General features: G+C 58.1%; 59 protein-coding genes, 1 tRNA gene and 3 pseudogenes (2 of these 63 cut by a window edge). 29 read left to right on the top strand and 34 right to left on the bottom strand.

The genetic code is table 11. From position 1 onward, the window contains the following. From RS887_RS22785 to RS887_RS22765, 5 genes are all read left to right on the top strand, one after another. Positions 1-1744 carry the 3' portion of a phage tail tape measure protein gene (locus RS887_RS22785; protein ID WP_322617137.1) on the top strand. Its footprint begins 593 nt before the window's first position, so the window shows 1744 of its 2337 coding nt (coding positions 594-2337); its start codon lies beyond the left edge, outside the window; its stop codon occupies positions 1742-1744. 9 nt (positions 1745-1753) lie between these two features. Next, complete coding sequence (locus tag RS887_RS22780) at positions 1754-2611, top strand: phage tail protein (RefSeq protein ID WP_322617136.1); 858 nt, start codon at positions 1754-1756, stop codon at positions 2609-2611. Further along, positions 2586-2792, top strand: a complete 207-nt coding sequence (locus tag RS887_RS22775) for a tail protein X (protein ID WP_322617135.1) — start codon at positions 2586-2588, stop codon at positions 2790-2792. The genes RS887_RS22780 and RS887_RS22775 overlap by 26 nt, the downstream gene beginning before the upstream one ends. 52 nt (positions 2793-2844) lie before the next feature. Then, positions 2845-3879 (top strand): phage late control D family protein, encoded by a 1035-nt coding sequence (locus tag RS887_RS22770; protein ID WP_322617134.1) that lies wholly within the window; start codon positions 2845-2847, stop codon positions 3877-3879. Between the two features lie 202 nt (positions 3880-4081). Beyond that, the gene (locus RS887_RS22765; protein ID WP_322617133.1) at positions 4082-4876 is read left to right on the top strand and encodes a DNA adenine methylase; all 795 of its coding nucleotides are present in this window, start codon (positions 4082-4084) and stop codon (positions 4874-4876) included. Positions 4877-4890: 14 nt separating this feature from the next. Here RS887_RS22765 and copD read toward each other — a convergent pair whose 3' ends face one another. The 4 genes from copD to RS887_RS22745 all read right to left on the bottom strand — a co-directional run bounded on the left by copD (position 4891) and on the right by RS887_RS22745 (position 8713). Further along, a complete protein-coding gene (copD, locus tag RS887_RS22760) occupies positions 4891-5829 on the bottom strand; it encodes a copper homeostasis membrane protein CopD (RefSeq protein WP_322617132.1) in 939 nt (312 codons plus the stop codon). Positions 5830-5832: 3 nt separating this feature from the next. After that, the gene (gene copC, locus RS887_RS22755) at positions 5833-6216 is read right to left on the bottom strand and encodes a copper homeostasis periplasmic binding protein CopC (RefSeq protein WP_322617131.1); all 384 of its coding nucleotides are present in this window, start codon (positions 6214-6216) and stop codon (positions 5833-5835) included. A gap of 422 nt (positions 6217-6638) precedes the next feature. After that, the gene (locus RS887_RS22750) at positions 6639-8027 is read right to left on the bottom strand and encodes a heavy metal sensor histidine kinase (RefSeq protein WP_322617130.1); all 1389 of its coding nucleotides are present in this window, start codon (positions 8025-8027) and stop codon (positions 6639-6641) included. Further along, complete coding sequence (locus RS887_RS22745; protein ID WP_322617129.1) at positions 8024-8713, bottom strand: heavy metal response regulator transcription factor; 690 nt, start codon at positions 8711-8713, stop codon at positions 8024-8026. Before RS887_RS22745 ends, RS887_RS22750 begins: the two co-directional genes overlap by 4 nt. Positions 8714-9068: 355 nt before the next feature. Here RS887_RS22745 and RS887_RS22740 point away from each other — a divergent pair, with 355 nt between their 5' ends. From RS887_RS22740 to RS887_RS22715, 6 genes are all read left to right on the top strand, one after another. Next, positions 9069-9284 carry a co-regulatory protein PtrA N-terminal domain-containing protein gene (locus RS887_RS22740; RefSeq protein WP_322617128.1) on the top strand — a complete coding sequence of 72 codons (216 nt, stop codon included), beginning with the start codon at positions 9069-9071 and terminating at the stop codon, positions 9282-9284. Between the two features lie 212 nt (positions 9285-9496). Next, positions 9497-11386 carry a copper resistance system multicopper oxidase gene (locus RS887_RS22735; RefSeq protein ID WP_322617127.1) on the top strand — a complete coding sequence of 630 codons (1890 nt, stop codon included), beginning with the start codon at positions 9497-9499 and terminating at the stop codon, positions 11384-11386. A 12-nt stretch (positions 11387-11398) separates the two neighbouring features. Further along, positions 11399-11665 (top strand): hypothetical protein, encoded by a 267-nt coding sequence (locus RS887_RS22730; RefSeq protein ID WP_322617126.1) that lies wholly within the window; start codon positions 11399-11401, stop codon positions 11663-11665. A gap of 4 nt (positions 11666-11669) precedes the next feature. Then, the gene (locus RS887_RS22725; protein ID WP_322617125.1) at positions 11670-12623 is read left to right on the top strand and encodes a copper resistance protein B; all 954 of its coding nucleotides are present in this window, start codon (positions 11670-11672) and stop codon (positions 12621-12623) included. A 9-nt stretch (positions 12624-12632) separates the two neighbouring features. Further along, positions 12633-13370 (top strand): cytochrome c, encoded by a 738-nt coding sequence (locus RS887_RS22720; RefSeq protein ID WP_322617124.1) that lies wholly within the window; start codon positions 12633-12635, stop codon positions 13368-13370. Beyond that, positions 13360-13833: a DUF411 domain-containing protein gene (locus tag RS887_RS22715; protein ID WP_322617123.1), complete on the top strand. Its 474-nt coding sequence runs from the start codon at positions 13360-13362 to the stop codon at positions 13831-13833. Before RS887_RS22720 ends, RS887_RS22715 begins: the two co-directional genes overlap by 11 nt. Before the next feature lie 423 nt (positions 13834-14256). Here the strand turns inward: RS887_RS22715 and RS887_RS22710 are convergent, their stop codons facing one another. After that, on the bottom strand, positions 14257-14475 hold the full coding sequence (locus tag RS887_RS22710) for a GDCCVxC domain-containing (seleno)protein (protein ID WP_322617122.1): 219 nt from the start codon (positions 14473-14475) through the stop codon (positions 14257-14259). Between the two features lie 165 nt (positions 14476-14640). Between RS887_RS22710 and merR the strand changes: the two genes are divergently transcribed. After that, positions 14641-15039 carry an Hg(II)-responsive transcriptional regulator gene (gene merR, locus RS887_RS22705; RefSeq protein ID WP_322617121.1) on the top strand — a complete coding sequence of 133 codons (399 nt, stop codon included), beginning with the start codon at positions 14641-14643 and terminating at the stop codon, positions 15037-15039. Positions 15040-15174: 135 nt separating this feature from the next. On the opposite strand, the gene RS887_RS22700 is transcribed toward merR, so the two are convergent. Beyond that, positions 15175-15384 (bottom strand): hypothetical protein, encoded by a 210-nt coding sequence (locus RS887_RS22700; RefSeq protein WP_322617120.1) that lies wholly within the window; start codon positions 15382-15384, stop codon positions 15175-15177. Between the two features lie 272 nt (positions 15385-15656). Between RS887_RS22700 and RS887_RS22695 the strand changes: the two genes are divergently transcribed. Then, positions 15657-15757 (top strand) — tRNA-OTHER (locus tag RS887_RS22695). 150 nt (positions 15758-15907) lie between these two features. Here RS887_RS22695 and RS887_RS22685 read toward each other — a convergent pair. After that, entirely contained in the window at positions 15908-16441 is a 534-nt protein-coding gene (locus RS887_RS22685) for a hypothetical protein (RefSeq protein ID WP_322617119.1), read from the bottom strand. Positions 16442-16753: 312 nt separating this feature from the next. Between RS887_RS22685 and RS887_RS22680 the strand changes: the two genes are divergently transcribed. Next, positions 16754-17359, top strand: coding sequence for a hypothetical protein (locus RS887_RS22680; protein WP_322617118.1), 606 nt, complete (start codon positions 16754-16756; stop codon positions 17357-17359). Between the two features lie 191 nt (positions 17360-17550). Here RS887_RS22680 and RS887_RS22675 read toward each other — a convergent pair whose 3' ends face one another. Both RS887_RS22675 and RS887_RS22670 read right to left on the bottom strand, forming a co-directional pair. Then, entirely contained in the window at positions 17551-17745 is a 195-nt protein-coding gene (locus tag RS887_RS22675; RefSeq protein ID WP_322617117.1) for a hypothetical protein, read from the bottom strand. 92 nt (positions 17746-17837) lie between these two features. After that, entirely contained in the window at positions 17838-18680 is an 843-nt protein-coding gene (locus RS887_RS22670; RefSeq protein WP_322617116.1) for an SDR family oxidoreductase, read from the bottom strand. A gap of 179 nt (positions 18681-18859) precedes the next feature. On the opposite strand from RS887_RS22670, the gene RS887_RS22665 reads away from it, so the two are divergent. Beyond that, complete coding sequence (locus RS887_RS22665) at positions 18860-19525, top strand: TetR/AcrR family transcriptional regulator (protein ID WP_322617115.1); 666 nt, start codon at positions 18860-18862, stop codon at positions 19523-19525. A 127-nt stretch (positions 19526-19652) separates the two neighbouring features. Here the strand turns inward: RS887_RS22665 and RS887_RS22660 are convergent, their stop codons facing one another. The 7 genes from RS887_RS22660 to RS887_RS22630 form a co-directional block, all read right to left on the bottom strand. Next, positions 19653-19937: a hypothetical protein gene (locus RS887_RS22660; RefSeq protein WP_111283582.1), complete on the bottom strand. Its 285-nt coding sequence runs from the start codon at positions 19935-19937 to the stop codon at positions 19653-19655. Between the two features lie 207 nt (positions 19938-20144). Then, complete coding sequence (locus tag RS887_RS22655) at positions 20145-20375, bottom strand: hypothetical protein (protein WP_111283584.1); 231 nt, start codon at positions 20373-20375, stop codon at positions 20145-20147. Between the two features lie 131 nt (positions 20376-20506). Continuing rightward, the gene (locus RS887_RS22650; protein ID WP_322617114.1) at positions 20507-20728 is read right to left on the bottom strand and encodes a hypothetical protein; all 222 of its coding nucleotides are present in this window, start codon (positions 20726-20728) and stop codon (positions 20507-20509) included. A gap of 127 nt (positions 20729-20855) precedes the next feature. Beyond that, positions 20856-21935, bottom strand: a complete 1080-nt coding sequence (modC, locus tag RS887_RS22645; RefSeq protein ID WP_322617113.1) for a molybdenum ABC transporter ATP-binding protein — start codon at positions 21933-21935, stop codon at positions 20856-20858. A 3-nt stretch (positions 21936-21938) separates the two neighbouring features. After that, positions 21939-22619, bottom strand: coding sequence for a molybdate ABC transporter permease subunit (gene modB, locus RS887_RS22640; protein WP_322617112.1), 681 nt, complete (start codon positions 22617-22619; stop codon positions 21939-21941). After that, positions 22620-23387 (bottom strand): molybdate ABC transporter substrate-binding protein, encoded by a 768-nt coding sequence (gene modA, locus RS887_RS22635; RefSeq protein WP_322617111.1) that lies wholly within the window; start codon positions 23385-23387, stop codon positions 22620-22622. 125 nt (positions 23388-23512) lie between these two features. Then, a complete protein-coding gene (locus tag RS887_RS22630) occupies positions 23513-24580 on the bottom strand; it encodes a nitronate monooxygenase (RefSeq protein ID WP_322617110.1) in 1068 nt (355 codons plus the stop codon). Between the two features lie 259 nt (positions 24581-24839). On the opposite strand from RS887_RS22630, the gene RS887_RS22625 reads away from it, so the two are divergent. Continuing rightward, positions 24840-25823: an MDR family oxidoreductase gene (locus RS887_RS22625; protein WP_057400168.1), complete on the top strand. Its 984-nt coding sequence runs from the start codon at positions 24840-24842 to the stop codon at positions 25821-25823. On the opposite strand, the gene ada is transcribed toward RS887_RS22625, so the two are convergent. The 5 genes and pseudogenes from ada to RS887_RS22600 all read right to left on the bottom strand — a co-directional run bounded on the left by ada (position 25824) and on the right by RS887_RS22600 (position 28974). Then, positions 25824-26888, bottom strand: coding sequence for a bifunctional DNA-binding transcriptional regulator/O6-methylguanine-DNA methyltransferase Ada (ada, locus tag RS887_RS22620; RefSeq protein ID WP_322617109.1), 1065 nt, complete (start codon positions 26886-26888; stop codon positions 25824-25826). Positions 26889-26975: 87 nt separating this feature from the next. After that, on the bottom strand, positions 26976-27656 hold the full coding sequence (alkB, locus tag RS887_RS22615; protein WP_322617108.1) for a DNA oxidative demethylase AlkB: 681 nt from the start codon (positions 27654-27656) through the stop codon (positions 26976-26978). Beyond that, positions 27646-28350 carry a 2OG-Fe(II) oxygenase gene (locus RS887_RS22610; protein WP_322617107.1) on the bottom strand — a complete coding sequence of 235 codons (705 nt, stop codon included), beginning with the start codon at positions 28348-28350 and terminating at the stop codon, positions 27646-27648. The genes alkB and RS887_RS22610 overlap by 11 nt, the downstream gene beginning before the upstream one ends. A 117-nt stretch (positions 28351-28467) precedes the next feature. Further along, on the bottom strand, positions 28468-28635 hold the full coding sequence (locus tag RS887_RS22605) for a hypothetical protein (protein WP_322617106.1): 168 nt from the start codon (positions 28633-28635) through the stop codon (positions 28468-28470). Between the two features lie 37 nt (positions 28636-28672). Then, positions 28673-28974, bottom strand: a pseudogene (locus tag RS887_RS22600) (DUF1883 domain-containing protein). 201 nt (positions 28975-29175) lie between these two features. Here RS887_RS22600 and RS887_RS22595 point away from each other — a divergent pair. After that, a complete protein-coding gene (locus RS887_RS22595; RefSeq protein WP_322617105.1) occupies positions 29176-29532 on the top strand; it encodes a hypothetical protein in 357 nt (118 codons plus the stop codon). A gap of 72 nt (positions 29533-29604) precedes the next feature. After that, the gene (locus RS887_RS22590; RefSeq protein WP_008020808.1) at positions 29605-29835 is read left to right on the top strand and encodes a hypothetical protein; all 231 of its coding nucleotides are present in this window, start codon (positions 29605-29607) and stop codon (positions 29833-29835) included. A gap of 11 nt (positions 29836-29846) precedes the next feature. Here RS887_RS22590 and RS887_RS22585 read toward each other — a convergent pair whose 3' ends face one another. Continuing rightward, on the bottom strand, positions 29847-30128 hold the full coding sequence (locus RS887_RS22585) for a hypothetical protein (RefSeq protein WP_322617104.1): 282 nt from the start codon (positions 30126-30128) through the stop codon (positions 29847-29849). Positions 30129-30265: 137 nt separating this feature from the next. Then, complete coding sequence (locus RS887_RS22580) at positions 30266-30454, bottom strand: hypothetical protein (RefSeq protein WP_322617103.1); 189 nt, start codon at positions 30452-30454, stop codon at positions 30266-30268. Positions 30455-30734: 280 nt separating this feature from the next. Here RS887_RS22580 and galU point away from each other — a divergent pair, with 280 nt between their 5' ends. Next, positions 30735-31574, top strand: coding sequence for a UTP--glucose-1-phosphate uridylyltransferase GalU (gene galU, locus RS887_RS22575; protein WP_007975949.1), 840 nt, complete (start codon positions 30735-30737; stop codon positions 31572-31574). A gap of 129 nt (positions 31575-31703) precedes the next feature. Beyond that, positions 31704-33062, top strand: a complete 1359-nt coding sequence (gorA, locus tag RS887_RS22570) for a glutathione-disulfide reductase (protein ID WP_322617102.1) — start codon at positions 31704-31706, stop codon at positions 33060-33062. Here the strand turns inward: gorA and RS887_RS22565 are convergent. Then, entirely contained in the window at positions 33059-34069 is a 1011-nt protein-coding gene (locus tag RS887_RS22565) for a DNA-binding protein (RefSeq protein WP_322617101.1), read from the bottom strand. The two genes, gorA and RS887_RS22565, sit on opposite strands and share 4 nt — an antisense overlap. A gap of 292 nt (positions 34070-34361) precedes the next feature. On the opposite strand from RS887_RS22565, the gene RS887_RS22560 reads away from it, so the two are divergent. From RS887_RS22560 to ahpF, 3 genes are all read left to right on the top strand, one after another. After that, entirely contained in the window at positions 34362-35300 is a 939-nt protein-coding gene (locus RS887_RS22560) for a site-specific integrase (protein ID WP_322617100.1), read from the top strand. Positions 35301-35439: 139 nt separating this feature from the next. After that, the gene (gene ahpC, locus RS887_RS22555) at positions 35440-36003 is read left to right on the top strand and encodes an alkyl hydroperoxide reductase subunit C (protein ID WP_007975937.1); all 564 of its coding nucleotides are present in this window, start codon (positions 35440-35442) and stop codon (positions 36001-36003) included. 139 nt (positions 36004-36142) lie between these two features. Continuing rightward, the gene (gene ahpF, locus RS887_RS22550) at positions 36143-37705 is read left to right on the top strand and encodes an alkyl hydroperoxide reductase subunit F (RefSeq protein WP_322617099.1); all 1563 of its coding nucleotides are present in this window, start codon (positions 36143-36145) and stop codon (positions 37703-37705) included. 227 nt (positions 37706-37932) lie between these two features. Here the strand turns inward: ahpF and gloA are convergent, their stop codons facing one another. Continuing rightward, on the bottom strand, positions 37933-38454 hold the full coding sequence (gene gloA / locus RS887_RS22540) for a lactoylglutathione lyase (protein ID WP_322617098.1): 522 nt from the start codon (positions 38452-38454) through the stop codon (positions 37933-37935). A gap of 144 nt (positions 38455-38598) precedes the next feature. On the opposite strand from gloA, the gene RS887_RS22535 reads away from it, so the two are divergent. Further along, positions 38599-39117 (top strand): DUF4946 domain-containing protein, encoded by a 519-nt coding sequence (locus RS887_RS22535; protein WP_322617097.1) that lies wholly within the window; start codon positions 38599-38601, stop codon positions 39115-39117. Positions 39118-39280: 163 nt separating this feature from the next. Here RS887_RS22535 and RS887_RS22530 read toward each other — a convergent pair whose 3' ends face one another. From RS887_RS22530 to RS887_RS22520, 3 genes are all read right to left on the bottom strand, one after another. Continuing rightward, positions 39281-39646 carry a histone-like nucleoid-structuring protein, MvaT/MvaU family gene (locus tag RS887_RS22530; RefSeq protein ID WP_322617096.1) on the bottom strand — a complete coding sequence of 122 codons (366 nt, stop codon included), beginning with the start codon at positions 39644-39646 and terminating at the stop codon, positions 39281-39283. Positions 39647-39879: 233 nt separating this feature from the next. Then, positions 39880-41412, bottom strand: a complete 1533-nt coding sequence (locus RS887_RS22525) for an EAL domain-containing protein (protein ID WP_322617095.1) — start codon at positions 41410-41412, stop codon at positions 39880-39882. Positions 41413-41524: 112 nt separating this feature from the next. Further along, positions 41525-42397: a LysR family transcriptional regulator gene (locus tag RS887_RS22520; RefSeq protein WP_322617094.1), complete on the bottom strand. Its 873-nt coding sequence runs from the start codon at positions 42395-42397 to the stop codon at positions 41525-41527. Between the two features lie 78 nt (positions 42398-42475). Here RS887_RS22520 and RS887_RS22515 point away from each other — a divergent pair, with 78 nt between their 5' ends. Both RS887_RS22515 and hppD read left to right on the top strand, forming a co-directional pair. Next, on the top strand, positions 42476-43420 hold the full coding sequence (locus tag RS887_RS22515; RefSeq protein WP_322617093.1) for a DMT family transporter: 945 nt from the start codon (positions 42476-42478) through the stop codon (positions 43418-43420). 251 nt (positions 43421-43671) lie between these two features. Next, positions 43672-44748: a 4-hydroxyphenylpyruvate dioxygenase gene (hppD, locus tag RS887_RS22510; protein WP_008020954.1), complete on the top strand. Its 1077-nt coding sequence runs from the start codon at positions 43672-43674 to the stop codon at positions 44746-44748. Between the two features lie 127 nt (positions 44749-44875). Here the strand turns inward: hppD and rarD are convergent, their stop codons facing one another. The 4 genes and pseudogenes from rarD to RS887_RS22490 form a co-directional block, all read right to left on the bottom strand. Continuing rightward, the gene (gene rarD / locus RS887_RS22505; protein ID WP_322617092.1) at positions 44876-45757 is read right to left on the bottom strand and encodes an EamA family transporter RarD; all 882 of its coding nucleotides are present in this window, start codon (positions 45755-45757) and stop codon (positions 44876-44878) included. 213 nt (positions 45758-45970) lie between these two features. Continuing rightward, positions 45971-46981 carry an aldo/keto reductase gene (locus RS887_RS22500; protein WP_322617091.1) on the bottom strand — a complete coding sequence of 337 codons (1011 nt, stop codon included), beginning with the start codon at positions 46979-46981 and terminating at the stop codon, positions 45971-45973. Positions 46982-47104: 123 nt separating this feature from the next. Continuing rightward, positions 47105-48052 (bottom strand): annotated as a pseudogene (locus RS887_RS22495) (IS110 family transposase). A gap of 315 nt (positions 48053-48367) precedes the next feature. Next, positions 48368-49675, bottom strand: a pseudogene (locus RS887_RS22490) (MFS transporter). Between the two features lie 170 nt (positions 49676-49845). Between RS887_RS22490 and RS887_RS22485 the strand changes: the two are divergent. The 3 genes from RS887_RS22485 to RS887_RS22475 all read left to right on the top strand — a co-directional run bounded on the left by RS887_RS22485 (position 49846) and on the right by RS887_RS22475 (position 53622). Beyond that, complete coding sequence (locus tag RS887_RS22485; protein WP_322617090.1) at positions 49846-50967, top strand: sugar diacid recognition domain-containing protein; 1122 nt, start codon at positions 49846-49848, stop codon at positions 50965-50967. 230 nt (positions 50968-51197) lie between these two features. Beyond that, positions 51198-52334 carry a glycerate kinase gene (locus RS887_RS22480; protein WP_322617089.1) on the top strand — a complete coding sequence of 379 codons (1137 nt, stop codon included), beginning with the start codon at positions 51198-51200 and terminating at the stop codon, positions 52332-52334. 100 nt (positions 52335-52434) lie between these two features. Further along, positions 52435-53622 (top strand): pyridoxal phosphate-dependent aminotransferase, encoded by a 1188-nt coding sequence (locus RS887_RS22475; protein ID WP_322617088.1) that lies wholly within the window; start codon positions 52435-52437, stop codon positions 53620-53622. A 126-nt stretch (positions 53623-53748) separates the two neighbouring features. On the opposite strand, the gene RS887_RS22470 is transcribed toward RS887_RS22475, so the two are convergent. After that, complete coding sequence (locus RS887_RS22470) at positions 53749-54726, bottom strand: D-glycerate dehydrogenase (protein ID WP_322617087.1); 978 nt, start codon at positions 54724-54726, stop codon at positions 53749-53751. 21 nt (positions 54727-54747) lie between these two features. After that, positions 54748-55197 carry the end of an MFS transporter gene (locus tag RS887_RS22465; RefSeq protein WP_322617086.1) on the bottom strand. 849 nt of this gene lie beyond the right edge of the window, so 450 of the gene's 1299 nt are visible here — the last part of the coding sequence; the start codon falls outside the window, past its right edge — the gene reads right to left on this strand; it ends in the stop codon at positions 54748-54750.

Below are 55197 nucleotides of genomic sequence, written 5' to 3'. Positions count from 1 at the left end.
CATGGATCTGACCGAAGCGCTGAAGTACGCCCCGGTGGCGGCCAAGTTTGCGGTCGGGCAGGGCGCGTCGGGCACCGACACGGCAAAGATGATTCTGGCGATGCAGAACAACGCCAAGATCACCGACCCGAAAAAAATGGAACAGGCCTTGGCATCGGTCGCGTTGCTGGGCCAACAAGGCAGCTTCGAAGCGGCCGACATGGCCAAGTGGTTTCCGGAACTGCTGGCGCAGATGGCCAGCAGCGGCATCACCGGTCAGGATGCGGTGACCCAGTTGGGCGCCATGCTGCAGGTGCAGATCAAGAGCGCTGGCAGTGCCGATGAGGCGGCGAACAACCTGAAAAACTGGATTGCGAAAATCGGTTCAGGGGAAACGGTCAAAGGTTATGCCGATGCCGGGATCGACTATCAGGGCTCGATGAACGCCGCCATTGGCAAGGGCCTTTCGACCTTTGAAGCCAGTTTTGAACTGGCTCGCCGGTATGTGGAAAAGACCGACCCCAAAAAGGCCAAACAGCTGGATCAGGGCCTGACCAAAATCAACCAGGAGACGGACCCGGCCAAGGCGCAAGCGATGGCCGATGCTCTGGCCGCGACCCTACGTACCGGTGATGTATTTGCCGACATGCAGGTCAAGACCGCGCTGATGGCGTACACCCAGAACAAAAAGCTGTATGCGGACCTGAAAAGGGACGCCTCGAACCCCAATGGCCAACGCAAGGACATTCTCGACAAGAACCTGAGCGAGCGTCGCGAAGCCTCGTCACAACGCTGGGCCGAAACCGGTCAGGCGTTCAACGATTCGCTGCGTGCCATCGGTGATGCCCTGCGTCCGGCGACGGATGCGCTGGCCATCGGGATTGGCGCGGCGGCGCGTGGCTTGACCGCTTTGTCCGAGGAAACGCCCAAGGCCGTGCTGGGCCTGGCGGCACTCACTGCTGGTGCGTTGGTATTGGGCAAAGCCTGGGCCGCGCTGAAAATCGGTCGGGGGCTGGCTAACATCGCGCGCGGTTCGGCCGGCGACCGATCCAACATCGTCCAGCGGGTGTTCGTGACCAACGCGAAGGACGGTGATGACGAAGGACTGGATCGCGATCCAGGTCGAAAGGGAAAAGGTTCTGCCAATCGACTTTCCCGTGGCGTGAAAGCGGGCGGGGCGGTGGCGGTGGCTGCTGCCGGCTACCAGGTAGTGGACACTTACCTGAACGCCACCACCCGCGATGAAAAGGCTGAAGGATACGGCGGGGCGGCGGGTAGCTTGGCCGGTGGCCTGGCGGGTGCAGCGGCCGGCGCGGCCATCGGTTCGATCATCCCACTGATCGGAACCGCGATTGGCGGAGTGATCGGTGGCATGGTCGGCGCGTGGGGCGGCGGTGACGTGGGCGCGACCATGGGCAAGGCCTTGTTTGGCGGGTCGGACACGCCGGCCAAAGCACCGATCGGCATCTTGCCCATGGCCGCCGGCCAAGGGGTGGGCGCGGTCGTGCGTGCGATGGAAAACGCCCCCGTCGCGCCGGTCACGGCGGCGGCATTGATGTCGAGCACGGCGGCAAAAACACCCGAATGGCCGAAGGTCGATCAGCAGTTCACCTTCGCCCCGGCCCCGGTTTTTCAGGTGCATGGCGATGTGAAAGACCCGGCGCAGTTCGTTCAGGAAATGATGCCGTACCTGCGGCGCCAGTTTGACGACTTCGCCCGGGAGGCACGTGACCGCCAGTTGTTTGATGCGCCCCATGTGGGCTGAGGAAATGTTATGGCGGATGAAAAAAACTACCTGGAGCACCTGCAGGGTGGCCTGAAGTATATGGTCGACGCTGGCGAAGCCGGCCGCACGGACCTCGAGTCGATGACCGGGCCCATGAATGGCGCACTCAATGAAATCAGCGGGGCGGCCGATGCGCTGGAAGGCTTGCCCTTTCTCAGCGACGACCTGAGCGACAAGACCCGGCGTCTGCAGGATGCGATCAATTCGGCGCAGGCCAAGATCGGCAAGGTGGCCAGCTACTACAACCAGACCCAGCGCGCCCTGTCTCAATTTGATGAGCACTTTTCCGCCCTGACCGAACAAATCGGCCGCTTTGGCGCGGCGTTCAACAAGATCGCCGGCAAGGCCAATGCCGTCCTGGGCAACATCTTCCCCACGGAATGGTTTGCCGGCGACATGTCGCCGATTCCCGACGCGGTGAAGCCATTCCCGCACCTGCTGATCCTCTACCCACTGAAAGCCAATGAGCGACCGTACTACTTCAACCTGGACACCGCGGCGTTTGACGAGCTGCGACGGCAGACGGCGTTTCGCTGGGCCGCGCAGGAGCGGCTGACTCGTCGTCCGGCGCAACAGGCGGTGGGCCTGGGTGAGGAAAAAATCACGATCAAGGGTGCGATCTACCCGAGCTACAAAGGTGGGCTGAAGCAGCTGGATAGGCTGCGCAGCATCGGTGCCAAGTTGCTGCCGCTGAACCTCACCACCGGTTATGGAGAGGTGTTGGGCAACTGGTGTTTGACCAATATCGACGAGGAACAAAGCGCGTTGCTGCCCGGGGCGATCCCGCGCAAGCAGGGCTTTTCATTGGAGTTTGTCCGTTATGGCGATGACCTGCAGAACGGCTGACGGGGATCTGCTCGACACCCTGTGCCACCACTATTACGGCCATCTGAACCGCAGCGTCGAGGCGGTGCTGGCCGCCAATCAGGGCCTGGCCGATGAGCCGCAGCCGTTCCGGGCCGGCCTGTTGATCATGCTGCCGGACCTGGTGGTCGAGACGGACAGCGTCATTTCGTTGTGGGATTGATCCCGTTACCCAGCCCGCCGCGTGTGGTTTTTTTCTTATCTGGAGGGCCGATATGCAACCACTTTTCCGCATCGTCGCCGATGGCGCCGACATCACCACCTTGATCAATGATCGGTTGGTTTCGCTGCAGCTTGCCGATCGACCCGGGATGACCTCTGATTCGTTCGAACTGCGCATCGACGACCGCGACGGCGCGGTGTCGCTGCCTGCGCGTGGCGCGAGTATCGAGGTCTACCTGGGCTATGCCGGCGCCGACCTGACCCGCATGGGCCGCTACACCGTGGATGAGGTGGCGGTCTCAGGGCCGCCGGACACGCTGGTGATCAGCGGCAAGGCCAGCGACATGCGCGGCAGCGGTAAAACCACCCGCAGCGGCAGTTGGGAAGACGTCAGCCTGGCGCAGATTGTCAGTGACGTCGCCGCGCGCAATGGCTGGCAGCCCTCATGTCCAGTCGACACCCGGGTTCCGCGCATGGACCAACTGAATGAGTCCGACTTCAATTTCATCACCCGGATGGCCAAAAAGCACGACTGCACCGCCAAGGTGGCCGACGGCAAGCTGTTGGTCCTGCCGCGTCAAGGCGGGCAGAGCGCGAGCGGCAAGGCCTTGGCTGTGATCACCTTGCAACGCAATGACGTGACCCGCTGGCAGTTTCGCTTGAGCGACCGCAGTGCTCATCAAGGGGTCAGCACGCAGTACCAGGATCCGGGCAGCGGTGAATTGCAGATATCGCACCTGGACAATCCAAACGTGCCGGAAGGCCTGCCGCCGGTGCACACCGACCGCCATCTCTACCCGGACAAAACAGCTGCCGACGAGGCCGCGAAGGCGCGTCTGGCTGCGTTCAATCGTTCCACCGCCTCGGTACGCTTGGATCTGCCCGGGCGTACCGACCTGTTTGCCGAAACCGTGATCGAGGCGCTGGGTTTCAAGCGTGGGCTCGATGGTGAGTACCTGGTGGAGTCGGTGGATCACACGTTCACTCAATCCGGGTGGACGGTGTCCGTAGAATGCAATGGAGGCAAGGAGGGCAAGACCAAGGCGTCAGGTAAGTCGCAGAAAGTCGTGCTTGAAGTGCCAGGTTGATTGCCCGGGTGCGTGAGTTGTCCCAGGTCAAAGAGGTTTCAACCTCAAAGTAAAAGGAGCGGCCAGGCTGGATGCGTCAACATCCTACCTAGCCACCGTCCCCGCAGATTGTCCCTGCAAGTCCCGCCAAGGCTCCTGCTCTGTGCACAAAGCAGAGCGAGCCTAGCACCTGTTTATTTATACAGTAAAGGTCTTGCTATCCATGTCTACCCCAATCATCCCTTGGATGGGCGGCAAACGCCGTCTGGCCGATCGCCTCATTCCGCTGTTTCCACCACACGAATGCTACGTCGAAGTCTTTGCCGGCGGTGCGGCCCTGTACTTCATGCGGCCCCAGGCGGCGCCCGTTGAAGTCCTCAACGACATCAATGGCGACCTGGTGACGCTGTATCGCGTCGTGCAGAACCACCTCGAAGAGTTCGTGCGCCAGTTCAAATGGGCGCTCAGCTCACGCCAGGTGTTCGAATGGCAGAAGATGATCCGCGTCGAAACGCTTACCGACATCCAGCGCGCCGCTCGTTTTTTCTACCTGCAGCACCATGCCTTCGCCGGCAAGGTGTCCGGGCAGACCTTTGGTACCGCCACCACGACACCCTCTATCAACCTGCTGCGCATTGAGGAAAACCTATCGGCCGCCTGGCAACGCCTCTCCGGTACCTACGTGGAAAACCTGCCTTGGCTCGAATGCGCCGAGCGCTACGACCGTGCCCACACCTTCCACTACATGGATCCGCCTTACTGGCAGACCGCCGGTTATGGGGTGGACTTTCCGTTTGAGAACTACGAGCGGATGGCCGACTTCATGCGCCGCTGTAAGGGCAAGGTCATGATCAGCATCAACGACCACCCGGACATCCGGAGAGTGTTCGAAGGCTTTCATTTCGAGACGCTGGACATCCGCTACTGCAACACCAATCAGCGGCAGGGGAAGGCCGAGGTGAGTGGTGAACTAGTGATCATGAATTGGGAGCCCGCTGCTTTAGGGGGACTGTTTTAGGAAGGTGGATTTTTCTATACAGTGCCCATATCCATCTCTGGGCTCAAGGTTCCAAGCCAAGCGACAAGGCACACTATGATTATTGCCACTGAGAACTCCAGGGCCATACTGCGCCGCAAAGCATTAATGGCACCAGTGTACTCTCCGCTCTGGATCGATCGCGCTAAAAGTGGGCTCAAGTGAAAACGGTTCATCGTGGCTAATACGAGCATCGCTGCAAATAGTAAAATTTTCAAACAAAGCAGCGTGCCATAAGTGCTAAACGCTACACCATCGAATGTTGGGCCTACAATGAACAGATAATTCACTACCCCGGTGATACCTAGGCTCACTACGATCAATGCACCCGCTGACTCAAAGCCGGAAAGCACTCGAGAGAGAATTCGCACCTCTTGTTCGCCATTCAGTATCTTCGTACGCAACAATAAAGCGAATGCCGCCAGGGCGCCGAGCCAGCCTCCTGCTGCCAATAGGTGGAAGATGTCGCTGGCAAAATGCATGTAACGTTTATCGCCTTCGTCCATAGCGCCATGCCCAGTCCAGGCGAGGGTGGCTAACGCGACGGCACCGCACAAGGTAACCACCCACAAACTGAGGGTCGGAAAGCGTTTGTTTAGCGTCAAGCCGATACCCGCTAAAACAAGGGCAGCTATGCGGACCATCCACATGAGCCCGACATCGGTCCCCATAAGCACCATTTCGAAAATATGGCGCTGAAGCTCCATAAATTCGGAAACACCACTCATTGCCTTGGCAAGTAACAACATGGCCGCGAGAGACAGAAGCACGCCAACAATGACTGTGCCGAAAACTAGCGACTCAAAGTTCAAGACGGCGCCGGATATTCGCTCTTTTCCCCTGAGGCTGTACAAACCAAAAATAGCCAATCCAAACAGCAGCATGAGGTCCATGTAAAGAGCGAAGCGAACGGCGATATTGATTGAGTCGCTCATGGATCATTTCACTTTAAAAACAAGATTGCCTGTTACTGGGTGAGTGTCTGAAGAGACTGCACGCCATTCAACCTTGTAGATACCAGTGGTGAGCGGAGCGGAGGGCGTGATGACCATCGTTTTCGGATCGTCGCTGCCGGAGACACCCGCTTTAACAGCCATTGGAGAGTTTGGCATGCCCGGCATGTCGGTCATGATCAGCTTCGCACCGGAGAACTGGGTCGCGAGGTTTTCCGAGAAATGCAGTTCAATTTTGGACGGTGCGGCGGAGGTCGAACCTTCCGAAGGGGTGGCGGACACGAGCTTTGGATGTGCTTGGGCCATAGCGCTCAACAGCAAACCAGCGGTAAGTGCAGCAGCTACGGTAGTAGTTTTAAAGAAAGACATGCAGGGCTCCTCACAGCAGAAGCTGTTGGTTTGAGGTTTGGTGGGGAAGTTCTAGTTTTTATTCTCGATGCTGGTTAAAACCACTGGCAAATACCAAGCGAATACCGCGTCCTGGTGCGCACTGAACCCAGGTAATGGATCAAGGTAGCCACGTCATTGAGCCAGGACACGATGCCACATGACCGCCGACGGTTCGATTACAATTCAGTAAGCTTCGCGGCTGCTCTTTGGTCCAATGCTGAGGGCAGGCAATGCGGTTTTTCACGTGCACAATCAGCGTTACCTTGACTTCCTGACGGAGCTCTCAGCCCCTAGACGGCTCACCCTTTCTAGGAGAAGTAAGGGTGGCAATCTTTGTTCCAATGAGGCGCTTTGCTTGCCTGTGGTGAGTGTCTATGTCCTCTTCCTACGCGTTTCCGGATTTACGCACGTTCCAGTCCGGAGCTAGGGAGTTCCATATGAAACGCGGTTTTCCCATTGGATGAAGTGCACCAGATCCTGCCTTCATGAGCTTCGATAATGGACCGAGTTATTGCTAATCCCAGCCCTGCGTTACTTGGACTTCCTTCACGCCGTGCGGGATCAGCGCGATAGAATCGATCGAAGAGCTTTTCAAGGTGCTCGGGGGCAATTGTCTCCCCAGGGTTTTCCACCGTCACGATTGCTTTCTTCAGATCCTGGCGGATATCCATGCTAATGGTTTGTCCCTCCGGGGTGTATCGCAGGGCATTCGAAAGCAGGTTCGAGATGGCTCTGTGCAGCATCAGCACATCGCCTCGGACACTGCCTCGGCCTGAAACCGTGAGGCTGATACCGCGCTCATCGGCTAGCAGGCGGTAGTACTCCAGCAACTTTTCCACTACCTCCAATAGGTCTATTGGTTTGTCCTCATGCGTCATCAGACCATTGTCAGATTTCGCCAGAAAAAGCATGTCGTCGATCATTCGCGCCATACGCTTCAAGTCATCGAGATTTGAGTACAGATTGTCTTCATAGTCCTCGATGTCCCGTTTTCTGGAGAGGACCACTTCTGTATGAGTCATCAGATTGCTGACCGGTGTACGCAGTTCGTGAGCAATGTCTGCAGAAAAATTTGATAGCCGGACAAAAGCATCATCCAGTCGGGACAACATCGCGTTGAACGAAGAGACCAATTGTTGAAGCTCTTTGGGAACGGGCGCTAATGGAATGCGCTCTTTGAGTGATTTAGCCGACATCGAAGCCGCGACCCTAGTCACCTGACGAATTGGACGCATACCACTGCTTGCAACCATCCATCCCAACCCTGCACTGACGAGCGCACTAATTACCAAGCCTATCCAGAACCAGCGCTGAAGCGTCGCGAAGAAGGACATATGCTGAGTGACGTCAAAGATCAAGATGACCGTAAATGGCTTCTCCTGGCCGGTAACCATCGCTTCCGCCGTCATCCCGCGGAACATTTGCTCCTGTTCCTGCCACTCCCACACATTGCTGTTTGACGTCGTGCGGAACTGTTGTGGAACGTTGATTGGTCTTGGATCGGCGAAAAGCAGCGTTCCTTTGCTGTCCAGGATGATGGCTGTCAAATCACGGTGGGCCCCAAGCAAAGCCTGTAACTCGGGCTTTATTTCGTTGAATTGATCGACGCTGGTCAGATCTCCCAGGATTCGCTGGGTGGATTGGAGCTTTTCGGTCAGGGCCTGCTGATCCAGCATTTTGAAATGATGCTGGCTGAGGTGGTTGAAGCTGAGCCCGGCGACAGTGAGGACGACCGTCACCGCAAGCATGAACAGCAGACTCATGCGCGTCGTTAGGGATAGACGGTTCATTCCGAGTCAGAATCCGGTGAGTCGATCATATAGCCCATACCACGTGCGGTGTGGATCAGCTTAACTTCAAAGTCGTCATCAATCTTCGCCCTGAGCCTTCTAACCGCGACTTCGATCACGTTGGTATCGCTGTCGAAGTTCATGTCCCAGACTTGCGAGGCGATGAGCGATTTTGGCAGCACTTCGCCCCGGCGTCGGAGCAGCAACTCCAATAGCGCAAATTCCTTGGCCGTAAGGTCTATGCGTTTACCTCCTCGAATGGCCCTGCGCTTGAGCAGGTCGACTTCAAGATCAGCCAGTTTCATGCGGGGTAGAGTGGGAGCACTATTGCCGCGACGCAACAGCGTTCTGACCCGAGCCAGCAATTCAGAAAATGCGAAGGGTTTGATCAGGTAATCATCAGCGCCGAGCTCAAGTCCCTTGACCCGATCTTCAACCCGGTCGCGAGCAGTCAGGAAAAGCACAGGGACATCTTTGCCGCAGGCGCGCACCTTCCGGAGTACTTCCCACCCGTCCATACCCGGCATCATGACGTCCAGAATCAGCAGGTCATACGCTTCGCTCAAGGCATGTTCAAGGGCCTCGGTACCATTGGTATAGCGATCCACGTTGAAGCCCGCCTCAGTGAGGCCTTGCTGCAAATAGATACCTATCTTTGGCTCATCTTCCGCAACCAAAAGTCTCATGGGGGGTGGCTCTCAAGTGATGATAGGAGTGAGTTTGCAACGAATCCGTCCAGCCAACCAGCAACTGACAGAAAAGTAATGTTGGGCTCCGGTAGATGTCAGCGAGGGTTGTCTAGGGCTCGGCACATCATTGCCCTTAGCGTTGAAGTCAGGAGGTTGTGTTGCGCAGACGATTACGTTTGGCTTTCTAAAAAACCTCAGAAAATCAAAATCTTACAGAACTGTAATTTTCACTTAAGGTTTCTGACAGGGGGGGAGTCTTAAAGTTATATCGAGCTTTGAGCTCACTCCCCCGAGAATCATCTCTTGATATGGATTCGACGGGTTAAGCAAATCTTATTCGAGGATACCCCCAATGAAATCCATGAAAACACTGTTGATCATTGCCGCTTTGACCGTCTCCTCTCTGGCTATGGCCTCAGGCGGTGGTGACCGGACATTCGCTCGTATGGAAGCAGCAAAGAAGAACGCAATGGAAGCGTACCAAGCTACCCAAAAGCGAGCCGATCAAGCACCTGTAGCTCAGAGCAACGTCAAGTCTGTCGACCAAGCCAAATACTTAGCGAATTGATGCGATCCAAAGCTGACAGAAATGTAATCACTTCGGCGGTTAAAGTGTGGCAATTTCAGCGCTCGCCTGCCGTATGAATTTTGTCATTTGCGGCGGCGGGCAAGGCTCATCTGGATTCGCGATGAACTCCTGAGAGCACGCCCCCAACCGATTAGCACAACGCTCAGTGTGTTTCGCACGGTTTCCCTTTTGACTGATTGGATATAAACGGCATGCATTCCAAAACCTCTAGGCGGACCTTCGTCAAAGGCTTGGCCGCTGGTGGCATTCTCGGCGGTCTTGGTCTATGGCGCACTCCTGTATGGGCCGTGAGCAGCCCGGGTCTGCCGAGTGTACTCACCGGTAACGAATTTGATCTGTTCATTGGCGAAACCCCCGTGAACATCACCGGTTCGCCGCGTACAGCCATGACCATCAATGGCACTTTGCCGGGGCCTTTGCTGCGGTGGCGTGAAGGGGATACGGTCACACTGCGGGTGAAGAACCGCCTGGATCAGGACACCTCCATCCATTGGCACGGGATCATCCTGCCGGCCAATATGGATGGCGTGCCGGGCTTGAGTTTTCATGGCATCGCGCCCGATGGCATGTATGAGTACAAATTCAAGGTGCATCAGAACGGCACCTATTGGTACCACAGTCACTCAGGCATGCAGGAACAGGTCGGTGTCTACGGGCCGATCGTGATCGATGCCAAAGAGCCTGAGCCTTTCCAATACAACCGCGACTACGTGGTGATGTTGTCTGACTGGACCGATGAAGATCCTGGCCGAGTCATGGCCAAGCTCAAGAAACAGTCGGACTACTACAACCACCACAAGCGGACCGTAGCTGACTTCATTGATGATGTGAGCCAGAAGGGTTGGTCCGCGGCAGTGGCGGATCGGAAAATGTGGGCCGAAATGAAAATGAACCCCACCGATCTCGCCGACGTCAGTGGAGATACTTACACCTATCTCATGAACGGCCAGGCCCCTAATGGCAATTGGACCGGAATTTTCAAGCCGGGGGAAAAACTTCGCCTGCGTTTCATTAACGGCTCAGCCATGAGCTACTTCGACGTCCGCATTCCAGGCTTGAAAATGACCGTCGTGGCGGCCGACGGCCAGCACGTCAAACCGGTCAGTGTCGATGAGTTTCGCATTGCGGTGGCGGAAACCTATGACGTGATCGTCGAGCCTGCCAGTGCAGAGGCTTACACCATTTTCGCCCAGTCCATGGATCGCACCGGCTATGCCCGCGGCACCTTGGCCCTGCGCGAGGGGCTGAGTGCACCGGTACCGGCAACTGATCCGCGCCCGCTTTTGACCATGGATGACATGGGAATGGGGGGAATGGACCATGGCAGCATGGCCGGTATGGACCACAGCAAGATGGCCGGTATGGGCCAAGGTGACATGTCCGGCATGGCCAGCATGGATCACAGCAAGATGACTGGCATGGATCACAGCAAGATGACTGGCATGGACCAGGGTGGCATGTCTGGCATGTCCGGCATGGACCACAGCAAGATGGCTGGTATGGACCATGGTGACATGTCAGGGATGGCTGGGATGGGTGGAATGGATGGCATGGAGATGCAGTCGCACCCGGCCTCCGAGACCAATAACCCCTTGGTCGATATGCAAGCCATGAGTACTACGCCGAAGCTCAATGACCCGGGTATTGGCCTACGGAACAACGGCCGTCGCGTGCTCACTTACGCGGACCTGAAGAGCACTTTCCAAGACCCTGATGGCCGCGAGCCCAATCGGACGATCGAGTTGCACCTGACTGGCCATATGGAGAAGTTTTCCTGGTCATTCAACGGCATCAAATTCTCCGACGCCGAGCCGTTGCGCCTCAAGTATGGCGAGCGCCTGCGTATCACGCTGGTGAACGACACCATGATGACGCACCCCATCCACCTCCACGGTATGTGGAGCGACCTCGAGGATGAGCACGGCAAATTCATGGTGCGCAAACACACGATCGACATGCCACCCGGTACCAAACGCAGCTATCGCGTCACCGCCGATGCCCTGGGACGTTGGGCCTATCACTGCCACCTGCTGTTTCACATGGAGATGGGCATGTTCCGTGAAGTACGGGTTGATGAGTAAGGGAGACGGATTATGAGCAGATATCTGAATCGTCAGTCATTGATCGGTTGCGCCCTTGCCATCGGCATATTGAGTGGAGTGCCCTTGGTACAAGCTGGGGAAGGCAATGCCGAGCACGCTCACGCTGCTGCCGACACAGACAAGTCAGCAACAAAGTATAAGACCAAGACAAGTGAGTCCAAGCCAGATCACGGTTCCATGGACCATGGAACGATGGACCACAGCAAAATGAATCACGAGTCGATGGATCATGACTCAAACACTAAAAAAGCGGATTGAGACCATGACCCTTAAGCTTTTACGTCCGACCCTGATGGCGTTGACGGTTTCAGTCAGCTCTGTGTTTGTTGGTATCGCTACCGCAGCTGAAGAGATGGATCACTCCAAGATGGATCACGGTTCGATGGGAACCATGGACCATAGCAGCATGGGGGCAATGGATCACGGCAATATGAACATGGACCAAGGCCAAATGGAGGGCATGGATCACAGCACCATCAATATGGATGCTGGGGCAACCACCATGAGTCGGACGCCCATTCCTGTATTGACCGATGCTGATCGTAAGGCCGCCTTTCCGCCTGTCGCAGGTCACGGCGTTCATGACAAGAAACTCAACTCTTTCGTCCTCCTGGATAAATTTGAATATCAAGACGCGGATAACGGCAGCACTCTGAGTTGGGATGCCAAAGGTTGGATCGGAGGCGACGTCGATCGTTTGTGGCTACGCTCGGAAGGTGAGCGTACTAATGGTGTGACGGAAGATGCCGAACTCCAGGCGCTTTGGGGCCATTCCATCGGTCCATGGTGGGATGTTGTCACCGGTGTGCGCCAGGACTTCAAACCTGGTTCACCGCAGACGTGGGGGGCTGTTGGGATCCAGGGCATGGCCCTCTACAACTTCGAAACTGAAGCAACCGCGTTCATCGGCGAGAACGGCCAGACCGCCGCTCGACTGGAAGGTGATTACGACATTCTGCTCACCAACCGCTTGATCTTGCAGCCGACCGCCGAAGTGAACTTCTACGGGAAAAACGACCCGCAGCGCGGCATTGGCTCTGGATTAGCCAATACCGAAGTGGGCTTGCGGTTGCGCTATGAGATTGTTCGTGAGTTTGCCCCTTATATCGGGGTTACCTGGAATCGCTCCTACGGCAAGACCGCCGACCTGGCCAGCGATGAAGGGGAAGATACCAACGAGGCTCGCTTTGTAGCCGGTATTCGCATGTGGTTCTAAGGGACTGACATGAAAAGAACAATTAAAACGTTGACCGCTGCCAGTGTGGTCGCCGCCATTGTAGGTGGCGGTGTCGTGTATTTCGGGGTGTTTAATGTGGGCGCCGATGACCCACATTCGCAACCCGTACACTCCTTACTCTCGATCGCTCGGGATCGATCGATCGAAGTACGCTCCCGAGACATTGAAGTCCCCGACCTGACAGACGAAGCGCTCATTCGTGCAGGTGCTGGCAACTACAATGCTATGTGCATTGGTTGCCACCTGGCTCCAGGGGTCGCGCAAACCGAGTTGAGTAAGAGTCTCTATCCGGCACCTCCCAACTTGTCGAGTCTTGGTGTCGATGGAAACCCAGCAGCAGCGTTCTGGATCATCAAGCACGGTATCAAGTCCACGGGCATGCCTGCCTGGGGAAAAAGCATGGCCGATCCCTATATCTGGGGAATGGTCGCTTTTCTTCAGCAGCTTCCGGGTATGGATGCTCAGGGATACAGAGCGCTAGCCGCGAGCAGCGGTGGCCATCAGCATGGTGGTGGTGAAACCAAGATGCATAACCATGAAGGTCAGCATGATGAGCAAAAAGACGCGACATCTGGACATCGTCATGATGTAGGTGGCACTGAAGAGCTCGCCGAAGTTGACGTTCACCACGGTGACACAAGCGGCGCCCATGCTCCTGCACCTTCAGCCGCTCAGCCAAAGACTCATACCCATGCCGATGGCAAGGAGCACACTCATGCGCAATAATTTTCGTCGTTCCGGCCGGGCACTTCGTCTCGCGACATTTGCGGTTCTGTTTATCGGCTCGGCTGCCCACGCTGCTGAACCTCTGACGATTGATGTCTATCGAGAGCTTTACTGCGGATGCTGCAAGAAGTGGATTAAGCACCTTGAAGCGAACGGCTTCACCGTCATTGATCATGTAGAAACAAACATAAACATGAGCGCGGTCAAGCAGGAGCTTGGCGTCGCTCCGCGCCTCTCGTCCTGCCACACTGCGGTGATCAATGGGAAATTTGTTGAAGGCCACGTGCCTGCCGAGCAAATAGTCGAGTTGACTAAGCGCACCGACCTTCTCGGGGTTGCTGTACCCGGCATGCCAATAGGCTCGCCTGGGATGGAGGGCGAAGGAGCGCAGGAGGTCTACCAAGTCATCGGCCTGACCAAGGCAGGTGATGACCAAGTACTCGCTGAGTACCCAGCGCACTAGTTTTCAAACTGCCCGTCATCCTTGCATGGTCACTGCTCGTGACCATGCAGGTGAAGCGAATCCTTACGCAGAACGCTGTGTGATGGAACGCATGAGCAAGCCTAAGGGCGCATGCCGAATGTCCGATTCAGCCGATAGCTGTCTGTCACGAGGGGTGGTAAACGACCCATTGCAGCCACTCCCCAACGACTGTGATCGGGACAAAGCTACCTGCCGAAAACGGCACCCATTGCGGACTGACCAATCGTCACCAGTTGGATCAAAGCCAATGCAGGAGGGCAATGGTATACAACCAGCCGATGAAAAGGGTGATGATCAGGTAGACCACCACGAGCATCAGAGCATGATTCCACATGACACTGACCTCCCATAACCACGGTTTGAGGCGCATCAGGGGCGTCTGACAAACCGAATAAACACAGGTCAATCCGTACTACAGCATTCACGCCGCTCCTGAATCGGCGGGCACTTTACCGTGCCAAACGAACAGAACACACAGCAGTCACCGGGGTTCGGGCGTAGCAGGGTTTTGCAATTGCCACACTCGTAGAAGAACTGGCAGGCGTCCGTGGGCATGGCTTCCTGTTTGGCGAAACCGCAATGTGGGCAGGTCAGCACGGATTCGAAGATGACGGCGCGCATGGTTGCCTCGTTTGTTCACGGTGGAGGGATAATCCGCCTTCGTCGTCGCTTTGGTTAACGCCTCAGGATCCGCCGATCTGTTGAGTCATCGTTTTCTCCATTGAATCGATCTAACCTAGAGTCATTCTACACCCCGTACCCGGGTACAGAATCAAGGGGCATGTGATGACAACAGGGCTGAGTATCGGCAAGTTGGCGGAAGCTGCCGGGGTGAATATCGAGACCATTCGCTATTACCAGCGACGCGGCTTGCTGGATGAGCCGCCAAAGCCGCTCAGTGGTTATCGGTGCTATCTACCGGAGCAGGTCAAACGGCTGCGCTTCATCAAGAGGGCGCAGGCGCTGGGATTCACGCTGGATGAGGTGGGCATGCTGCTGACACTGGATGCGGCCTGCACTTGTCGCGAGACTCGGGCACTGGCCGTGCGCAAACTGGCCATGATCGAGCAAAAGATGGCCGACCTTGCCGCCATGCGGCAGGTGCTGGGCGGATTGGTGCACAAATGCGATGCAGGCGACGGCGGGGCCGCTTGCCCGATCATCGATGCGCTGAACGAGGAGTGATGCCTGGTCGCAGGGCATCATGCACAGGCGTCAAGCCAGCACCGCGTACCGTGTAGACATAAGGCTGCTTGCTAGCGGTCAGGAATGACCGCTCTGGCCGACTGCTGCCTGTTGCGAAGGGCCGAAACGACTCAGTCACTCCGGCGCCATCATGACCGCGGGCGTCATCTTGATGAATTCTTCATTTTTATCGATGGCTCCCAGGGCACCGCGTACGTTGTCGGCGACATCGGCTGATCCACGCTGCTCGACCCAGTTCGAAAGCTCCATGATGGCGGCTTCTAGGGCGAGTTGGTTTTCGTTGATCTTGAAGAGTAGGGAAGGGAGCAGATCTGAATTTGGCATCGCGAATCCTCGGTTGTCAGGTCAGCGTAGCACCAGGTTCTATGAAGGATTTTTTACTATTGGCAGAACGCCGGGAGTGGGTGTAAACGGGCTGAGTTCTGGAACACGTCTGTGGCTTCGATTAAGTATGCATGATCGGCATACCACCGATGATTTTACGCTGCGCAGAGTGGGTATTTTCAAGCTTTATGGGAGGGGCTTTTCCGGGCCGCAATCTTCTAGGGGTATGTGAAAACATTGGCCTGCATGGCACCGCTGAGGAGATGATTGCGGCCCGGAAAACCTATTAGAAGGCGCGGTCTGATTGATTTTCCCTCGGGACTTAAAATCCCCCGCTCGTAAGGGCGTGCCGGTTCGATTCCGGCTTCGGGCACCTGAATATCAAGGGCTTGCGTGAGATACCTCATGCAGGCCCTTAGTTTTTATTGCCGCAATTCCTATTTTGTAGACGTCACCTTCTTCCCTTTGCGATTGCGGATGTATTGCTCAGTCTTCACTACGGTGGTGTGACCAAGCGGGTCCATTACCTCCCGGATGTTGCCGGTTGAATCAGAAACAGCCCCGTCCGCGGATCGAAGCGGCGCACAAAGTGAACGTGCCCGGAGCCGAAGGGCTGATTGCTTACCCCGGGCCCTCTGATCACCTTGAAGCTGTTCATCCGGTGGATCGGTATGAAGTGCCGGTTATCCATTGGTACGAAATGTGGGTTATCTATTAGTACGAAATGCCGGTTATCCATTGGTACGAAATGCCGGTTGTCCATTGGTATGAAATGCCGGTTGTCCATTGGTACGAAATGCCGGGTGTTCATTGGTACGAAATGCCGGTTGTTAATTAGTACGAAATGTCGGTTGCCCATTGGTACGAAATGCCGGTTTCCCATATGAAACGGGCCCGTGTGGAAATGGTGGAATTGCCCGCATTGCTGTGGCTGCCCACTGACCAGAACGGCCGGGTGAGGATTTTGACCTAGGCCGCCACTGCTGATTGCCTCCAGGGAGAGGCTGCTTGCCAGAAGCCCCGCGACCATGAGCAGGAGCTGCTTGAAGATACGCATAGCGCTACCTCCGACGTTCCCCCCAACACTAAATTATAGTTCGTCATGGACCCCGGCCTGGCCCTGGCGCTGAAGTAGGCAGCTAGTCAGACAGTGGCCATTATTTCTTTGCATCGCAAAATCAAAAGTCTGCCCCGCAATTCATCCCGTTCTACATCCGAATGTCTGCAACAGGCACTTACAAAACAGTCTCTCAATAAGGGTGACGCGGTCAGGAAAGATGTCTTCTGAGGTTTTTGCCTGCATTTGCCTGACTCAGGTTCCTTGCAGTAAGCGGAGGGCACCTTATGCCCTTGTTTTTGAGGGTGATGAATGAAACAAGGACAAGTTTTACTGTTGGCTTTGTTGGTTATGTTTTTGACAGGTTGCACGACTACACCACCAAAGGATCAGAGCAATCTCTGCAGTATTTACCGTGAGTATCCCGACTGGTATGAGGACTCGCTGGAGATGCAGAGTGAATATGGGACGCCTCTGCATGTGGCCATGGCGATCATGAAGCAGGAAAGCAGCTTCGTGGCTGACGCATTGCCGCCTCGTGACTATCTGCTCTGGGTGATCCCCTGGGGACGAGTCAGTTCGGCTTACGGTTATGCGCAGGCTCAGGATCCGGTGTGGGGCGAGTACAAGAACGATACTGCCAATGGTGGTTCGCGTGACAGCTTCGACGACGCGATCATGTTTATCGGCTGGTACACCACTGGCACCCAGCGTCAGCTCGGAATCTCCAAATGGGACACCTACAATCAGTACCTGGCTTATCACGAGGGGCGTGGGGGCTTTAGCCGCAATTCCTATCGCAGCAAACCGTGGCTGATGCAGGTTGCCCAGAAAGTGCAAAAGCAGTCAGAGATTTACAACGCCCAACTCAAGCAGTGTCGCCAGGAACTGGAAGATGATCGTGGTGGGTGGTTTTAGCACGGTAAAGAGTGGCGGCCCCAACGTGAAATCGTACGACCAGACTGGATGCGTCGATCTGGACTTTTGATGTGTTTGATAGGCCTGTCGGGCGTCAACTAAAAATCAAGGGCTTGCAGCGAAAGCGGATGCAAGCCCTCGCTTGTTTCTGCTCCATCATTTCTTTCTTGATTGTGGCTGCCTGATGCTTTTCAGGACGCCGGGTCTGCCTTGCGGCGATCGCTGCCGGTTGGGTTGCCGGTATTGATCAGCCTTCTTTCCAGCAGAACGTTTTCCAGTGCCTGGCGCTCTGACGGGTTCATTTGATGCTCTCGCTCCTTGAGTTCCAGCAGGATCGGGGTGGACCACTGGCGGTAGGTTTGTTCGGCACTACGATTGAGTGACATGGGTTCCTCCTTGATCGGGCTCCTGCCAATTAAGGCGCCGCAGTTCGATACGCAAGAGACCCTAGCCGAGGAACCTTGTTCTCGCCAATGCGTTACGTCGGACGTCCATTACCCCAGATGCCCGTAGCGGCAGTGTGCTGCACGTAGTCGCTGAAGTCGCGTGCCGGCCGTCCCAGTGCCCGATGTATGCCATCGGCTATTGGCGTGTTGCGGCCATCGAGCACAGTCGTGAAGAGATACAACACCAGGTCGATCAACTCCTGGGGAAGTTGTTGCTGTTCCATGGCCTGTCGATAGGCATCCGCTGGTACGGCCACGAATTCGATGTTGCGATCGGTGGAACACGCAATCTCGGTCACGGCTTCGGCAAAGGTCAGCGCCCGAGGGCCGGTCAATTCATAGAGCTGGTTGGTGTGTCCGGGTTGGGTCAGTGCGGCGACGGCACACTCGGCGATATCTTCCACATCGACAAAGGGTTCTGCGACCTGGCTGACGGGAAGTGCGAGTTCACCTTGCAGAATGGGTTCAAGAAAGTGCGCCTCGCTGAAATTCTGACAGAACCAACTGGCCCGCAGAATCGTCCAGTCAATCCCGCTGTTCTGTACAACACGTTCGGCCTGTTCCGCTTCGACTTCGCCGCGACCGGATAACAGAACCAGTTTGCGGACTCCGCTTTTAACCGCCAGGTCGGTGAAGGCCTGGATGGATTCCAGGGCGCCAGGAACGGCGAGATCAGGTTGAAAGCAAATGTAGACCGCATGAACGCCATCTATCACCGCGTCCCAGGTTGATCGATCTTCCCAGTCGAAAGGGGGATTCGCGTCGCGGGAGCCTCGGCGAACGGCCAGGCCGGCAGCTTCGAGTCGTTGTGTGATTCGCCGTCCGGTTTTGCCCGTGGCGCCAAGGACCAGTGTGATTGGTTGATCGGTTTTCATCGCGTTCATCTCCATCGGTTAATGTGAGTAATGCTCACGTTTAAAAGATGATAGATCCTCATGTTTTTCCGTCAACCCATCGGATCGAATTCCCCGACGTGTGGGCATCTGTTATTGGGCGTTGGCAGTGGCGATGCTAAGGTGAGTACATGTCACGTTATTGATCTGGAAATTCACTCGTGCGCAAAAAGACTCCTGAAACCCTCGAACAGCCTGCTGCAGAAGCTGTTCGACGCAATCCCACGCAACAGCGCAGCCGCGACCGTCAGGAGCGGATTTTGGCGACGGCGACTCAATTGATCGCGGAAAAGGGCAGCGATCAACTCAAGATGAGTGAAATCGCCGAGCGCTCCGGGATCTCGATCGGATCGCTTTATCAGTATTTTCCTGACAAGAGTTCCGTCATTCGCACGCTGGCCGAGCGCTACAACGCTGAGAGTCGTCGCTGCATTACAGAGGCAATGAAGGCCGTCGAAGATGCCCAGGGCTTGCATGCCGCCTATACGCAGTTGCTCGACCTGTATTACGAGATCGTGATGGCGACACCGGTGATGCGTGACATCTGGTCCGGTATGCAGGCCGACAAGCAGTTGTTGCAACTGGAACTCGTGGAGAGCCGGGTGGCCGGTGCACTACTGGCCCAGGCGATGCTTCGCGTATATCCCGACATCGATGAGCAACAGGTTCAGGAGTCGGCGTTTTTGATCTGGCACCTGGGCGAGGCGACCATGCGCCTGGCGGTCACTTGTGCACCGGAGGAAGGGCGAGCACTGGTCGAGGCGTTCAAGCGCATGTCCCTTCGCGAGATCATGGAGCCGGCTCGCAAGGGCATCGATAAGCAATAAAATGATGCCCTGTTCATGAATTTCCCCTCCGATTGAGCCCTCACGCGAGCAAGGGCCCTGGATTTCGAAATCCTTTTTACCGTCCCGTAAAATCGATTGGGTCTTTACAGACTGAATCCGCCCAATCCTAAACGAAGGGTTGGCCGGTAAATCCCCGCGGCAAGCGTTGCAGGCCGGCCATCGCGGTCAGTCGCTCGGTCCAGGCCGAACGCCAGTTATTGGCGGTGTGGACGGCTTTGGCTTTGCGTGCTGCGCGGCGGACAGCGTTGCGTTCGGTCTTGCGGGCTTCTTTGTAGGCGTCGGTGTTTCGGCAGCTTCTGCATTTCACCCGATTGAGTTCGCGGGTCGATACGAGGTTGTTGCCGTGGTGACCGCAGGCCAGGTGCCCGCTGACTTTGAAGTGAGTGACCATTGGAACGTCTCCTTGGTGACGTGTAAGCGGTTGACCCCACGTGAGCGGTGACGTTCGATTGGTTTTGCGCAACAAAAAATCCCAGCGCCAGGCCGGGTTGTGGGAGAGGGTTAAATCTTTGCAGGCAGCCGAACGTTCGGAGACGTCACCGTCACCGATCATGCTGCCCGAATCGGGCCTGTCCTCGCACCGCAAATCCCTGACGGATCATCTGAACCGAGGCAGAGGCCGGTCGACAGGTTTAAGAGACGACAGCGTGTGCCGGATCAGCGGCGTGTCCTTCTCGATGTCGTTCAGGCGATCACGAATTCTGAGGGCGGTGGGATGCCCGCCTTGATGATCGACCCAGTCGGCGATTTCCTTGCAGGCCGCTGCCAGGCGGACCTGACGGGAGTCCAGCAAGGTGAGCAGGGTGGTGATGGACTCTTTTTCGGACATGGGAGACACCTCCGTTCAAGAAACCTGGGTGTGGCAGCAAAAAGCCCGCCTAGAGCGAGCTTTCTGCCGATGGGGTCGCTGATCATTCAGCCATTTTCAGTATAGTCCCGTTAAAAAATGGTGACAGGCCTTCAACCTTGCAGGGCTTTCACTCGTGATTTGGCATTCAACTGCCGGCAAACACGCAGTGCGTCCTCTTCAGCATCATAGCCATCCCCAATGAAGTCTTGGGTGCGGGTATCGGCGATGCGATACCAGGCCACGGTATCCGGTGGCAAGTGGTTAGTTTCACCCGCACGGCGAGCATGGATGATGATCTTGTTGCAACGCTTCACGACGAAAATGTCTTCCATGGCGACTCCGTAGCGGATTCCTGTTCAAGTCAACTATAGAAGCCATTGGTGATCGTGCAAAAAAAACAGGCAGATCAGTTCGTCGGTTCAGGTGCTGCCGTCCCCGGTGCAGGCGTGCCGCCGGGATTTACGCCAGCACCGCAACCGCTTTGATTTGCGCCCAGAGTTGCTGGCCAGGGTGGACGTTGAGTTGATCGCGGGAATAACGCGTGATGCGCGCCAGCAGTGGCGTGCCTGCGGCGTCCAGGCGAATCAGCACATGGGCGGCGTTGTCGGCGTTCATTTCACTGACCACGGTGACCGGCAGGCGATTGAGGATGCTGCTTTGCCCGGCACCGTGCAGGCTCAGGCTCACATCCCGCGCCTGGACCTTGCAGCGCAGTGCCTGGCCCGGATCCAGCGGCGTATGAGGCACACGAATGTTGAGGTTGGTGTCGGGCAGTTGCAGGCTCAGCAATTGATAGTCGGCGTCATAGGCGCTAACGCGACCTTCGATGACCACGCCGGCGTCATCCCCCATCGCCAGTGGCAAGTCGAGGCGTGCCAGGGTCTGGCCGATCGGGCCGCTGGCCAGTGCCTTGCCGTTGCTGAGCAACACGATATGGTCGGCCAGCCGCGCGACTTCATCCTGGGAGTGGCTGACGTACAGCACCGGGATATCGAGCTCATCGTGCAGGCGTTGCAGGTAGGGCAGGATTTCACTTTTGCGCTGGGCATCCAGCGCGGCCAGCGGCTCGTCCATCAACAACAGTTTCGGGCTGGTGAGCAAGGCACGGGCGATGCCGACGCGCTGCCGCTCACCGCCCGAAAGGTGTTGTGGGTGCCGGTCCAGTAAATGGCTGATGCCCAGCAACTCAGTGGCGTGAGCCATGTCGACCCGTCGCTGCGGCTTCGAGATGCGCTTGAGACCGAACTCCAGATTGGCCAGCACCGACAGGTGAGGAAACAGGCTGGCTTCCTGAAACACGTAGCCCAGCGCGCGTTTGTGCGGCGCGACGAAAACCTTGTTTTCGCTGTCTTGCCAGACTTCATCGTTGACCTGGATAAAACCGTGATCGACCCGTTCCAGACCGGCGATGCAGCGCAGGCACGTGGTCTTGCCCGAGCCGGAGTGACCGTACAGTGCCGTGACGCCACGGCCCGGCAGTTGCAGGTCGACGTCCAGGGCGAAGCCTGAGTAGCGTAGTGTCAGACGCATTTGAATCATCGGTCAGCTCCAGCCCGTTTTGGTTTTACGGCTGGAGTACAGCGCCAGCAAGACGGCAAACGAGAACACCAGCATCGCCCCGGCCAGCCAATGGGCCTGGGCGTATTCCATGGCTTCGACGTGATCGTAGATCTGCACCGAGACCACGCGGGTCTTTTCGGGAATATTGCCGCCGATCATCAGCACCACGCCGAACTCGCCGACGGTGTGGGCGAAACCGAGAATGGCGGCGGTAATGACACCGGGGCGGGCCAGGGGCAGTGTCACACTGAAAAAGGTGTCCCAGGGGTTTGCCCGTAACGTCGCGGCCACTTCGAGCGGTCGCGTGCCGATTGCGGAAAAAGCGTTTTGCAGCGGCTGGACCACGAACGGCATCGAATACAACACCGAACCGATGACCAGCCCTGCAAAACTGAATGTGAGGGTGCCAAGGCCCAATGATTGGCTGAGCTGACCGATGAGCCCGTGAGGGCCGAGCGCCAGCAACAGGTAAAAGCCAATCACCGTCGGTGGCAGCACCAGGGGCAGGGCGACAATCGCCCCGACCGGGCCGCGCAACCAGGAGCGGGTGCGCGCAAGCCATAACGCAATCGGAGTGCCAACAATCAGCAGGATGACAGTCGTCAGGGACGCCAGTTTCAGGGTCAGCCAAATGGCGGAAAAATCGGCACTCGATAGCGACATTTAGATTTCGTAGCCGTAGGACTTGATGACAGCTGCCGCTTTCGGCCCCTTGAGGTAGTCAACCAATGCCTTGGCGGCCGGGTTGTCCTTGCCCTTGTTGAGAATCACGGCGTCCTGTTTGATCGGGTCGTGCAGGCTGGCCGGAACGATCCAGGCCGAACCGCTGGTGATCTTGCCGTCCTTGTAGATCTGCGACAGGGCGACAAAACCCAGCTCGGCGTTGCCGGTGGAGACGAATTGGTAGGCCTGGGTGATGTTCTGGCCTTCAACGATCTTGTCCTTGACCTTGTCGGTCAGCCCTTCTTTGGCCAGCACCTGGGTAGCCGCCAGGCCATAAGGCGCGGCTTTCGGGTTGGCGATGGACAGGTGCTGGTATTGGTTCTTTTTCAGCACATCGCCCTTGGCATCGACGTAGCCTTCTTTGGCCGACCACAGCGCCAGGGTACCGACCGCGTAGGTGAAGCGTGAGCCCTTGACGGAGTCGCCTTCGGCTTCAAGTTTTTTCGGGGTGCTGTCGTCTGCCGAGAGGAACACTTCGAACGGTGCGCCGTTTTTGATCTGGGTGTAGAACTGACCGGTAGCACCAAAGGAGGTGACCAGTTTATGCCCGGTGTCTTTTTCAAAATCAGCGGCGATGGCCTGGATGGGCGCGGTGAAGTTGGCAGCGACCGCCACCTGGACTTCGTCCGCCTGGGCTGAGCCGAAGGCAAATACGGCGAGCAGGCTCGCCAGGCAGGTAGGGGCAAAACGTGAGGCACGAATGGTCATGAAACGGCTCCGTTAAAGGCAATTGCAACAGGGGGTGAATCGTTATGTACAGAAATATATAGCGAATTGCCTTTAAACGGAATGTGCTGTCACAAAATTGTATACAATTTTAACGCCAGTGATGCTCAGGGGCGACGTAGCAGTCTCGCTAATCCTTCTTCAGCCAGTTGCCGAGTCAGTGCCGCGGTGGTCAATTCGAGCCCAAGGGTAAATGCCTGGCCGGCCCAGAGGTTGCTGAAGTCCGCTTCACCTTTGGCCCGCAGCGGCATCAGCGCGCCACCGGCCAGAGGGAAAGCCGGTGCCTTGGCGCTCATAGGCCCCAGTTCACGCATCACCCGATTAAGGATGCCCCGGGCCGGGCGACCGGTGAACACGTTGGTGACGGCCGTCTCGCTTTCCCTGGCGGTACGCAACGCTTTGTGATGGGATGGGCTGACCTTGGCCTCTGGCGTGAACAGGTAGGCCGTACCCACCTGAACCGCCGAAGCGCCCAGCATGAAGGCGGCAGCGACACCTCGTGCATCAGCGATGCCGCCAGCGGCAATCACCGGCACTTTCACCGCATCGACGATTTGTGGCACCAGGGCGAACGTCCCCACCTGGCTGCTCAGGTCATCGCTGAGAAACATGCCGCGATGGCCCCCGGCTTCGTAGCCCATGGCAATGATTGCATCGCAACCATGCTGCTCCAGCCACACCGCTTCTGCGACGGTGGTGGCCGAGGACAGCACTTTGGCTCCCGTGGCCTTGACCCGGTCGAGCAGGGATTTTTCCGGCAGGCCAAAGTGAAAGCTCACCACTTCAGGGCGAAACGCTTCGACCACTTCGCAGGCTGCATTATCGAACGGCGCCCGGTTGGATACGGGCGTTGGCGCATCGAAATCGACACCGAGTTCCTGGTAATAGGGTTGCAGCAGGTTTTTCCACTCCTGCGCACGTTGTTCATCAGGGGCTGGAGGCTGATGACAGAAGAAGTTGACGTTGATCGGGTACTGGGTGTGTTGGCGGATCGTTTTCAGTTCCTCGCGCAATTGATCGGTGCTGAGCATCGCCGCTGGCATCGAGCCCAACCCGCCGGCATTGCAGGCTGCAATCACCATGGACGAGTTCGTGGCACCGGCCATCGGCCCCTGAATGATCGGCAGTTCGATCCCGAGCAGGTCAAGAATGCGGGTATCTGGCCATTGGTTCATGTGCTGTGTTCTCCGACGTTGAAGCAGGGCAGGGACGGTAGAACAGGATTTGTAACGCAACGACCGGTGCAAGGCCAGTCGTCATTTCGGCGGGTCCGGTTTTCTTCAGCGTCGATGGAAACCTGCACCGTCGCCATTGCGATCATGAATACCGGGATTGGGTGGTTTGCCCGATTGGCTTAAAGTCGAGTACGGCAATCTGTTGTCATGTGTTATTTCAATTGCACCACAACCAGACTGATTCCATTGAGAGGCCGTGATGTTCAAAGGTATTTTGATCGACAAAGACGACAGCGGTTACCGGGCCACACTGCAAGAGATCCAGGACGATCAGTTACCCGAGGGCGATGTCACGGTGCGTGTTGCCTATAGCACGTTGAATTTCAAGGATGGCCTGGCGATCACCGGCAGCAGTCCGGTGGTGCGCAAGTTCCCGATGGTGCCGGGCATCGATCTGGCCGGTGTCGTCGAAGTCAGCGGGCACCCGGACTATAAAGTCGGTGACCAGGTGCTGCTCAATGGCTGGGGTGTGGGTGAAGGACATTGGGGGGGATTGGCGCAGAAGGCTCGCCTGAATGGTGACTGGCTGATTCCGCTGCCCAAGGCGTTCACCGCTGCCCAGGCGATGGCCATCGGTACGGCGGGCTACACGGCCATGCTGTGCATCCTGGCTCTGGAACACAACGGGGTGACGCCTGAGCAGGGCGAAATCCTGGTGACCGGCGCCAACGGTGGCGTCGGCAGTTTCGCCATCGCGTTGCTCAACAGGCTCGGCTATCGGGTGGTCGCGTCCACAGGGCGTACGTCGGAGCATGACTACCTGAAGCAACTGGGCGCTGGCGAAATCATCGACCGTGCCACGCTGTCCGAGCCAGGCAAGCCATTGGCCAAAGAACGTTGGGCAGCGGTCATCGATTCGGTCGGCAGCCACACCCTGGCCAATGCCTGCGCCAGCACCAAGGCCAATGGCACCGTCGCGGCATGCGGTTTGGCCCAGGGCATGGACTTTCCGGCATCCGTTGCACCGTTCATTTTGCGCGGTGTGACCCTGGCCGGTATCAACAGCGTGACCCAGCCCAAAGCCAGGCGCGTGGAGGCCTGGAGTCGACTGGCCAGGGATCTGGACTTCAACCTGTTGCCGCTGATCAGTCACGAAATCGGCCTGAGCGAAGCCATCGAAGCCGCGCCGCGCTTGCTTGCCGGGCAGTTGCGCGGGCGCGTGGTGGTGGATGTGAATCGCTGATTACTGCGACTCGCGTTCCAGCAACTGGCGTTTGCGCTCGACACCCCAGCGATAGCCCGAGAGGTGGCCATCGCTGCGCACCACGCGATGGCAAGGGATCGCCACGGCCAGGTTGTTCGCGCCGCAGGCTTGAGCCACGGCGCGAACCGCTTTTGGCGAGCCGATGCGCTGGGCGACGTCGGCGTAGCTGGCCGTGCTGCCAACGGGAATTTCCCGCAGCGCTTGCCAGACACGCTCCTGAAACGCTGTGCCGCGTACGTCCAGAGGCAAATCCAGGCCAATGGCCGGCGCCTCGATAAAGCCGACAACCCTGGCAATCAGTTGCTCGAATTCATGATCGGCACCAATCAGGTTGGCGCGCCGGAATTTATCCTGCAGATCACAGACCAGTTGGTGCGGATCATCGCCCAACAGGATCGCGCAGACCCCGCGCTCACTCTGCGCCACCAGTATCGCCCCCAGTGAACACTGGCCGACGGCAAAACGAATGTCATTGTTTTGACCGGCCGCGCGGTAGTCCCCGGGTTTCATTCCGAGCAGATGGTCTGCCGCTTCATAAAATCGACTGTTGGAGTTGAAGCCGGCGTCATACAGGGCATCGGTCACCGAGCCGCCATCCGCCAGGCGTTCGCGCACTTTGCGTGAACGATGAGCGTCGGCGTAGCCCTTGGGTGTCAGGCCGGTGACGGATTTGAACACACGATGGAAGTGGAAGCTGCTCAGTCCCGCCGCCTCGGCCAATTCGCCCAGGGCAGGCAGCGTTTCCGCGATTTCGATCTGGCGGCACGCGGCGGCCACGGTGGCGGCGTGTTGCGCGGCGAGTTCGCTCTGATCTTTGGTCGCGCGTTTGCTCGGACGATAACCCGCGGCCTGTGCCTGTTCGGCGCTATCGAAGAATTCGACATTGTGTGGCTTGGGCAAGCGCGCGAGGCTGCTGGGGTTGCAGTAGATGCCGGTGGTCTTCACGGCATAGACAAACTGCCCGTCAGCCTTGGGATCGCGCGCGACCACGGCGGCCCAGCGTGGATCGTTTTCGGTGCTGATCTTGGTCGATTGGGTAGTCATGGCGTCACGTCCTTTGAAGGGTTGCCTGCACATTAACCATGGGGCAATTCCCACACACTCCGGCGCTTGCGGTCAAATTCGAAGTCTTTATCCGGCGGTACGGAAGGTGAAGTTGATGCGTTGCTCGCCGAGTCTCGGGTGATGGCCGTCCTTGATCGGCAACACGCCGTGATAGCGCAGGCGATCCACGCCACCCCAGACCACGATGTCGCCATGCAGCAGGGGGATGCGCTGGCTTTTGTCGCTGCGTGCAAAGCCGCCGAACAGGAACATCGCCGGCAAGCCCAGCGATACCGAAACGATAGGGGCCGCGTAGGAGTGCTCGTCCTTGTCTTGATGTAACGACATTTTTGCCCCGGGGATGTAGCGGTTGATCAGGCAGGAGTCCGGCACAAATTCGCTGAACCCCGCTGCCTGCGCCGCCGCTTGCGCCAATTGCAGAAACACCTCGGGCATCTTTGGCCAGGGTTGACCGGTCTGCGGATCGTGGCGGGTGTACCGATAACCGCTGCGGTCAGTGGTCCAGCCGAATGTGCCACAACTGCTCAGGGCGACCGACATGGTAAAGCCGCCGGGCGTGACCATCTGCCGAAACGGCGCGGCCGCCAGCACCGCCTCCAGGGCGGGCAACAACCGCTCAAGCCAGGGCAGGGCGAAGCCTCTGAGCACATAGGACTGTTCGCCGATCTGCTCGCGCTTGGGCTGTTGCTCGGGCTCGGCATTGGCAAACAGGTCATGAGTCAGCGGGTTCATGGGGTCATAACGCATCGTGAAAGATGATTCCAAGGGTATGCCGTTTGCCGCTGTGCAGGCGACTCACGCCGTGACGCAGGGTCACGCGGTAGTAACCGCGAACCCCTTTGACCGGCCGCTGGTTGACGGCAAATATCAGCCCGTCACCTTTCTTCAGGCCGATGACCATCGGGCGTGACTGCATGCGCGGGCGCTGTTCGGTCATGACAAATTCGCCGCCGGTAAAGTCTTCATCCGGGGCTGACAGAAGAATCGCCACTTGCAGCGGGAAAACGTGCTCACCGTACAAGTCCTGATGCAGGCAGTTGTAGTCCTGCGGGCCATATTGCAGCAACAACGGCGTCGGACGGTTCTGACCAGCGGCATGACAGCGCTCGAGAAAGGCTTGATGAGCGTCTGGAAAGCGGGTCGTTAGATCCATCTGTTCATGCCAGCGATTGGCGATGGGCACCAGCCGTGGGTAGAGCGCGCTGCGCAAGCGGGCCACGAGGTCCGGCAATGGATAGCTGAAATACTTGTACTCGCCGCGGCCGAACCCGTGGCGAGCCATCACCACGTGCGAGCGAAAGGGTTCGGACCGGGGGTACCAGGCGCTGACCTGATCACAAGCCTTGTGGCTCAACAGTGACGGGATGACGGCGCAACCGTCCTGATCCAGTTGCTGTTCCAGTCGGGGCCAGTCCAGGCTGTCCAGATATTGCTCGCTCATTGCCGGGCCTCTTGTTGTTGAGGTGGCCAGTCTGGAGGGCAGGGATGCAGCAGGCACTCCGGCGCTTGCGGTCGAATTGCGAGTGGGAGCCGACGTCCATTGTCGCTCCGGATCGCGTTACAGCGCTTTGCTGACGCTGATGTCGCTGATGACGTCATCCGGTCCATGAATGGCATCCAGCGCCGCTTTGGCTTCTTCTGCGGTGCCGTTTTCAAGCTGGGCAAACTCGAAGCGGCGCTCACCGTTGAGTTTGTATTTGATGACGTATTTGGTCGTTTGGGCCACGGTTGTATCTGCCTGTCGTTTGTTTCGGGTTCGTTGTTCAGCTCAGTTTCGTGCTGGAACGGCGAATGATTTTGATCGAGTGCGTCAGGGTGGGTTTGCGGGTCACGCTGATAGCGCGGCGGTTGACGGTGTCGATCGTGATGTTCCAGAAGCCGGTGCTCGGGGCGGTGATGCGGGCCGGAAACGTGTCGAATGCACCACCGTGATAGGTGTGACGGCCGCCATTTTAAAGCTGCGGAAGTTGGCGTCGTTCATCAAACGGATGTTGCACATTTGGGAGCATTGAATGACGACAATGTCGTCTTCATTGAGGTGCTCGCGCTGATGGATAAATTTCATGAGGCGCCTCCAGAAGGGCTTTTTCTACAAAATCAAAACGATAGCATGGGCGATTGGCGCAGTTTATCAGCCCGACCGCCTTATTATCCGGCGACTTTGACAATTGAAAACGCTAATTTCACGTTTGATGAGCGATAAAGCAGATTGCCTCGGAGAAAAAACGCATCTGCGCTGTCCGAGCCTCTTTAATGGAGATTTTGTATGAAGTGGGGTTTTTCGGTTCTTTCGCTGGCGGCATTGGTGAGTGGTTGTGCGAACGTCTCTGAAATCAACGAGTCGCTGCCGACCATGAACGTGATTTCTGGCAAGAAACCCCATGAATATGCGCAATGCCTCAGCGAAAAGCTGGCCGGCAGCCGTGGCGCCTTGCAAATCGAGCCGCACAAGGATGGATTGCGTGTGATCGTGCCACTCAAGTATTCCTCGGGTCCGTCCGCCGTATTCGACATTGAGGAGCGCTCGGGCGGCAGCAGCATCAAGCTGCACGAGAGCATGTCCAATGTCCCGGTACGTCCAAAGGACGTACAGAATGCCGCCACCGAGTGCATTTCCGGCTGATAGACTATCGACCAACAGCACCGATGCCGCCAAAGCCTGGCTTTGGCGGCATCGTTATTTCTGGAGTCGACTATGAAGCGAGAGCAGGTCCGGGCGCGCCATGCAGAGGGGCTTATCTCTGCCACCCATGTGATTCAGAATCCGGCGGACCTTGGAGAATGGATCGTGTTTTTCAAGAAGAGCGCCGGGCGCAGCTATTTCCTGGTGGATGACAACGATGAAGTCGAGTCCTTTGGTCATCTCGACGATTTGATCGAAACACTGCGGGGACTCGGGATCAAGTTCGCCGAAATTCATCTGTAGGGCCGAGCGCCTTATTTGCAGACCACCACGACGCTGCGGTTCTTGAAATTGCCGATATCGGCGCCGAGGGTCTTTTCACTTTCCTTGAGCGATGGCGTGCCGTCGGTACCGACAATCCGGTAGCCGGTACCCGCACAGGAAGCATCGGCTTTTTCGTAGCAGGCCGCCCAGGAATTGGCCTCTCCCGAGCAATCGATCGTCAGGCCCTGCTCTCCGTTGTTCAGATAGGTTTCTTCCGACGTTGCGCAGCCGCTCAGGGCCAATACCGTTAGCAAAGGCAAAATTTTGTTCATGGATTGATCATCGTCAGGGTGGTGGGGCAAGGCTGAGACAGCGCCGATAGCAAAAGGTTATAGCGAAAGGCCACTTCTTTTTCGGTATTCATAAAAAAGCCCTGTGCAATGACAGGGCTGTTCGAAAAGGGCGTCGGTCAGTTCTTGTCCTTGCCGCGTCGCTTGGGTTCCGGATGCTCAAGCTCCAGTACCGAGGCCACTTCGATTGCCAGGGCTTCGGAAGGGAAAGGTCCGGCGATATTTTCACCGGCGACACTCGCCACCCACCATTGACCGTCTTTCACCTGATTGATCAGGAATCCATTGATGCTTTTTGCTGCCGACATTTATTAACCTCGTTGTCTGGTTCAATCGCGCCATGATACCGCCAAACGCATACAGCGGGTGCCATTGGGGGGATGTCAGCTGCGGTAGAAAGCGTGCAATTGCGCGAATCTCTGCTATGCATAAGAGTTTGCCCGGTAACCTGCGCGCCCGCGCAGGGAACTATCGGCAAGAATATTTCTCTATGTTGGCATCGGTTAGCCAGCGCGGGGCATTGTAAGGTGCACGCCGCCTGATTAGACTGCGCCGAAACTCGTACACACAGCCGTTACAAGGACTTATATGATCAAGAAATGCTTGTTCCCAGCAGCCGGTTACGGTACTCGCTTCCTGCCAGCGACTAAAGCCATGCCCAAAGAAATGCTGCCGGTGGTAAACAAGCCACTGATCCAGTACGGCGTCGAAGAGGCATTGGATGCCGGCTTGAACGAAATCTCCATCGTTACCGGTCGCGGCAAGCGCGCCCTGGAAGACCATTTCGACATCAGCTACGAGTTGGAAAACCAGATCAAGGGCACCGACAAGGAGAAATACCTGGTCGGCATCCGCCGCCTGTTGGATGAGTGCTCGTTCTCCTACACCCGTCAGACCGAAATGAAAGGTCTGGGCCACGCGATCCTGACCGGTCGCCCGCTGATCGGTGACGAGCCGTTCGCCGTGGTGCTGGCGGATGACCTGTGCGTCAACCTGGAAGGTGACGGCGTACTGAAGCAGATGGTCAAGCTGTACAAGCAGTACCGCTGCACCATCGTCGCGATCATGGAAGTCGATCCGCAAGAAACCAGCAAGTACGGTGTGATTGCAGGCGACCTGATCGGTGACGACCTGTACCGCGTGCGCAACATGGTCGAGAAACCAAAGCCGGAAGATGCCCCGTCGAACCTGGCGATCATCGGTCGTTACATCATGACGCCGGACATCTTCAGCCTGATCGAACAAACCGAGCCAGGCAAAGGCGGCGAGATCCAGATCACTGACGCCCTGATGAAACAGGCGCAGGATGGTTGCGTGATTGCCTACAAGTTCAAGGGCAAGCGCTTCGACTGTGGTGGCGCCGAAGGTTACATCGACGCAACCAACTTCTGCTTCGAGAACTTCTACAAGACGGGCAAGGCTTACTGATAGCCGGCGACCTGTTGTATCGAAAAGCCACCTTCGGGTGGCTTTTTCATTTTCCGGCCTCATATCGTCTGCAGCGCTTGCCCCACAAATGTCTGCGGGTATGCTGGTCACCTGCCGAGGAGATTGAAAATGGCCTACGATTTTGACCTTTACGTGATTGGTGCCGGTTCCGGCGGTGTGCGGGCTGCACGGTTTGCCGCCGGGTTCGGTGCGAAAGTGGCCGTGGCCGAGAGCCGCTACCTGGGCGGTACCTGTGTGAACGTCGGCTGCGTGCCGAAAAAGTTGCTGGTCTACGGTGCGCACTTCGCCGAAGACTTCGAGCAGTCTTCCGGTTTTGGCTGGAGCCTGGATGAGGCGCAGTTCGATTGGGCGACGCTGATCGCCAACAAGGACCGCGAGATCAATCGCCTCAATGGCATTTATCGCAACCTGCTGGTCAGCAGTGGCGTGACCTTGCATGAAGGCCACGCGAAGATCGTCGATCCGCATCAGGTCGAGATCAATGGTGAGCGGTTTACCGCCAAAAACATCCTGATCGCTACCGGCGGCTGGCCGCAGATTCCGGAAATCCCGGGGCACGAGCATGCCATCAGTTCCAACCAGGCATTCTTCCTTAAAACGCTGCCCAGGCGCGTGTTGGTAGTGGGTGGCGGCTACATTGCGGTTGAGTTCGCCGGGATCTTCCACGGCCTCGGCGCCGAGACCACGCTGCTGTATCGCGGTGAACTGTTCCTGCGCGGCTTTGACACTTCCGTGCGCAAGCACTTGCAGGAAGAGTTGACCAAGCGCGGCATGGACCTGCAATTCAACGCGGACATCGAGCGCATCGACAAGCAGGCCGATGGCAGCCTGAAAGTCACACTCAAGGATGGTCGCCAGCTGGAAGCCGATTGCGTGTTCTACGCCACAGGTCGTCGCCCGATGGTGGACAATCTCGGGTTGGAAAACACTGGGGTCAAACTCGACAGGAAGGGCTTTGTCGAGGTCGATGAGCTGTATCAGACCGCCGAACCGTCGATCCTGGCGCTGGGCGATGTGATCGGCCGTGTTCAACTGACGCCGGTTGCCCTGGCAGAGGGTATGGCGGTTGCACGACGCCTGTTCAAGCCGGAGCAGTATCGTCCGGTGGATTACAAGATGATCCCGACGGCGGTGTTCAGCCTGCCAAACATCGGCACCGTCGGTTTGACCGAGGAAGAGGCCCGCGAAGCTGGCCACGATGTACAGATCTTCGAAAGCCGCTTCCGGCCGATGAAGCTGACCCTGACGGAATGTCAGGAGCGCACGCTGATGAAGTTGGTGGTGGACGCCGGGACCGACAAGGTGTTGGGTTGCCACATGGTCGGTCCGGATGCCGGTGAAATCGTCCAGGGTCTGGCGATTGCCTTGAAGGCCGGCGCCACCAAGCGCCACTTCGACGAAACCATCGGTGTGCATCCGACGGCCGCCGAAGAGTTCGTCACCATGCGGTCGCCGGTCGCCGGTTAATCGTCCTTCGCTGCGTCTGCCGCTGCCGCAATGGTTGCGGCCAGACGTACGCGTTCTTCCAGGTCTGTCCGGGTTTTGGCCAACTCGATTTCCAGTGACTTGTTGAGCTGCGATTGCTCATCGACGTTTTGTTTGAGTGCCTGGCTTTCCAGCAGGGAGACGCGCAGGCGTTCCTGGAGGAGGGTGCGTTCGCTGTCGACGCGGGTGGCCTGTTCCAGCAACTGATCCTGACGGCTGTTGCTTTGCTTGAGCTGTTCTTGCAGCAGACTCAGCTCTCGCAGAGTGCCACGGTTTTCAGTCAGCAAACGTTCGTTGTCGCGGTGCAATTGGGTGATTTCATCCTGGCGTACCAGTGCGCTCTGTTGTGCCTGACGCAGTTCCATCTGCAGTTGTTGCACCTGGCCTTCATGGCGACTCAATTCCTGTTCGCGCTGTTCCTTGACCGCGTTGCGGTAGTGCTCCAGTGCGTCCCGGGTGTGCAGGTGCTTTTCTTCAAGGGAGCGAATCTGCTCGTCCTTGTCTTTCAAGCGCAGTTCGAAGTCGGCCAGTGCCTGGTTCAGCCCGGCGTTGCGGGTTTGCTCCGTTTGCAGCAGGGCACGGGTTTCTTTCAGGGCCTCGGATTCCTGGGTCAGCGCCAGGCTCTGAAACTCGTATTGCTGGTGCAGTTCGCTGTTGGCCTCTTGCGCTTCGCCGAGCTGGTTTTCCAGCGCCTTGCGTTGTTCCTCGTACTGCGCGCGCGCCTGGTCGATGGGCTCCTGCGCTTGCTCCTTGAGGCGTTGTGCGAGTCGCGCCACCAGCGCCATCAGTTCGTCGTCAATCGGTTCCGTCGGCGCTTCGGCCGGTTCGTTCCTGTCATCAAGCTCTTTGAGGTAGCGATGAATCGTGGTCTTCGAACCGGTATTGCCCATCTCGATCCGTACGGCATCGATGCTGGGGTTTTCGCCACGGGCGAGGATCGCCAGCCGAGCGGCTTGCACCACCGCTTTATTTACACCGCCGCGTGCCATGAGTTCTCTCGGGTTTTGATGATGTGGTACGTACCACGTAAATACACATTGTACCATTCAATATAAAAAGTTAAATGCTGAATGTAACTGACACGGGATATACTGGTATTACCCCGTGTTAGCACAGTTTCGAGGTATTCCTCGCGCTATTTCCGTACACATACCCATGTAGGAGCGAGCCTGCTCGCGAAAAACCCGAGAACGCCGCGGGGCATCTGCCAACCAGCGTTATCGTTAACGATCATCGCGAGCGAGCTCGCCCCTACAGTCGGTCAAAACAGGTTCATGTCCTATGAGCGATCTGGATCGCTATCTGCAAGCGGCGACTCGCGACAACACCCGCCGCAGCTATCGAGCCGCCATCGAACACTTCGAAGTCACATGGGGCGGTTTTCTGCCGGCAACCGGTGACAGCGTCGCACGCTACCTGGTGGCCCATGCCGGCGTGTTGTCGATCAATACGCTGAAACTGCGTTTGTCGGCCTTGGCGCAGTGGCACAACAGCCAGGGTTTTGCCGATCCCACCAAGGCGCCGGTGGTGCGCAAGGTGTTCAAGGGCATCCGCGCGCTGCACCCGGCCCAGGAAAAGCAAGCCGAACCCTTGCAGCTCCGGCATCTGGAGCAGGTGGTCAGTTGTCTGGAGCAAGAAGTGCAAACCGCCAGGGCCGAAGGCGACCGGCCGGGTTTGCTGCGGGCCAGGCGCGACATGGCGTTGATCCTGCTGGGCTTCTGGCGCGGCTTTCGTAGCGATGAGTTGTGCCGGCTGCAGGTTGAACACGTGCAGGCCAGCGCCGGTTCTGGCATCAGTCTCTATCTGCCGCGCAGCAAGAGTGATCGCGACAACCTCGGCAAGACGTATCAAACGCCGGCCTTGCAGCGTTTGTGTCCGGTGCAGGCTTATATCGACTGGGTTAGCGAGGCGGCACTGGTGCGTGGGCCGGTATTTCGTAGCATCGACCGCTGGGGGCATTTGGGTGAGGAGGGATTGCACGCCAATAGCGTGATTCCGTTATTGCGTCAGGCGCTGGAGCGCGCCGGCATTGCCGCCGAACTCTACACCAGCCACTCCTTGCGCCGCGGTTTTGCGACCTGGGCGCATCAAAGTGGCTGGGACTTGAAGTCGCTCATGAGTTACGTGGGCTGGAAGGACATGAAGTCGGCCATGCGTTACATCGAGGCCAGTCCGTTCCTCGGGATGGCGCGCATTACAGAAAGGCCGGTGGAGTCCTAGATACCGTTTTCTTCTATTAATACGGTCGGCTAATAGCGAAAGCCAATCAGCAGCATGAGGTTTGCCAATGAGCCTTCTGTCCGACGAGTGGGTAAAGTTCTCTCCATCAACTTCTTAACCCCCTGACGGAGAGTCAACGATGCCTATCATCAACAGCCAAGTTAAACCGTTCAAAGCTGACGCATTCAAAAATGGCGACTTCGTAAAAGTCTCGGACGCTGACCTGAAAGGCAAGTGGTCGGTGGTTTTCTTCTACCCGGCAGACTTCACCTTCGTATGCCCGACCGAACTGGAAGACCTGGCTGACAACTACGACGCATTCCAGAAACTGGGCGTCGAGATCTACAGCGTTTCCACCGATACCCACTTTGCCCACGCTGCCTGGCACAACACTTCGCCAGCCATCGGCAAAATCCAGTACACCATGATCGGCGACCCGACCCACGCCATCTCCCGCAACTTCGACGTGCTGATCGAAGAAGCTGGCCTGGCTGACCGTGGCACCTTCGTGATCAACCCTGAAGGCCAGATCAAGATCGTTGAACTGAACGATGGCGGTGTAGGCCGTGACGCTTCCGAGCTGCTGCGCAAAATCAAGGCTGCCCAGTACGTCGCTGCTCACCCGGGCCAGGTTTGCCCGGCCAAGTGGAAAGAAGGCGAGGCCACTCTGGCTCCGTCCCTGGACCTGGTCGGCAAGATCTAAGTCTGTGATCGCACCATCGGGGCGGAACTCCGCGCCTACTCAGTAAGCTGCACCGCCCAATAAAAACGCCCGGGCGAGATTCGCTCGGGTGTTTTTTTATGTCTGCTCTAAATGAATCAGCAAAAAGGAAATCGCCCGTATGTTGGACGCCAATCTTAAAGCCCAGTTGAAATCGTACCTGGAACGGGTCACTCAGCCGATCGAGATCGTTGCATCCCTCGACGACGGTGCGAAATCCCAGGAAATGCTCGAACTGCTGAAAGACGTTGCCAGTCTTTCCACTCAGATTACCTTGCTCGACAACGGTGATGATGCACGCAAGCCATCGTTTTCGATCAATCGCCCCGGGGCCGATATCAGCCTGCGTTTCGCCGGCATCCCGATGGGCCATGAATTCACGTCCTTGGTGCTGGCCTTGCTGCAAGTCGGCGGTCACCCGTCCAAAGCCAGCGCCGAAGTGATCGAACAGATCCGCTCGCTCAAGGGCGAGTTCAACTTCGAGACCTACTTCTCGCTGTCGTGCCAGAACTGCCCGGACGTGGTCCAGGCGCTGAACCTGATGGCGGTACTGAATCCGAACATCCGCCACGTCGCCATTGACGGTGCGCTGTTCCAGGCCGAGGTCGACGATCGTCAGATTATGGCCGTGCCAAGCATTTACCTGAACGGTGTGAATTTCGGCCAGGGCCGCATGGGGCTGGAAGAAATTCTCGCCAAGATCGACACCAGCGGCATCGAACGCCAGGCCGAGAAAATCAGCGCCAAGGAAGCCTTTGATGTGCTGGTGGTTGGCGGTGGCCCGGCCGGTGCTTCGGCGGCAATCTATGCGGCCCGCAAAGGCATTCGCACCGGTGTCGCGGCCGAACGTTTTGGTGGTCAGGTGCTGGACACCATGGCCATCGAGAACTTCATCTCGGTGCAGGAAACCGAAGGCCCGAAGCTGGCCGTGGCCCTGGAAGAGCACGTCAAGCAGTACGATGTGGACATCATGAACCTGCAGCGTGCCGACAAATTGGTCCCTGGAAAAAACGGCGAGCTGCACCAGATTCATTTCGCCAGCGGCGCATCGCTCAAAGCCAAAACCGTGATTCTGGCCACCGGTGCGCGCTGGAGAGAGATGAGCGTGCCGGGCGAGCAGGAATACCGCAACAAAGGCGTTGCGTACTGCCCGCACTGCGATGGCCCGCTGTTCAAGGGCAAGCGTGTGGCGGTGATTGGTGGCGGCAACTCCGGCGTCGAGGCGGCCATCGACCTGGCCGGTATCGTGTCCCATGTCACGTTGCTGGAGTTCGATGTGCAGTTACGTGCCGATGCGGTATTGCAGCGCAAGTTGCACAGCCTGCCCAACGTCACCGTGATCACCAGTGCACAAACCACTGAAGTCACCGGCGACGGTCAGAAGGTCAACGGCCTGCGCTACAAGGATCGTCAGAGCGACGAGTTGCGCAGCGTGGAACTGGAAGGGATCTTCGTGCAGATCGGTCTGCTGCCGAACACCGATTGGCTCAAAGGCACCATTGAGTTGTCGCCCCGTGGCGAGATCATCGTCGACGCTCGCGGTGAAACTTCGGTGCCGGGTGTGTTCGCTGCCGGCGACGTGACCACTGTGCCATACAAGCAGATCGTGATCGCGGTGGGCGAGGGTGCCAAAGCTTCTCTCAGCGCTTTCGATCACCTGATCCGCACTTCAGCGCCGGCATAAAGCCCGGCGCTGAAAACGCAAAACCTGTAGGAGCGAGCTCGCTCGCGATGAATCTGAGAACGCTGCGGGGCACCTGCCATCCAGCGTTATCGTTGACGACCATCGCGAGCAAGCTCGCTCCTACAGGGGGGGGCATCGGCCGCCGGCGCTGAAAACGCAAAACCCCATGATTGATCATGGGGTTTTGTGTTGTAAGCACATCAAGAAAAGCGGGATTTGTGCTGCGCTTACAGTGGCGCAGGCTGGATGATCTCGACCCAGTAGGCGTCCGGGTCCTTGATGAACGCCAGGCTCTTCATGCGACCATCGCTCAAGCGTTTCTGGAAGTCGCAGCCCAGTGCTTCAAAGCGCTCGCAAGCGGCGACGATATCCGGTACCGAGATGCAGATGTGGCCGAAACCGCGCGGGTCGGTATTGCCATTGTGGTAGGCGAAATCCGGATCGTTCTCTGTGCCATGGTTGTGGGTCAGTTCCAGAATGCCGGGGATCGATTTCATCCACTCGGTGCGCGCGGCGGCATCGGCCGGGATCTGTTTTTTGTCGATCAGCGCCAGGAAGTACAGGCTGAACTCGGCTTCCGGGAAGTCGCGTTTTTCCACCAGTGTAAAACCCAGAACGCGTGTGTAGAAGTCCAGGGACTTGGTGATGTCCTTGACCCGCAGCATGGTGTGGTTGAAGACGAATTTCTGCGTAGCGGCGTCTGGTTGGGCGGTGACGCCAGGGAAGGTATTCAGTTCGTGCAGGCTCATGGGCCCTCCGGGAAACATGTGGGCTATCGAATGGCGACAATGATACGCAAGGGTCGGGACATCACCAAACCCAAACGGTCGGCTATTGCCTGACAGCCGGCCTGGGCCCAGACTTTACGGCTTGATCCGTGAGTGTCCATTGCAATGATTCGATCCCGTAAACTGCAGTTCATTCTGCTAGGTGTGCTTTCGGTGGCCGGCGCTGCTCGTGCCGATGCGCCCGTAATGACCTGGCCCCAAGGCTGGCAGATGGAGGCCGTGCCTGAATCGCCCTCGGGGGGCAGTCGCCAGCGTGCGGTGAAAAATGATCAGAATGGATCGCCGCTCATGGTGATGGAGCTGACCATGAGCCCGGTGCAAGGCGATCATCAGGTAAACCTCGAAGGCGTGTTGCTGGAGATGCGCAAGTCAGTACAAAAAGACTTCTTTCAGGGCGGGTATCAAAGTGTCTGTACGCGAATTCATTCGACTACGTTGAGTCGATTGGCCGCGCTGGAAACAACCTGCACCGTCACGCAAAACGGCAGGCACGTGCTTTCCCAAACATTGGTGGCCGCGGTGGATGCCGATAAGGCTTATGTTCTTTCCTACGCAGGGCAGGCCGAGGCTTATAAGGCGAGTCAGGAAGAAATAGAAGCCGCCCGTAACAGCTTGAAACTTTAGTTGGCGACAGTGCTTTTTCGATGCATGAAGAAAATTTTAGATATCCAAATGGATTAAGCACAAAGTAGTTGGCAGTCAGGTAATTGTCCGGTGCCCGCCCCGGGCATTTAGATAGCCCATGAAAAAGCCCTGCTTAGGCAGGGCTTTTTTGTCACCGCGAGAGTTAGCCGCGCAACCAGGAGTCAACGGTGGCTGCACCGTACTGTTCTTTCCAGGCTTTCAGGCCGCGGTGGTTGCCGCCCTTGGTTTCAATCAGCTCGCCGGTGTGCGGGTTCTGATAAACCTTGACCACACGGGCGCGGCGGGTTTTAGGCGCTGCTGCATGCTGCAGGCCGGATTTTGCCGGGTTGGGATCGAGAATGGCGATGATGTCGCGCAGGCTCTTGCCATAGGTTTTCATCAAGCCCTGGAGCTTCTCTTCGAATTCGATTTCTTTCTTGAGCCCGGCATCGTTCTTCAGGGATTCCAACTGCTTGAGCTGTTCTTGAAGGGCCTTTTCGGCTGCACGAAATTCAGCGAGTCTGGACAATATCTTTACTCCAATAGTGTGTTTGGCTGATACCAACCGCAAACAAAGCTATAAGCCAAGAGCCTTGAAGCGACTCGGTGATAGTGGCTCACCTGCAAATCCAGTGCAGGCATGAAAAATTGTAGTAGTTAATTGGCCAAGAGTAAATCCTGTCTTTTTTTTCATGTAACGTCAGTAGTGTTTTGATTCAAATTTGTGCGTGTAAGCATTGTTTTATCGATTAAATTCGCGAGTTAATGGTCGCTTAATGCACTAATGAATTCCGCGCCGGGCATGGGTTTGCCGAACAGATAACCTTGCAGGAAGTTGACCTGATGAACGCTCAGGTAATCACTCTGCTCACGGGTCTCGACACCTTCGGCCACCAGGGCAAGGTCGAGTTTGACTGCCAGTTCGATGATGCTGTCGAGGATGTGGCTCGAGAGTGTGTCGATACCGATCATGGCGACAAAACTCTGGTCGATTTTCAGGAAGTCCACATTGAACTGCCGCAGGTAGCCAAGGCTCGAGTGACCCGTGCCAAAATCGTCAATGGCGATTTTCACGCCCAGTTCGCGAAGTTGCTCGAACAGTTGCAGGGTGATAGCCGTGGGCTCGATCAGTTCGCGCTCGGTCAGTTCCAGCACCAGATGGATCGAGCCCGGTTCGAACGCATCGAGAAACTCGCGACAATCCTTGACCAGTTCCAGGTTCTGGCAATGGCTGGCGGTGATGTTGATGCCAATGTGAAAGGGTTTGTTGAATCTGGCGGATTGCGGGGCGAGCAGGGCAGCGGTTTGCCGCATCAGCGAGCGGGTCATCGGCACGATCAGTCCGCAGTGCTCGGCAAACGGGATGAACAGATCCGGACGCACCAGGCCTTCCTTCGGATGTTTCCAGCGCATCAGCACTTCAGCGCCGGACCAGCTTTTGCTGTCGCCATGCACCACGGGCTGGAAATAGGGAATGAACTCTACGGCTTCCAGTGCCCGTTGCATTTCCTGGGTGGGTGCCGATGAGCGCTTTTGCAGGAAATGACCGATTGACCCGGCAATCACACCGAAGAAAATCAGCAGGCTGAACAGCGGCGGATACTCGCTGCTCATGTATCGCCAGGTTTCGCCTTCGGGGAAACCGGCTTGCACGGCAAATGCATAGCGCTCGGAGGTCAAACGGCTCTGGGCAATGGGCATTTCAGGCGCGGCACCAGTGTGAACCTTGTCATCGACGGACATCCAGTCCGGGCCAACCTGCAGCAACAGCAAGGTCTTGCGACCGATCAGGCGTAGAATGTTGCTCAAGTGATAACCATCGAGGGTCGTCAGCGCGCCTTTTTTCCCATCGCTCAGCCGGTACACCAGCAAGGCGGTGTCGGGTGTCACCAGGTTGCCATGCATGAGCCACAAGGCGCCCTGGGTGTAGTCACCGGGGTTGACCTTCTCCTGGTAGTCGCCGAACAAAGAGCTGCAATAGAGGTTGTTGTCCCACACCAGACTGGTCGAGCGCACGAATGGGCGGCGAGTGACCTGCTCGCGCAGAGCCAGGTTGACGTCACCACAACTTTGGCCAGACAGCGGCAGCAGTTCGCGAGCGGCCTGGGAGTTGTTGTCGAGCATCAAGTCGAACTGGCGAATCGCTTCTTCGGCGGTTTGTTCGCTGTCCTGTTTGAGCGCACGCCCTGCTTGCATGTAAAGAATGGCGGTCCCCAGCAACACCGGGAGCAATCCACTGATCAGGGTGACAGCAATTCTTGTACCGCGACTGCGGGTTTTGGCTTTCAGTGGCATTCGCGAATCCTGTCACGAAAAAGTAGGGCTCTCAAACGCTGGCAGGGCAATACGCCTCCCATGAAGCGTTCGGGTATGGGCCATGATAGTTGGCCCCTGGCGGTTATGCCGCTCAATGGAAGTCAAGGCTTTCGGCCAGTTCGATAAAGGCCCGCGTCGCGGGTGATGCCTGGCGTCGATCGAGTACCGCCAGGCCGACCTGGCGCAGCACCGCCGGCGACAGCGGTTTTTTCACGCAGCGGCTGTCAATTGGATTGGGCAATGAACCTTCGGCAACCACCGTCACCCCGTCGCTACGCGCGACAACATCCAGGGTGCTCATCAACTGCGAGCAGCGATAACGGATGTTGGGCGTCAGTCGGGCCGCGGTGAACAGGCGTGAAACCAGCTCCGAAGAGCCGGCCTCGGTCAGCACAAACGGCGCGTGACACAGGTCCTTCAGGTCCAGGCTGTCGTATGCCGCCAGCGGGTGGCCAGCGGGCAGCAGCGCGACCATCTGGTCTTCGATCAGCGCGACCGTGTCGAAACGCTCCTCGGGTAACACCACAAAGCCGATGTCGATCCGTCGTTCCTCCAGCCACTGGATTACCTGGCGGTCGGGGCCTTCGTCGATATGCACCTCGATGCCGGGATGGGCTGCGCGGTACTGCTGCAGAATCAACGGCAGCAACTTGACCGATGAGGTCGGGCCGAAGGAGCCGATGCGCAGCGTGCCGCGTTTCATGCCCCTCGCATCGGCCGCCTCCTGGCGCAGGGTGTTGGCCAGGCCCAGCATCGCTCGGGCACGCAGCAACAACTGTTGGCCAATGTCGCTTGGCTCGACCAGGGATTGATGCCGGCGCAACAACTCGACACCCAATTCCAGCTCCAGGGACTTCAAGGCATGGGACACCGCCGATTGGGAAATACCGAGGCGATTGGCCGCTGCCGTGAAGCTGTGGAGTTCGGCCACGAGGGAGAAAATTTCCAGTTGAGTGAGGGTCATGAGTATTTACTCATTTTACAATGACTGTGTATTAGTCGAATGATACGTCATCTTCCCGACATCCGGCCCTGGAATCTTATGACGATCTGCGAGCAAACCCTGTCAAAACCCTCGGATCTGCCGGTGTATCTAAAGCTGGCGGCGGTCACCATGGTGTGGGGTGGCACCTTCGTTGCCGGACGCTATCTGGCCGGCAGCCTCAGTCCGCTGCTGGCTGCCAGCCTGCGCTTCCTGATGGCCAGCGTGGCATTGCTGCTGTTTGTACGCCTGGCGCGGGTACCGCTGGTCCGGCCCAACGCCCGGCAGTGGCTGCAATTGTCATTGCTTGGCTTTTTCGGGATCTTTTTTTACAACCTGTGCTTCTTTTATGGCTTGCATTACATCAACGCCTCACGGGCATCCTTGATCGTGGCACTGAACCCGGCCGTGATCGGCCTGGCTTCCTGGCTGCTGTTCAAGGAGCGCTTGAACCGGGCGAAAGTGGTCGGCATTGCGATCTGCATCGCCGGCGCGAGCCTGGTGATCGTCAGTCGCAATCCGCAATTGTTGGCCGGTGGTGCCGATGCCTGGCTCGGCGATCTGCTGATTTTCGGCTGTGTCCTCGGCTGGGGTATCTACTCGCTGTGCTCCAAAGAACTGAACCAGACCCTGGGGCCGGTGCAAACGGTGACGTATTCGATTCTGCTGGGCACCGCCATGCTCTGGATGACCTGCATCGTCCGTGGTGAGGTGAGTGTTGTCGCGATCGCCCACCTGGGTGCGCAGCAATGGTTGAGTCTTTTGTACCTGGGCGTACTGGGATCGGCACTGGCGTACATTGGCTATTACGACGGCATTCGCAAAATCGGTGCGACGCGTTCCGGGGTGTTCATTGCCCTGAACCCGTTGACGGCGGTGATCCTTGGCGCGCTGCTGCTGGATGAGCCGCTGACGCTGGCCATGTGCCTGGGTGGCGGGCTGATACTGGCGGGGATTTTTCTCTGCAATAAACCCCTTGCGTGGGCAAGGAAAAAGGGGATTTGATACAGAAGGCGGACAAACCGATTTACGCTGTGTAGAATCAGGTTACGCATAGAATAATAATCGTCTTCTGGCAGCAGAAGCCTCGCCCGCAAGAGCCTTGGGTCGATAATGAAGATATTCGGGTTTCAACTGATCTACGGTGATTTTCTCGCCCGCAGTGTGCGGGGCATCTCCTGTGCGCCACCCACTGGTCTCAGCATTGTTTACAACTAACCTTTGTTAATTGATAAAAAAATGATGAGGCGCCAACCATGGCAGATTTATACGAAAACCCAATGGGCCTGATGGGCTTTGAATTCATCGAGCTCGCATCGCCGACCCCCAATACCCTGGAGCCGATCTTCGAGATCATGGGCTTCACCAAGGTGGCGACCCACCGCTCCAAGGACGTGCACCTGTACCGCCAGGGCGCGATCAACCTGATCCTCAACAATGAACCCCACAGCGTGGCCTCGTACTTCGCGGCCGAGCACGGTCCGTCGGTGTGTGGCATGGCGTTTCGCGTCAAGGATTCGCAAAAAGCCTACAAGCGCGCCCTGGAACTCGGCGCCCAGCCGATCCACATTGAAACCGGCCCGATGGAACTGAACCTGCCGGCGATCAAAGGTATCGGTGGTGCGCCGCTGTACCTGATCGACCGTTTCGGTGAAGGCAACTCGATCTATGACATCGACTTCGTGTTCCTCGAAGGCGTTGACCGCCACCCGGTCGGTGCTGGCCTGAAGATCATCGATCACCTGACCCACAATGTGTATCGCGGTCGCATGGCCTACTGGGCCAACTTCTACGAGAAGCTGTTCAATTTCCGCGAAATCCGCTACTTCGACATCAAGGGCGAGTACACCGGCCTGACCTCCAAGGCCATGACCGCACCCGATGGCATGATCCGCATTCCGTTGAACGAAGAGTCGTCCAAGGGCGCCGGGCAGATCGAAGAGTTCCTGATGCAGTTCAACGGCGAGGGCATCCAGCACGTTGCTTTCCTGTCCGATGACCTGATCAAAACCTGGGACCATCTGAAAAGCATCGGCATGCGCTTCATGACCGCGCCGCCGGACACCTACTATGAAATGCTCGAAGGCCGTTTGCCTAATCACGGCGAGCCGGTGGGCGAACTGCAGGCACGGGGCATCCTGCTGGATGGTTCCTCCGAGTCGGGCGACAAGCGCCTGCTGTTGCAGATCTTCTCGGAAACCCTGATGGGGCCGGTGTTCTTCGAGTTCATCCAGCGCAAGGGCGACGATGGTTTCGGCGAAGGCAACTTCAAGGCACTGTTCGAATCGATCGAGCGTGACCAGGTTCGTCGTGGTGTTCTCTCCACCGACTAAGCCGTTGACGCGGTAAAAAACTGTGGGAGCGGGCTTGCTCGCGAAGACGGAGTGCCAGTCGCCATTAATGCTGACTGATACACCGCTTTCGCGAGCAAGCCCGCTCCCACATTTGTTTTGCGTTTGCTTAAGGTCTGCGTTGCCGGACCAGATGCTTGAACCCTTCAAACACCAGCACCAGCACGGCCATCCAGATCGGGATGTAGGTCAGCCATTCGCCGGCCTTGATGCTCTCTCCCAACAACAGCGCCACACCCAGCAGCAACACCGGTTCGACGTAGCTCAACAAGCCGAACAGGCTGAACGGCAACAGGCGACTGGCAATGATGTAGACCACCAGCGCTGACGCACTGATCACGCCCAGCATCGGGATCAGCAGCGACAACCATGGATGCTGGTCAAACACTGCGAAACCTTGCGCACCGCTCTGAACGAACCAGAGCGCCACCGGCAGCGTCAACGCCATGTCCAGCCACAAGCCGCCGAGATTGTCCGCGGCCAGCCGTTTGCGCAGCACGAAGTAGGTTGGATAACCCACGCAGACCAGCAAGGTCGCCCAGGAAAAACCACCGACCTGATACACCTCGTTGATCACGCCGAGGCAGGCGAACACCACGGCGACTTTTTGCAGATAGGACAAGCGTTCGCCATAGGCGATACGCCCGGTCAGGACCATGGTCAGCGGCAGCAGGAAATAACCGAGAGACACATCCAGGCTGTAGCCGTTCAGCGGCGCCCACATGAACAACCACAATTGCACGCCGAGCAGGGCGGACGAGGCGATCAGCGCGCCCATCAGCTTCGGATTGGCAATGACGCGCCGAACGATCTCCAGCACGCGCTTCCATTCCCCGGACAACACCATGAACACGGTCATGCACGGCACGGTCAGCAGCATGCGCCAACCGAAGATTTCCACACCGTTCAAGGGGGTGAGCAGCGATGTGTAGTAATACATGACGGCAAACAGCACCGAGGCTGAAACCGAAAGAGCGATACCTTTAGACAAGCTGTCCTCGCGAGGTCGAACGTGAAACGGGGTGCGGAGGATACGTGGTTTTTGTGGTGAATACCGACCAACTGATCAATATTTGCAACATCCACCCTGTAGGAGCGAGCTTGCTCGCGATGAACGACCAGACACCGCGGGCATGCAGGCTCCCCCGCGTTATCGTTGACCACCATCGCGAGCAAGCTCGCTCCTACAATGGTTTATGTTTCTTCAGTTAAGCGGTCTGCGGCCGGAGACAAAATGGCTCACATCATTGAACCCCGGTGTCGACGCATGCCCCGGCGTTACCAGCGAATCGATGAACGCCTCGTCTTCGGACGTAATCTCCACCGCCTGCGCCTTAGTGTAGGCATCCCACTGCGCTTCGGTACGCGGCCCGACAATGGCTGAGGTAACGGCGCTGTTGTTAAGCACCCAGGCAATCGCGAACTCGACGATGCCTACGCCGCGTTCCTGAGTGTATTGCTGGATTTGCTGGGCGATGCGCAGGGACTCGACGCGCCATTCGGTTTCAAGGATGCGTTTGTCTGCCCGTCCGGCGCGGCTGTTGGCATCCGGTTTCACGTCCGGCGCGTATTTGCCGCTGAGCACCCCGCGCGCCAGCGGGCTGTAGGGCACCACGCCGAGACCGTAGCTTTGCGCAGCCGTGATCTGCTCGGTTTCAGCCTGGCGGTTGACGATGTTGTACAGCGGCTGGCTGATCACCGGGCGGTCAACGCCCAGTTTGTCGGCCACGCGGATGACTTCGGCGATGCGCCAGCCACGGTAGTTCGACAGGCCCCAATAACGGACCTTGCCCTGGCGAATCAGATCGCCGATGGCCGACACCGTGACATCCAGCGGCGTATTGTGGTCTTCGCGGTGCAGGTAATAAATGTCGAGGTAGTCGGTGCCCAGGCGCGTCAGGCTGGCATCGATGCCGTTGAAGATGTGCTTGCGGCTCAGGCCGCTGCGGTTGGGGACGCCGTCCACGGGACCGAAGCCGACCTTGGTCGCCAGCACCCACTCATGGCGACGGCTGGCGATGGCCTCACCGACGATCTCCTCGGAACGGCCATTGGTGTAGACGTCGGCGGTGTCAATGAAGTTGATGCCCTGGTCCCAGGCCTTGTCGATGATCCGCAGGGAATCTTCGGTGCTGGTCTGTTCGCCAAACATCATGGTACCCAGGGTCAGGGTGGAAACCTGCAGGCCCGATTGACCCAGTGTGCGATAGCTCATGAGCAAATCCTTTTACCAGTGGGAAAGGCTCAATCAGATACCAGAACCATCCCATGGGGCAAATCGAAATATCGAACACGCCGGGATCAAACTGTGGGAGATTCTATGGTTGAGGTAAAGGCCTCAACTGACTTTTGCTTGGTATTCGCTCTGCCCCTTGAGCAGGGCGAATACGACCCGAGCAAGCTTGCGGGCCAGCATGACCAGTGCCTGAGTGGTGCTGAAGCCTCGAGCTCTTTGTTCTTCGTAAAACCTTTCCAGGCTGCCGTACGGCTGGCCGACATGGCCGCAGTTGTGCAGAAGCCGGCGGGCCTCTGGATCACCACGTTTAGTCAAACTCCGGCGGCCGTCTTTTTTGCCCTGATTTCAACACCCGCAAATCCATTCCCAGAAAGGCGACGAAGGCATCCGCGTTTCGGAAGTCACCGCGCTGAAATGCCGTGATCAAGCGGGCTCCGGTCAAAAACCAATGCCTTCAACTTTCAGGCAGCGCTTCAACTGAGCGAGTAAACCGGCTTCTTTGAGCTGATCGTTGATCGTCTTCTCGATCAGCGTCTCAAGCTGCTGCATGGACTTTCACCTGTTCGGCAAAAGCGGTCTTGAGCAGCGGCTCATTGGCCCAGCTTTGCACCAGACCGACCCGTGCCTGACCAGAGCGGCGCGGCGGCGGAAAAGGCTCAAGAGCTGGCGGTACAGCGGTGACGGCGGGGTCCACGGGTGAAGCTCTTCGTGCTCTGTCTTCAGATAGCGAGCAAGCAGCTTGGCATCCAGTGCATCGGTTTTGGCACGGATCTTCACGCCTTCGCGGTAATGTTTGAGCTCGTAGCCTCCCACCATGTAAATCATGCAGCCAGCTTCGTAGGCCAGATCCGCAAACTCAAGTGGTAGATATTGGTGGCTTCACTGGCAATGGCCACCGTGCTCGGCAAGGCCTTCAACCACTTATTGATGGCGGTTTTGTTGTTGGGAATTGGTTCGAGCAGGTCCAGTTCGGCGTGATAGATCACCAGCTCATGCTGGCTGACATCCACGCCCACGATCGGTTTTTGAGGCAGGGACCGGCATTGCCATAGGATTTCCTCCGGATATGGTTTTAAGCACTTGAAGGGCTCACCCAGGGGCGCAGGCTTGTTCCTATCGTCGGTCTAGGCCAGATGCATTCTTTATCGGCGCTTGGGTGAAAGGAGGAGGGGCGAACTCTCCCACAGTCTGTACTGCGTCAACAGTCAGAATCGAGCCTTGTCCCTCCTCCCCCCTTCAAGTCCTACCATACAAGCGAGCTTGGTCCGGGCGGCGATCCGACGATAGCGGTTTTACATTCAACATCTGTGTTGACTGACAGTCCGTCATCGCGAGCAAGCTCGCTCCCACAGGGATTTGTGTTGATCAGGCGCGCAGGGTCCGGGTCATGCGCAACGCCAGCAAACTCCCGCACACAATCACACCCGCCAGCAGATACAACGCCGCATCCGTGGAGCCAGTGCTGTCTTTGACCCAACCCACCAGGTACGGGCTGAGGAAGCCGGCCATTTGCCCCATCGAGTTGATCAGCGCCAGGCCACCGGCGGCCGCGCCCGCACTGAGCAGGGCGGTCGGCACCGGCCAGAACATCGGCAGGCCGGTGAGGGCGCCCATGGTGGCGATGGTCAGGCCGAGAATCGCCATGGCCGGGTTGGCGGCGAAGTTCACCGCGATCAGCAGCCCCAGCGCGCCCATCAACATCGGCACCACCAATGCCAGCGGCGCTCTTGCGCAGGTCCGCCGAGCGGCCGACAAACAACATGAACAGCGCTGCCAGCAGGTACGGAATCGCACTGAGCCAGCCGATCACCAGGTTATCGCTGAAGCCCAGGTTCTGATGATCGATGGCAACCAGAAATTGATCGCATAGACGCCACTCTGGATACAGAAGTAGATCAGGCCGAAGGCCCAGATCGCCGGGTTCTTGAACACTGCCAGCAGCGAATCGGTGGTGGTTTTCGGTTTGTTGGCCAGGTCTTCAGCGTGGTCGGCTTCCAGCACCGAACGCTCGAATGGGGTCAGCCATTTCGCATTGGCGTAACTGTCGCTGAGCAGGAAATAAGCCAGCGTACCGAGGATCACGGTCGGAATGCCTTGCAGCAGGAACATCCACTGCCAGCCCGCCAAACCACCCTGGCCCGCGGCGAAGTGGTTGAGGATCCAGCCGGAGAACGGACTGCCGAGCAGGCCGGAAACCGGGATCGCCGACATGAACAGCGCCATGATGCGGCCACGGCGGAAGGTCGGGAACCACTGCGAGAGGTACAGCACCACACCCGGGAAGAACCCGGCTTCGGCCGCGCCGGTGAACAGGCGCAAGGTGTAGAACTCGGTCGGCGTGGTGACGAACAGCAGGCAGGTCGACAGTGTGCCCCAGGCGATCATCATCAGCGCGATCCAGCGGCGCGGGCCGAATCTGGTCAGGGCAAGGTTGCTTGGTACACCGCACAGCACGTATCCGATAAAGAAGATGCCGGCACCGAGGCCGTACACGGTTTCGCTGAACTTCAGCGCGTCGAGCATCTGCAACTTGGCGAAGCCGACGTTGACCCGGTCGAGGTAGTTGAACAGGTAGCAGATGAAAATGAAGGGAATCAAACGCAGGGTAATGCGCTTGTAGACGGCGTTTTTGTCGTCAGCGATGGCGTCGGACGCTACGGCGCTCTGTGTCATGGCGGCTCTCTCTTTATTATGATTTTTTGCGATGCAAAGGGTAACGTTGATCGCCCTGAGAGTCTCGACCACCCTCAGGGTGGCTGTCTTTGTGCCTGAGCACAGGGTTTGCCACCAAGGCCTGTGCGGGTGAACAACCCGTTCCATCACCGTCTTCAAGGATCATTTGCATGTTCGAACTCGATCACGACCTGGCCCAGGACATCGTCGACCGGGCGATGGCCATTCTGCCGTACAACGTTAACGTCATGGACAGCCAGGGCTTGATCCTGGGCAGTGGTGAACCGGAGCGGGTCAACACCCGGCATGAAGGCGCGCAACTGGTGCTGGCCAACGGTCGCGTGGTGGAGATCGATGCGCAGACAGCGATTCATCTCAAGGGTGTGCAGCCGGGCATCAACCTGCCGCTGATGCTCGATCAGCGCCTGATCGGCGTGCTGGGCATCACCGGCGAGCCCGAGCAGCTGCGCACCTACGCCGAACTGGTGCGCATGACCGCCGAGATGCTGGTGGGCCAGCGCAACCAGCAGGCCGAGCAACAATGGCGGCGCCAACGTTGCGATGACTTGCTGGCGCTGCTGCTGAGCGAAGCCGGGGACTCTCCACGACTGGTCGATGAAGCACAGCAGTTGGGCCTCAAGCCACAAATGACCCGGGTACCGTACTTGTTCGAACTGGGCCTGGAACACGCACCGGGGCAAACCGTCGAGGCATTGAGTGCCTGGTTGACGACCCGTCATCCCGACAGTTGGTGCGTGAGCTCGGCCAAAACCTCATTGCTCTGGTGCCGGCCGGCCGGCCAGTCGGTCGAGAACGAGCGCTTGCTGGATAAACTCGACGGCCTGGGCTGGAACATCCTGCGTATCGCCGTGGGTGGGCAGGCCGACGGGTTGGCGGGGTTGCGTCGCTGCTATCGTCGGGTTGGTGACTTGCTGGCCTACGGGCGCGAGGTATTGCCGCACTCCCGGTTGTTGACGCTGAACCGCTATCGGCTGCCGGTGATGCTCTGGCGCCATCGCAACGACGACGCCCTCGACGAATTGCTCAACCCGCTGCGCAAGGTCATTGCCAAGGACAGCAACGGTCAGTTGCTGGCGACCCTGCGCAGCTGGTGTGAACACGACGGCCAGAGCCAGGCTTGCGCCGATGCGCTGGGGATTCATCGCAACAGCCTGCGTTATCGCATGGAGCGGATTGCCGAGCTGAGCGGGGTTGATCCACTGCGACTGGACGGCATGCTCGCCCTCTACCTTGGCGTGCAACTGCTACCCCAGACCGACACAAGTCCATGACACACAATTCTCCTGTGGGAGCGAGCCCGCTCGCGAAGAGGCCACCACATCCAGCATCAGTGCTGACTGACACACCGCTTTCGCGAGCAGGCTCGCTCCCACAAGGGATTGTGTGAATCCCCCGGTCTTTGTGGAAATGAACAATAATCCTCATCGCCGCTTGTGCAGCGGACCGGCGTTATTGTTCATGGCGGCTGGCAGCATGTGGACATTGGAACTGGAGAATTCCCATGAAAATCGTGATCGCCCCCGATTCGTTCAAGGACAGCCTCAGCGCTCAAGGCGTGGCCGACGCCATTGCATTGGGATTGGCACAGGTCTGGCCTGATGCCCAACTGATCAAATGCCCAATGGCCGACGGCGGGGAAGGGACTGTCGAGTCGATTCTTGCCGCGTGCGAAGGCGAACTGCGCCGCACTGTTGTTCGCGGGCCGTTGGGGACCACAGTGGATGCCGCCTGGGGCTGGTTGCCGCAGAGCCACACCGCGATCATCGAAATGGCCGAGGCCAGCGGTTTGCAGTTGGTCCCGGTGGCTCAACGGGATGCGTGCATCAGCAGTACCTTCGGTACCGGGCAATTGATCCGGGCCGCGCTGGATGTCGGTGCACAACGGGTGATCCTGGCGATTGGCGGCAGTGCGACCAATGACGGCGGCGCCGGCGCCATGCAGGCCCTGGGTGTGAAATTGCTGGACGCACAGGGCCAGACGCTGTCACCGGGCGGTCTGGCCCTTGCGCAATTGGCCCGCGTCGACCTGAGCGACCTTGATCCGCGTCTGACGCAGGTACGCTTCGACATCGCCGCTGACGTCAACAACCCGTTGTGCGGCCTCCACGGAGCTTCGGCGATTTTCGGCCCGCAAAAAGGCGCCTCGCCCGCGCAGGTCGAGCAACTGGACCAGGCGCTGGGGCACTTTGCCGACCATTGCGCGATAGTTTTGAACAACGATGTCCGCAACGAACCAGGCAGCGGCGCGGCGGGTGGCCTGGGGTTTGCCGCCAAAGCGTTCCTGGGGGCGCAGTTTACGGCCGGGGTCGAAGTGGTTGCCGAACTGGTGGGCCTGGCCGAGGCGGTTGCAGGCGCCGATCTGGTGATCACCGGTGAAGGGCGTTTCGATGCGCAAACCCTGCGCGGCAAGACGCCATTTGGTGTGGCACGTGTCGCCAGGCAGCACGACGTGCCGGTCATCGTCATTGCCGGCACGCTGGGCGACGGTTATCAGGCGCTCTATGAACATGGCATCGACGCTGCGTTTGCCCTGGCAAGCGGGCCGATGACCCTGGAGCAAGCTTGTGCCGAAGCGCCGCGCTTGCTGCGTGAGCGGGCAACTGACATTGCTCGCGTCTGGCGGATGGCCGTTCGCTGAAGCTGAGGGCTTTTGGCCCTGGATTTGAACGCCATGGTGGCGCGTTTCATGATTTGAGATAGGGTTGAGGCTTGGAGCACCCGCGCGACAGGAGACAGACATGCGCTATTCAGCCTTGACCCAACGAATCGCCGGTGACGGAGCGGCGGCCTGGCAGATTCATGATCGAGCGCTGCAATTGCGCGAACAGGGCGTCGACGTCCTGCTGTTGTCAATTGGCGACCCGGACTTCGATACGCCGCAACCCATCGTCCAGGCCGCCATCGCCAGTCTGTTGGCCGGTGAAACGCACTATCCTGCGGTGCGCGGCAGTCGAGGGCTGCGCGATAGCATCGCTCGCCGGCATCGGCAACGCAGTGGTCAGGTGGTGGATGCCGAACATGTGATCGTCTTTCCGGGGGCGCAGTGCGCGGTGTATTCGGTGGCGCAATGTCTGCTCGATCCGGGCGATGAAGTGATTGTCGCCGAGCCGATGTACGTGACCTATGAAGGCGTGATCGGCGCTTGTGCGGCCACAGTGGTTCCCGTGCCCGTGCGCCCGCAGAACGGGTTTCGCGTCGACCCGGCGGATGTTGCGGCACGGATCACGCCGAAAACACGGGCCATCCTGCTCAACAGTCCGAACAATCCATCCGGCGCCAGTTTGCCACTGGCCGCCTGGCAAGATCTGGCGGCGCTGTGCATTCGTCATGATTTGTGGCTGATCAGTGACGAGGTCTACAGCGACCTGCTGTACGAGGGCGAGCACATCAGTCCGGCGAGTCTGCCGGGCATGGCCGAACGGACGGCGACGATCAATAGCCTGTCCAAGTCCCACGCCATGAGCGGCTGGCGGGTGGGCTGGGTGGTCGGGCCCAAACCCATGGCCGGGCACCTGGTCAATTTGTCGCTCAGTATGTTGTTCGGCATTCCCGATTTCGTGCAGAACGCCGCGCAGTTGGCGCTGGACCGTGACCTGCCGGAAGTGGCCTCGATGCGCGAAGAGTATCGCCAGCGTCGTGACCTGGTGTGTGCAAGCCTGGGCCAATGTCAGGGCCTCAGGCCGATTCGCCCGGATGGCGGTATGTTCGTGATGGTCGATGTCCGCCAGACCGGGTTGTCGGCCCAGCGCTTCGCCGAGCGACTGCTGGAAGACTATGGTGTGTCGGTGCTGGCCGGTGAAGCGTTCGGGCCGAGTGCGGCGGGGCATATCCGCATCGGGTTGGTGGTTGACCGGCCGAAACTGGCAGATGCGTGTCGGCGGATCGTACGCTGTGCGACGGATTTGCTGGAGGCGCGGCGTGCCTGAAAGGTTGTGGTGGTCTGAGCCGGCCTCTTCGCGAGCAAGCCCGCTCCCACATTGATCTGTGTCGAACACAAAACCAATGTGGGAGCGGGCTTGCTCGCGAAGGCTACCTGAAAGACGCCGAATACCTCAGGCCTTCCACGCCCCAACATTCACCAGATTCACCGGTCGCTCACCCGCCAGCGCCGCCAACAGGTTGTCCACCGCGCATCTGGCCATGGCCTCCCGTGTTTCATGGGTAGCCGAGCCGATGTGCGGTGTCGCCACCACGTTGTTCAACTGCAACAACGGCGAGTCCGGACTCAAAGGCTCGCGTTCGAATACATCCAGCCCCGCCGCGCGAATCCGGCCCGCACGCAAGGCTTCAATCAGCGCGGCTTCGTCCACCACTTTGCCCCGGGAAATATTGATGAAGATGGTCTCGGGACGCATCAGGGCGAACTGTTCTGCGCCGATCAGCCCTTTGGTTTCAGCGGTGAGCGGCAACGTCAGGCAAACGAAATCGGCCTGTTGCAACAGCTCCGGCAGGCTTCGATAGTGCGCATTGAACCGCTGTTCCACCGCCGGTTTCGGTGACTGGCTGTGGTAAATCACCGGCATACCGAAACCGAAATGCCCGCGCTGGGCCAGTGCCTCGCCAATGCGACCCATGCCAATGATGCCCAGGGTTTTACCGTGCACGTCGCTGCCGAAATGCGCGGGGCCGATGTTGCGGATCCACTTGCCTTCGCGAATCATGTTGGCCAATTCCACTACGCGCCGGGCCGTTGCCAGGATCAGCGCGAAACCCGTGTCAGCGGTGGTTTCTGTCAATACATCCGGTGTGTTGCTGAGCAAGATGCGCCGCTCGGTCAGGTAGTCGATGTCGTAGTTATCGACACCCACCGAGACGCTGGCAATGGCTTCAAGGTTGGGTGCCAGATCGAGCAGTTCGGCATCCAGTTTCAGGCTGGCACCCAGCAAACCCTGGGCACCGGGCGGGGTATCGCGCAGTTTGGCCAGGCCCTTGGCATCAAGGTTTTCGATCAGCGTCACTTCGGCCTGCTCGTGGAGGCGAGCCATCAGCAGCGGCGAGAGTTTCTTGTACAGGACGACCTGCTTTTTCATCTTTGAGATCTCAGCTTCAATTCAGGAATGTGCCGTGGCAGTGCGCGTTACCGTGGCCGTGGGCCGCTCCCGATCGCTGGCGCCGGGCTTGAGGAAAAGGGTCAGCAGCACCGAGAACATCAGCGCGCCGCTCATCAAAAGGTACGAAGCGCCGGGCGAGCCGGTGGAGCTGTTCAGGTAACCGACCAGATACGAACCGCCAAACGAACCGAGGGCGCCCATGCTGTTGATCAGCGCCATGGCGCCGCCCGCGACGTTGGCCGGGAGGATCTCCGGAATGATCGCGAAGAACGGTCCGTAAGGCGCGTACATGCAGGCGCCGGCAATCACCAGCAGGGTGTAGGACCACCAGAAGTGTTCGGCACCCAGGGCGTAGGAACCATAGAAGGCAATCGAGGCAATCAGCAGTGGCGGCCAGACGAAACGTTTACGTTTTTGCAACTTGTCCGAACCCCAGGACACCAGCAGCAT

Origin of the sequence: Pseudomonas sp. BIC9C, from assembly GCF_034541995.1 — a bacterium.
In the GTDB taxonomy this organism is placed as follows: domain Bacteria; phylum Pseudomonadota; class Gammaproteobacteria; order Pseudomonadales; family Pseudomonadaceae; genus Aquipseudomonas; species Aquipseudomonas fluorescens_CC.
Note: the sequence above shows the minus strand (reverse complement) of the source record. Positions and strands in the feature narration are given on the sequence as shown.

Bases quoted from the DNA above. Each gene is read 5' to 3' on its own strand.
- RS887_RS22780 (WP_322617136.1), top strand. From the start codon at position 1,754: ATGGCGGATGAAAAAAACTACCTGGAGCACCTGCAGGGTGGCCTGAAG.
- RS887_RS22775 (WP_322617135.1), top strand. From the start codon at position 2,586: ATGGCGATGACCTGCAGAACGGCTGACGGGGATCTGCTCGACACCCTG.
- RS887_RS22770 (WP_322617134.1), top strand. From the start codon at position 2,845: ATGCAACCACTTTTCCGCATCGTCGCCGATGGCGCCGACATCACCACC.
- RS887_RS22765 (WP_322617133.1), top strand. From the start codon at position 4,082: ATGTCTACCCCAATCATCCCTTGGATGGGCGGCAAACGCCGTCTGGCC.
- copD (WP_322617132.1), bottom strand. From the start codon at position 5,829: ATGAGCGACTCAATCAATATCGCCGTTCGCTTCGCTCTTTACATGGAC.
- copC (WP_322617131.1), bottom strand. From the start codon at position 6,216: ATGTCTTTCTTTAAAACTACTACCGTAGCTGCTGCACTTACCGCTGGT.
- RS887_RS22750 (WP_322617130.1), bottom strand. From the start codon at position 8,027: ATGAACCGTCTATCCCTAACGACGCGCATGAGTCTGCTGTTCATGCTT.
- RS887_RS22745 (WP_322617129.1), bottom strand. From the start codon at position 8,713: ATGAGACTTTTGGTTGCGGAAGATGAGCCAAAGATAGGTATCTATTTG.
- RS887_RS22740 (WP_322617128.1), top strand. From the start codon at position 9,069: ATGAAATCCATGAAAACACTGTTGATCATTGCCGCTTTGACCGTCTCC.
- RS887_RS22735 (WP_322617127.1), top strand. From the start codon at position 9,497: ATGCATTCCAAAACCTCTAGGCGGACCTTCGTCAAAGGCTTGGCCGCT.
- RS887_RS22730 (WP_322617126.1), top strand. From the start codon at position 11,399: ATGAGCAGATATCTGAATCGTCAGTCATTGATCGGTTGCGCCCTTGCC.
- RS887_RS22725 (WP_322617125.1), top strand. From the start codon at position 11,670: ATGACCCTTAAGCTTTTACGTCCGACCCTGATGGCGTTGACGGTTTCA.
- RS887_RS22720 (WP_322617124.1), top strand. From the start codon at position 12,633: ATGAAAAGAACAATTAAAACGTTGACCGCTGCCAGTGTGGTCGCCGCC.
- RS887_RS22715 (WP_322617123.1), top strand. From the start codon at position 13,360: ATGCGCAATAATTTTCGTCGTTCCGGCCGGGCACTTCGTCTCGCGACA.
- RS887_RS22710 (WP_322617122.1), bottom strand. From the start codon at position 14,475: ATGCGCGCCGTCATCTTCGAATCCGTGCTGACCTGCCCACATTGCGGT.
- merR (WP_322617121.1), top strand. From the start codon at position 14,641: ATGACAACAGGGCTGAGTATCGGCAAGTTGGCGGAAGCTGCCGGGGTG.
- RS887_RS22700 (WP_322617120.1), bottom strand. From the start codon at position 15,384: ATGCCAAATTCAGATCTGCTCCCTTCCCTACTCTTCAAGATCAACGAA.
- RS887_RS22685 (WP_322617119.1), bottom strand. From the start codon at position 16,441: ATGCGTATCTTCAAGCAGCTCCTGCTCATGGTCGCGGGGCTTCTGGCA.
- RS887_RS22680 (WP_322617118.1), top strand. From the start codon at position 16,754: ATGAAACAAGGACAAGTTTTACTGTTGGCTTTGTTGGTTATGTTTTTG.
- RS887_RS22675 (WP_322617117.1), bottom strand. From the start codon at position 17,745: ATGTCACTCAATCGTAGTGCCGAACAAACCTACCGCCAGTGGTCCACC.
- RS887_RS22670 (WP_322617116.1), bottom strand. From the start codon at position 18,680: ATGAAAACCGATCAACCAATCACACTGGTCCTTGGCGCCACGGGCAAA.
- RS887_RS22660 (WP_111283582.1), bottom strand. From the start codon at position 19,937: ATGGTCACTCACTTCAAAGTCAGCGGGCACCTGGCCTGCGGTCACCAC.
- RS887_RS22655 (WP_111283584.1), bottom strand. From the start codon at position 20,375: ATGTCCGAAAAAGAGTCCATCACCACCCTGCTCACCTTGCTGGACTCC.
- RS887_RS22650 (WP_322617114.1), bottom strand. From the start codon at position 20,728: ATGGAAGACATTTTCGTCGTGAAGCGTTGCAACAAGATCATCATCCAT.
- modC (WP_322617113.1), bottom strand. From the start codon at position 21,935: ATGATTCAAATGCGTCTGACACTACGCTACTCAGGCTTCGCCCTGGAC.
- modB (WP_322617112.1), bottom strand. From the start codon at position 22,619: ATGTCGCTATCGAGTGCCGATTTTTCCGCCATTTGGCTGACCCTGAAA.
- modA (WP_322617111.1), bottom strand. From the start codon at position 23,387: ATGACCATTCGTGCCTCACGTTTTGCCCCTACCTGCCTGGCGAGCCTG.
- RS887_RS22630 (WP_322617110.1), bottom strand. From the start codon at position 24,580: ATGAACCAATGGCCAGATACCCGCATTCTTGACCTGCTCGGGATCGAA.
- RS887_RS22625 (WP_057400168.1), top strand. From the start codon at position 24,840: ATGTTCAAAGGTATTTTGATCGACAAAGACGACAGCGGTTACCGGGCC.
- ada (WP_322617109.1), bottom strand. From the start codon at position 26,888: ATGACTACCCAATCGACCAAGATCAGCACCGAAAACGATCCACGCTGG.
- alkB (WP_322617108.1), bottom strand. From the start codon at position 27,656: ATGCGTTATGACCCCATGAACCCGCTGACTCATGACCTGTTTGCCAAT.
- RS887_RS22610 (WP_322617107.1), bottom strand. From the start codon at position 28,350: ATGAGCGAGCAATATCTGGACAGCCTGGACTGGCCCCGACTGGAACAG.
- RS887_RS22595 (WP_322617105.1), top strand. From the start codon at position 29,176: ATGAAGTGGGGTTTTTCGGTTCTTTCGCTGGCGGCATTGGTGAGTGGT.
- RS887_RS22590 (WP_008020808.1), top strand. From the start codon at position 29,605: ATGAAGCGAGAGCAGGTCCGGGCGCGCCATGCAGAGGGGCTTATCTCT.
- RS887_RS22585 (WP_322617104.1), bottom strand. From the start codon at position 30,128: ATGAACAAAATTTTGCCTTTGCTAACGGTATTGGCCCTGAGCGGCTGC.
- RS887_RS22580 (WP_322617103.1), bottom strand. From the start codon at position 30,454: ATGTCGGCAGCAAAAAGCATCAATGGATTCCTGATCAATCAGGTGAAA.
- galU (WP_007975949.1), top strand. From the start codon at position 30,735: ATGATCAAGAAATGCTTGTTCCCAGCAGCCGGTTACGGTACTCGCTTC.
- gorA (WP_322617102.1), top strand. From the start codon at position 31,704: ATGGCCTACGATTTTGACCTTTACGTGATTGGTGCCGGTTCCGGCGGT.
- RS887_RS22565 (WP_322617101.1), bottom strand. From the start codon at position 34,069: ATGGCACGCGGCGGTGTAAATAAAGCGGTGGTGCAAGCCGCTCGGCTG.
- RS887_RS22560 (WP_322617100.1), top strand. From the start codon at position 34,362: ATGAGCGATCTGGATCGCTATCTGCAAGCGGCGACTCGCGACAACACC.
- ahpC (WP_007975937.1), top strand. From the start codon at position 35,440: ATGCCTATCATCAACAGCCAAGTTAAACCGTTCAAAGCTGACGCATTC.
- ahpF (WP_322617099.1), top strand. From the start codon at position 36,143: ATGTTGGACGCCAATCTTAAAGCCCAGTTGAAATCGTACCTGGAACGG.
- gloA (WP_322617098.1), bottom strand. From the start codon at position 38,454: ATGAGCCTGCACGAACTGAATACCTTCCCTGGCGTCACCGCCCAACCA.
- RS887_RS22535 (WP_322617097.1), top strand. From the start codon at position 38,599: ATGATTCGATCCCGTAAACTGCAGTTCATTCTGCTAGGTGTGCTTTCG.
- RS887_RS22525 (WP_322617095.1), bottom strand. From the start codon at position 41,412: ATGCCACTGAAAGCCAAAACCCGCAGTCGCGGTACAAGAATTGCTGTC.
- RS887_RS22520 (WP_322617094.1), bottom strand. From the start codon at position 42,397: ATGACCCTCACTCAACTGGAAATTTTCTCCCTCGTGGCCGAACTCCAC.
- RS887_RS22515 (WP_322617093.1), top strand. From the start codon at position 42,476: ATGACGATCTGCGAGCAAACCCTGTCAAAACCCTCGGATCTGCCGGTG.
- hppD (WP_008020954.1), top strand. From the start codon at position 43,672: ATGGCAGATTTATACGAAAACCCAATGGGCCTGATGGGCTTTGAATTC.
- RS887_RS22500 (WP_322617091.1), bottom strand. From the start codon at position 46,981: ATGAGCTATCGCACACTGGGTCAATCGGGCCTGCAGGTTTCCACCCTG.
- RS887_RS22485 (WP_322617090.1), top strand. From the start codon at position 49,846: ATGTTCGAACTCGATCACGACCTGGCCCAGGACATCGTCGACCGGGCG.
- RS887_RS22480 (WP_322617089.1), top strand. From the start codon at position 51,198: ATGAAAATCGTGATCGCCCCCGATTCGTTCAAGGACAGCCTCAGCGCT.
- RS887_RS22475 (WP_322617088.1), top strand. From the start codon at position 52,435: ATGCGCTATTCAGCCTTGACCCAACGAATCGCCGGTGACGGAGCGGCG.
- RS887_RS22470 (WP_322617087.1), bottom strand. From the start codon at position 54,726: ATGAAAAAGCAGGTCGTCCTGTACAAGAAACTCTCGCCGCTGCTGATG.